Annotated in this window: 39 protein-coding genes and 1 pseudogene (1 of these 40 running past the window's edge); 11 read left to right on the top strand and 29 right to left on the bottom strand. The window is 71.7% G+C overall.

Annotated features, from left to right (window positions below; all coding sequences use genetic code 11):
* The 6 genes and pseudogenes from pglW to ACWEK3_RS27525 all read right to left on the bottom strand — a co-directional run.
* Positions 1 to 2,328, bottom strand: the 5' portion of a protein-coding gene (gene pglW / locus ACWEK3_RS27550) for a BREX system serine/threonine kinase PglW (RefSeq protein WP_453250826.1). It extends 2,058 nt beyond the left edge of the window; the window shows 2,328 of its 4,386 coding nt (coding positions 1-2,328); it begins with the start codon at positions 2,326 to 2,328; the stop codon falls past the left edge of the window.
* 268 nt (positions 2,329 to 2,596) lie between these two features.
* On the bottom strand, positions 2,597 to 7,906 hold the full coding sequence (locus ACWEK3_RS27545; RefSeq protein WP_453250825.1) for a sacsin N-terminal ATP-binding-like domain-containing protein: 5,310 nt from the start codon (positions 7,904 to 7,906) through the stop codon (positions 2,597 to 2,599).
* Between the two features lie 821 nt (positions 7,907 to 8,727).
* Positions 8,728 to 8,914 (bottom strand): annotated as a pseudogene (locus ACWEK3_RS27540) (flavoprotein); the annotation flags it as partial.
* Positions 8,915 to 9,075: 161 nt separating this feature from the next.
* Positions 9,076 to 9,639, bottom strand: coding sequence for a histidine phosphatase family protein (locus ACWEK3_RS27535; RefSeq protein WP_453250824.1), 564 nt, complete (start codon positions 9,637 to 9,639; stop codon positions 9,076 to 9,078).
* A gap of 2,242 nt (positions 9,640 to 11,881) precedes the next feature.
* A complete protein-coding gene (locus tag ACWEK3_RS27530; RefSeq protein ID WP_453250823.1) occupies positions 11,882 to 13,510 on the bottom strand; it encodes a flavin monoamine oxidase family protein in 1,629 nt (542 codons plus the stop codon).
* Positions 13,511 to 13,698: 188 nt separating this feature from the next.
* Positions 13,699 to 15,153 (bottom strand): APC family permease, encoded by a 1,455-nt coding sequence (locus ACWEK3_RS27525; protein ID WP_453250822.1) that lies wholly within the window; start codon positions 15,151 to 15,153, stop codon positions 13,699 to 13,701.
* A gap of 329 nt (positions 15,154 to 15,482) precedes the next feature.
* Between ACWEK3_RS27525 and ACWEK3_RS27520 the strand changes: the two genes are divergently transcribed.
* Positions 15,483 to 16,919 carry an aldehyde dehydrogenase family protein gene (locus tag ACWEK3_RS27520; protein WP_453250821.1) on the top strand — a complete coding sequence of 479 codons (1,437 nt, stop codon included), beginning with the start codon at positions 15,483 to 15,485 and terminating at the stop codon, positions 16,917 to 16,919.
* Between the two features lie 129 nt (positions 16,920 to 17,048).
* Complete coding sequence (locus ACWEK3_RS27515) at positions 17,049 to 17,582, top strand: Lrp/AsnC family transcriptional regulator (protein ID WP_365774187.1); 534 nt, start codon at positions 17,049 to 17,051, stop codon at positions 17,580 to 17,582.
* A 67-nt stretch (positions 17,583 to 17,649) separates the two neighbouring features.
* Here ACWEK3_RS27515 and ACWEK3_RS27510 read toward each other — a convergent pair whose 3' ends face one another.
* The 3 genes from ACWEK3_RS27510 to ACWEK3_RS27500 all read right to left on the bottom strand — a co-directional run bounded on the left by ACWEK3_RS27510 (position 17,650) and on the right by ACWEK3_RS27500 (position 19,898).
* Positions 17,650 to 18,075: a DUF6299 family protein gene (locus ACWEK3_RS27510; RefSeq protein ID WP_384433681.1), complete on the bottom strand. Its 426-nt coding sequence runs from the start codon at positions 18,073 to 18,075 to the stop codon at positions 17,650 to 17,652.
* 122 nt (positions 18,076 to 18,197) lie between these two features.
* Entirely contained in the window at positions 18,198 to 18,602 is a 405-nt protein-coding gene (locus ACWEK3_RS27505; RefSeq protein WP_450540030.1) for a RidA family protein, read from the bottom strand.
* A 156-nt stretch (positions 18,603 to 18,758) separates the two neighbouring features.
* The gene (locus ACWEK3_RS27500; protein ID WP_361423098.1) at positions 18,759 to 19,898 is read right to left on the bottom strand and encodes an acyl-CoA dehydrogenase family protein; all 1,140 of its coding nucleotides are present in this window, start codon (positions 19,896 to 19,898) and stop codon (positions 18,759 to 18,761) included.
* A 60-nt stretch (positions 19,899 to 19,958) separates the two neighbouring features.
* Here ACWEK3_RS27500 and ACWEK3_RS27495 point away from each other — a divergent pair, with 60 nt between their 5' ends.
* The gene (locus tag ACWEK3_RS27495) at positions 19,959 to 21,653 is read left to right on the top strand and encodes an AMP-binding protein (protein ID WP_453250846.1); all 1,695 of its coding nucleotides are present in this window, start codon (positions 19,959 to 19,961) and stop codon (positions 21,651 to 21,653) included.
* 109 nt (positions 21,654 to 21,762) lie between these two features.
* On the top strand, positions 21,763 to 22,584 hold the full coding sequence (locus ACWEK3_RS27490; protein WP_453250820.1) for a PaaX family transcriptional regulator: 822 nt from the start codon (positions 21,763 to 21,765) through the stop codon (positions 22,582 to 22,584).
* A gap of 6 nt (positions 22,585 to 22,590) precedes the next feature.
* Here ACWEK3_RS27490 and ACWEK3_RS27485 read toward each other — a convergent pair whose 3' ends face one another.
* Entirely contained in the window at positions 22,591 to 24,909 is a 2,319-nt protein-coding gene (locus ACWEK3_RS27485) for a bifunctional salicylyl-CoA 5-hydroxylase/oxidoreductase (protein ID WP_453250845.1), read from the bottom strand.
* A gap of 18 nt (positions 24,910 to 24,927) precedes the next feature.
* On the bottom strand, positions 24,928 to 25,755 hold the full coding sequence (locus tag ACWEK3_RS27480) for an enoyl-CoA hydratase family protein (protein ID WP_453250819.1): 828 nt from the start codon (positions 25,753 to 25,755) through the stop codon (positions 24,928 to 24,930).
* Between the two features lie 339 nt (positions 25,756 to 26,094).
* On the opposite strand from ACWEK3_RS27480, the gene ACWEK3_RS27475 reads away from it, so the two are divergent.
* Positions 26,095 to 26,571, top strand: a complete 477-nt coding sequence (locus ACWEK3_RS27475; protein WP_376400541.1) for an ATP-binding protein — start codon at positions 26,095 to 26,097, stop codon at positions 26,569 to 26,571.
* Here the strand turns inward: ACWEK3_RS27475 and ACWEK3_RS27470 are convergent.
* Positions 26,531 to 27,982, bottom strand: coding sequence for an amino acid permease (locus ACWEK3_RS27470; protein ID WP_453250818.1), 1,452 nt, complete (start codon positions 27,980 to 27,982; stop codon positions 26,531 to 26,533). The two genes, ACWEK3_RS27475 and ACWEK3_RS27470, sit on opposite strands and share 41 nt — an antisense overlap.
* A gap of 131 nt (positions 27,983 to 28,113) precedes the next feature.
* Positions 28,114 to 29,121 carry an ornithine carbamoyltransferase gene (gene argF, locus ACWEK3_RS27465; RefSeq protein WP_361423113.1) on the bottom strand — a complete coding sequence of 336 codons (1,008 nt, stop codon included), beginning with the start codon at positions 29,119 to 29,121 and terminating at the stop codon, positions 28,114 to 28,116.
* A 250-nt stretch (positions 29,122 to 29,371) separates the two neighbouring features.
* Here argF and ACWEK3_RS27460 point away from each other — a divergent pair, with 250 nt between their 5' ends.
* The 4 genes from ACWEK3_RS27460 (at position 29,372) to ACWEK3_RS27445 (ending at position 35,506) form a co-directional block, all read left to right on the top strand.
* The gene (locus tag ACWEK3_RS27460; protein WP_450540023.1) at positions 29,372 to 29,815 is read left to right on the top strand and encodes a pyridoxamine 5'-phosphate oxidase; all 444 of its coding nucleotides are present in this window, start codon (positions 29,372 to 29,374) and stop codon (positions 29,813 to 29,815) included.
* Positions 29,816 to 29,876: 61 nt separating this feature from the next.
* Positions 29,877 to 32,939, top strand: a complete 3,063-nt coding sequence (locus tag ACWEK3_RS27455; RefSeq protein WP_450540021.1) for an amino acid adenylation domain-containing protein — start codon at positions 29,877 to 29,879, stop codon at positions 32,937 to 32,939.
* A 54-nt stretch (positions 32,940 to 32,993) separates the two neighbouring features.
* Positions 32,994 to 34,217 (top strand): cytochrome P450, encoded by a 1,224-nt coding sequence (locus tag ACWEK3_RS27450; RefSeq protein WP_453250817.1) that lies wholly within the window; start codon positions 32,994 to 32,996, stop codon positions 34,215 to 34,217.
* A 32-nt stretch (positions 34,218 to 34,249) separates the two neighbouring features.
* Complete coding sequence (locus ACWEK3_RS27445; protein ID WP_453250816.1) at positions 34,250 to 35,506, top strand: cytochrome P450; 1,257 nt, start codon at positions 34,250 to 34,252, stop codon at positions 35,504 to 35,506.
* Between the two features lie 37 nt (positions 35,507 to 35,543).
* Here ACWEK3_RS27445 and ACWEK3_RS27440 read toward each other — a convergent pair whose 3' ends face one another.
* The 12 genes from ACWEK3_RS27440 to ACWEK3_RS27385 all read right to left on the bottom strand — a co-directional run bounded on the left by ACWEK3_RS27440 (position 35,544) and on the right by ACWEK3_RS27385 (position 52,213).
* Complete coding sequence (locus tag ACWEK3_RS27440) at positions 35,544 to 37,928, bottom strand: beta-N-acetylglucosaminidase domain-containing protein (RefSeq protein WP_453250815.1); 2,385 nt, start codon at positions 37,926 to 37,928, stop codon at positions 35,544 to 35,546.
* Positions 37,929 to 38,266: 338 nt separating this feature from the next.
* Positions 38,267 to 39,913, bottom strand: coding sequence for an amidohydrolase (locus ACWEK3_RS27435; RefSeq protein WP_453250814.1), 1,647 nt, complete (start codon positions 39,911 to 39,913; stop codon positions 38,267 to 38,269).
* A complete protein-coding gene (locus tag ACWEK3_RS27430) occupies positions 39,910 to 40,305 on the bottom strand; it encodes a cupin domain-containing protein (RefSeq protein WP_453250813.1) in 396 nt (131 codons plus the stop codon). The genes ACWEK3_RS27435 and ACWEK3_RS27430 overlap by 4 nt, the downstream gene beginning before the upstream one ends.
* A gap of 14 nt (positions 40,306 to 40,319) precedes the next feature.
* A complete protein-coding gene (locus ACWEK3_RS27425) occupies positions 40,320 to 41,723 on the bottom strand; it encodes an NAD(P)/FAD-dependent oxidoreductase (protein WP_453250812.1) in 1,404 nt (467 codons plus the stop codon).
* Positions 41,720 to 42,892, bottom strand: coding sequence for an ABC transporter ATP-binding protein (locus tag ACWEK3_RS27420; RefSeq protein ID WP_453250811.1), 1,173 nt, complete (start codon positions 42,890 to 42,892; stop codon positions 41,720 to 41,722). The genes ACWEK3_RS27425 and ACWEK3_RS27420 overlap by 4 nt, the downstream gene beginning before the upstream one ends.
* Entirely contained in the window at positions 42,882 to 43,673 is a 792-nt protein-coding gene (locus ACWEK3_RS27415; protein WP_390726388.1) for an ABC transporter permease, read from the bottom strand. The genes ACWEK3_RS27420 and ACWEK3_RS27415 overlap by 11 nt, the downstream gene beginning before the upstream one ends.
* Positions 43,670 to 44,548: an ABC transporter permease gene (locus tag ACWEK3_RS27410; RefSeq protein WP_453250810.1), complete on the bottom strand. Its 879-nt coding sequence runs from the start codon at positions 44,546 to 44,548 to the stop codon at positions 43,670 to 43,672. The genes ACWEK3_RS27415 and ACWEK3_RS27410 overlap by 4 nt, the downstream gene beginning before the upstream one ends.
* A 3-nt stretch (positions 44,549 to 44,551) precedes the next feature.
* Complete coding sequence (locus ACWEK3_RS27405) at positions 44,552 to 45,673, bottom strand: ABC transporter substrate-binding protein (protein WP_450540006.1); 1,122 nt, start codon at positions 45,671 to 45,673, stop codon at positions 44,552 to 44,554.
* A gap of 210 nt (positions 45,674 to 45,883) precedes the next feature.
* A complete protein-coding gene (locus ACWEK3_RS27400; protein WP_453250809.1) occupies positions 45,884 to 46,486 on the bottom strand; it encodes a helix-turn-helix domain-containing protein in 603 nt (200 codons plus the stop codon).
* A 294-nt stretch (positions 46,487 to 46,780) separates the two neighbouring features.
* Entirely contained in the window at positions 46,781 to 48,010 is a 1,230-nt protein-coding gene (locus tag ACWEK3_RS27395; protein ID WP_450547377.1) for an arginine deiminase, read from the bottom strand.
* Between the two features lie 163 nt (positions 48,011 to 48,173).
* Positions 48,174 to 50,732 (bottom strand): polynucleotide kinase-phosphatase, encoded by a 2,559-nt coding sequence (locus ACWEK3_RS27390; protein ID WP_453250808.1) that lies wholly within the window; start codon positions 50,730 to 50,732, stop codon positions 48,174 to 48,176.
* Positions 50,729 to 52,213 (bottom strand): 3' terminal RNA ribose 2'-O-methyltransferase Hen1, encoded by a 1,485-nt coding sequence (locus ACWEK3_RS27385; RefSeq protein ID WP_453250807.1) that lies wholly within the window; start codon positions 52,211 to 52,213, stop codon positions 50,729 to 50,731. Before ACWEK3_RS27385 ends, ACWEK3_RS27390 begins: the two co-directional genes overlap by 4 nt.
* Before the next feature lie 280 nt (positions 52,214 to 52,493).
* Here ACWEK3_RS27385 and ACWEK3_RS27380 point away from each other — a divergent pair, with 280 nt between their 5' ends.
* Positions 52,494 to 52,982: an NUDIX hydrolase gene (locus ACWEK3_RS27380; protein WP_453250806.1), complete on the top strand. Its 489-nt coding sequence runs from the start codon at positions 52,494 to 52,496 to the stop codon at positions 52,980 to 52,982.
* A gap of 36 nt (positions 52,983 to 53,018) precedes the next feature.
* On the opposite strand, the gene ACWEK3_RS27375 is transcribed toward ACWEK3_RS27380, so the two are convergent.
* From ACWEK3_RS27375 to ACWEK3_RS27360, 4 genes are all read right to left on the bottom strand, one after another.
* Positions 53,019 to 53,942: an LLM class F420-dependent oxidoreductase gene (locus ACWEK3_RS27375; protein ID WP_450547381.1), complete on the bottom strand. Its 924-nt coding sequence runs from the start codon at positions 53,940 to 53,942 to the stop codon at positions 53,019 to 53,021.
* Between the two features lie 78 nt (positions 53,943 to 54,020).
* Positions 54,021 to 54,491: a DUF6099 family protein gene (locus ACWEK3_RS27370; protein WP_453250844.1), complete on the bottom strand. Its 471-nt coding sequence runs from the start codon at positions 54,489 to 54,491 to the stop codon at positions 54,021 to 54,023.
* A gap of 181 nt (positions 54,492 to 54,672) precedes the next feature.
* The gene (locus tag ACWEK3_RS27365; protein ID WP_453250805.1) at positions 54,673 to 55,068 is read right to left on the bottom strand and encodes a nucleotide pyrophosphohydrolase; all 396 of its coding nucleotides are present in this window, start codon (positions 55,066 to 55,068) and stop codon (positions 54,673 to 54,675) included.
* A 74-nt stretch (positions 55,069 to 55,142) separates the two neighbouring features.
* Complete coding sequence (locus ACWEK3_RS27360; RefSeq protein WP_450547383.1) at positions 55,143 to 55,532, bottom strand: cell division protein SepF; 390 nt, start codon at positions 55,530 to 55,532, stop codon at positions 55,143 to 55,145.
* Positions 55,533 to 55,848: 316 nt separating this feature from the next.
* On the opposite strand from ACWEK3_RS27360, the gene ACWEK3_RS27355 reads away from it, so the two are divergent.
* On the top strand, positions 55,849 to 57,525 hold the full coding sequence (locus ACWEK3_RS27355) for a hypothetical protein (protein ID WP_453250804.1): 1,677 nt from the start codon (positions 55,849 to 55,851) through the stop codon (positions 57,523 to 57,525).
* Positions 57,526 to 57,671 lie beyond the last annotated feature (146 nt).

Here is a 57,671-nt window from a genome sequence, read left to right as displayed (position 1 = left end):
GGACTGCAGAGGCCGGTAGAACAGCTCACTGGCGATGTACAGCTCGGCGGACTCGTTGGTGAGCGGGTCGATGCGGCCGTCGCCCCACAGCGGCCGCTCGCCGCTCGCCATCTCGTGCAGGGTGACAGCCGCGGCGTAGCGTTCGGCGTGGTCGTCGAAGTGTGGGCGGCGCACGGACCCGAGGAACGGATCGAGATAGCCGCGGGTGCCGGCCTTCACGTCACGGTCGGAGGCGTCCGTCAGCGAGAAGTCGAACAGCTTGAGCTGCCAGGTAAAGTCCTTGCGACGCTGGATGCCGAGGTTGTCCGGCTTGATGTCGCGGTGCCGGACGCCGTGCGCGGCGAGCTGGTCGAGGGCGAGAAACAGGTCCTCGCCGAAGCACTCCAGTTCGTCGTAGCTGAGCTGTCCCTTGCCGCGCAGCCGGGCACCGAGGGACTGCTCACCTGCGTACTCCAGCTGCAGGACCGTACGGGAACCGATCTCGCGCAGGCCGTCCCCGCGCAGCTGGACGACGGCGCCTCCGCCGACCAGTTTCAGAGCGCGTTCCTCCGCGCGCAGCCGGTCGGCCTTCTGCTCGTCGAGGGCCACCTTGAAGACGCGTTCCTCGATGCGGATCGTGCCGTCGTCGTCCTCCACTGCGCGCTCTACGAGCAGGGCGCGGGCCGTGGCCCCCGTGCCGAGGACCCGGCGTACCGACCATTCCTCGTCCAGGGCCTGGCCGGGCAGTGCCTCCAGCGGGTCGACGGTCGGCGCCGCCACGGAGTCGGGCGCGGCACCGGCCCGTTCCGCCTCGTCGAGGAGGTCCAGGAACTCCTCCGCGGAACTGAGCCGGTCGTTGACGTCGGGGCGGGTGGCTTTGAAAACCAGGGCATCGAGCGCGTCGGAGACGCCGTCGGCGACCGCGAACAAGTGCAGCCCCGACTCGGTGCGCAGCCGTTCCTTGAGGACGCTGCGCTGCGGGGCCGGGGGCTTGCCGGTCAGGATCAGGTAGGAGACGGCGCCCAGGCCGAAGATGTCCAGGTCCCCGGGGTCCGGGAAGGGCTGGTCCGTCTCGGGCGCGAGGTAGACGTGGGCGGCGTCCTCGATCAGCGCCGCGTCCAGCGCGGAGCCGCCGATGGACCGGAAGAAGGTGGCGTTGCTGTCGAAGTCGCGGGCCGCGGTCTGCCAGTCGGTGATGCGCAGCTCGGGGTGCGCGCCCTCGCCCCGGAAGGACACGTAGACGGAGCGGGCCGCCAGCGCGCGGTGATACAGCGAGCGGCTGTGGGCGTACCGGACGGCCTCGGCGAGCTGGCGTACGAGGTCCAGGCGGATCTCGGGGGTGAGCTTGTCGCCGTAGGTGTCCAGGTACTGGTCCAGGCGCAGATCTGTGTGACGGTGGCGGAAGAGGATCGCCGGCCCGCCCTCGTGGTCGCGCAGCTCCATGGCGTCGGCGATGCCGCGGTGCGTGATGCCCTGGAGGACCTGGTACTCGCGGCGGGCCGCGCGCTCCGTCTTCTTGCGGTCCGCTTCCGTCGCACCCTGGCTGACCAGGTAGATGCGCACCCGGCCCTCTTCCTGGGCGAGACCGTCGTCCCGCTTGGCGAGGCGGTCCTCCCACGACGCACCCGCGTCGAGGGGGTGCGGCTCCATCTTCCAGGCGTCACCGAAACGCAGATGACCGGTCGACTGCCGGATGCCGATGGCCTTGAGCAGCTGCGGCAGCCGGTGCCGGGAGAACTCCTCCGTGACACGCCGCTCGGGACGCTCGGGGGGCAGTCCGAGGAAGTCCTGCCAGATACGGTTCAGACCGCTCGCGCCGTCGTCGCGCCCATACACGCGGATGCGCTGGACCTCGTCGAGGTGGCTGGCGAGGTCGGGGGCCGACAGGAAGACAGCCGGTTCGATGCGCGGGACCATCCGGTCGCTGCGGTAGAGCTTGCGGGCGGCCCACTGGAGCTGGCTGCGCAGTTCCTTGGACTTGAGGTCGTTGAAGTGCAGCGGGTTGTTAATGGTGCGGGTGCGGTCCTTGCCGCGGAAATTCCAGGTCGAACCGGTGTTGTGGAGCTCACCGGGGTGGCTTTTGATCTCGACGAGGAAGAGGCCGGCGGGAACGGCGATCAGCAGATCGCACTCGTTGACCCGGCCGGACTGGGCGGTGAAGGAGAAGGTCGCCCAGGCGCGGTACGGCTCGGCCGCGGGCATGAGACGCCTGATGTGGTCCAGCGCGTCCTGTTCCCAGGAGTAGGGAGAGGGACGCTCCTGGAACCACTGCTGGGCGGGCTTGACCGGTCCCGGCTTGGGCACGGCCGGACCGGGTGTCCGCCGCGGGTCCCCTCCCGTTGCTGCCACTGCGTCGGCCTCCTCACCGCTCCGTCCCTCGGGATCCGACAAATCCCTGGTGGAGCCTACCGCCATGGACTGACTGCGCGGTTTCTCGTGAGGCCGGCCACGCAACGGTGACGTCACGCCCGGAACAGTTCAAACGGGAGTCTGCTTCCACTTGCCAACAGCAGGTGCTGGCAGGCCACCTGGGAAACTCATCGAGAAGTACCCAGGGGGCTTCCCTCCTCCTGGTGCACACGACTGCGCACCACCATCACGGCTTGAAGTCACTCCATCAGTGCGAGCCGGAGGGCCGTTCCTTTCCCAAGGGCGAGCACTGATAGCGCACCCCCCGGCTGACCATCCTGAAGCGGTCGCGCCCCTGCGCCGAGAACGGATTCGGCAGGTCGAAGACGCGGCGTTCCTCCGGGACGAGGGCCGAGGTGATCAGCAGGATGCGGTAGCGGTTGCTCCGGGCATGGCGGCGGGCCGCGTCCACCTCGGACGGTCCGAGCTCGAACTCCACCCGCTCGGCGGCCGGGTCGCTCAGCGCCTTCACCTCGTACAGCCGGGTGGTGCCACGCCAGGTGACCTCGAAGTCGTAGCCCAGGGAGTCGGACGCCTCGTCGTCGCTGTTGACGACGGCCGCGTAGCCCGAAACCCACCGCACGTCGGGGTAGTGGCGCTGGAGCCAGGCGCGCGCGGCCACCTCCCCGACGAGGCCGATGGCAGACCGCTGGTCCTCGGAGGTCCGCTTCGTCTTCGCGACGACGATGCGCGACTTGGCGGAGGAACTGCCTCCGCTTCGTGGCCGGGGCACGCCGGCCACAGTGTCCAGGCGCACTCTGCCCGACTGTGCGAGGAAGGCCTCGTCGATGGTCTTCGAGGCGATGTCCGCGATGGTGGAAAGCTGGTCGCTTCCGACCCTGACCTCGGAGTCCCCGATGATGATCGTGCGCGGGGCGACGATCGTAGAACCATCGGAGCCCGGGGGCCGTGGCGCCGTCTGCGCGAAGTCCTTGTCGGTGAGACCCAGTGCCGCGGGGTCTGTGGCGTGCGGCATTCCGTCGGGCCATCCCACGGCGCGTTCCACCGCGTCGAGCAGGTGTTCCTCGCTCAGCGGCAGCAGGTCGCCCAGCCCGGTCCCGTCGATGTGGCTCCTGCATTCCATCAGCACCGCTCCGTGCCATCCGGCGGGCACCTGGACGCCGTGACGGCGGCACCAGGCGGTCACCAGGGGAGTCAGTACCGGGACGAGCGCGTCGAGTGCGGCCGTGTTGCGTGCCCGGAGCCGGTCGACGGGCTCGAGTTCGGTGGGCCGTTCGAGGTCGTCGTCAGCTCCGTGCGCCCGGAGCCATTCCCGCACCCTGTCGCGCATCGCCTCCTCGGACGGGGTGATGAAACGAGGAAGCCAGTCCGGGTCCGGCTGGAGGTCGTGGAGACTGCGGGCCGCGGCGTAGCCGGAGATGTCCTCACCTTGCTGTGCGGCGACGGCGTACCGCTCGCGGAGCCGGTCGAGGAGGATTCCGGAACGGGCGCGCACGAAGTCGCCGAAGACCTGTTCGTGACGGTCAGGGTAGTGGTCCGGGGAGTATCCGGAGCCGAGGGCGGCCAGTGCGGCGTTGAACTGCTGGAAGTCGAGCCCCAGTTCGTCCCTGAGCTCCGCCGGTTTCGTACAGGAGCGGGCCAGGGCCACCAGCTCCGCCGACGGCAGCGGCAGGTCGGGGGCGAGTCGGTCGATGATCCCGGCGAGTTCGCGCTCGCCGGCCGCACGGCCGAGGAGGCGGGCGGCCTCCTCGTTCCAGGTGTCGGCGGCCAAGCATGCCAGCACCGGACGGAGCAGTCTCACCGTGTCCTGCACGTCACCGGTGAGGTTGCGCCGGATCTCGGCGACCTTGGCCTCGGTCGTGTCCAGTGCCGCGGCGAGGACGCCGTCGTCGACGAGTGGCGGGGTACTGCCGCCGAAGCTCCGCTCGAGCTTGACGAGGACCAGTTCCAGCGCGTCCTGCAGCCATGGCCTGCCCAGCAGCTGTACGACGGCGGGCGTCGCCGCCTGCAGTTCGTCCCAGCCCTCGTCGCTCCTCCAGACGACTACCGTGGGGTGCTCGTCGTCCGGCAGCGGCAGGGCGCGCGTCGACGACGGTGGTTCGGCCGGCGTCCCGGAGATGGTGATCTCCACGTCGTCGGCGTGTACGACGCGGAGGGCGCGGAGCCGTTCGAGCGCGGCCCGGACACCGCGCTCGCTGCGGCGCACGAACGCCCCGGACTTGAGTTCCATGGCGAGCGCGACCACGGTGACTAGCCACTCCCGTCCTCTGGTGAACGGCGCCGCCTGTCCCGACGGCGTGATGGGGGCGCCGTCGCGATGACGCACCTGCACGTGGGTGGCCGACGTGCGCTGCGCCCTCAGCCCGTTCGCCTCGGCCAGGCGGACGACGGCGTCACCGGACTCCTCCGGGGCGACGAGGAGGGGATGCCCCGCCGGCTCGATGAGCGCTTCCTTCAAGGGATCCGCCTCGTCGCAGACGATGACAGGTGCTTCGTCGGCCGACGGGATGAAGGTGCCGAGCACATTGGTGCGACTGACCACAAGACGGACATCCTCACCCGGTATCCAGGGCCACCGGCCCGTCCGAGCGATGTGCGACCACGCCTGTTTGTAGTGCCGTTTGAAGGAGACACTGAGGTACTCGGGCACCTCACCCTTGTCGAGCACGTCAGCGAGCTGTTTCACCGCCGCCCCGGCGTGCTGCGGATCGTCCCACCTGCGGAGGCCGAGCCGGAGCATCCGCTCGACGACGCCCCTGTCGGCAAGCAGGCGTCGCGTCGACAGGGGCAACGCGGGAACGAAGGCCGGGAGTTCGCCATCGGTGCTGAACCAGGCCCGACGGGGTGCGACAAAGGACGGGCCGTCCGGCTCCTCCACGGGCAGCCAGGCCATGCTTCGGAGGTAAGAGGCCAGCGGAGTGGGCCAGACGTGCGCGTCCTTGAAAGGGTACGTGGGCCTGTGCACCGTGACGGTGAGAACCTCCTCGCCCCAGGTGCGGAGCCCGTGCATCAGCAGTTCGGCGAACTCGCGCCGGGCGGCGGAGCCGAGCCCGGCGACCTCAGTCGCTCCCGCCAGGTGGGCCGGCGCCTTCGTGAACTCGTACGGCGTGTACGGGTGTGCGAACTTGGTCCACCCGCTCCTGACGTCGGCGGACCAGGCTTCGGCGAGAGCATCCTCCAGTCCAAGGCGCACGGCGAGACCCGAGGGCCGCAGCTCGTAGCCTTGGCAGGCCCCGAGGCGTTCTCCGACGGCTCCCGGCCTCAGGCCGTCGCACACGCCGAGGGCCCCTAGGAACTCGGTGTAGGCCGCCCGGTCCCGGATCTGCGCGGGCCAGTCGTCGGGGCTGCTGATCCACTGGTCCCGCTGAGCGGCCAGGGCGGGGATCCGGGATCCCCCCTCGGCGAGGAACCGCTCCAGCCGCCGCGCCCCCTCAGTGCCCCAAGCCGGCGAGAAGGAACAGCGTGCGGCTCTGCCCCACCGGCCGGAGTCGGCCAGCGGCAGCCGGAAAGGGATGCGGGCTAGCCGTCGACGCTGCGCTTGGGTGAGCAGGGGGTACTGCCGGAAGGCGAAGGTGAGCGCGTCGCGGCTGAGCGCCTCCGAAGGACGGTCGGAGAGCAGGTCGTTCAGCGCGTCGAAGACGCGGTCCAGTTGATAGGGGCGCACCAGTTCGTTGCGCTCGAGAAATCCCCGTCCGGCTACGTCCCAGGAGATCGCCGGGTGGGTGAAGGAGATACGGCGCCGGAGCGCCTTGAGGTCACCCGGGACCCGGGTGGCCGCGTCACCATCCGCGATGTCGTCGGGCTCGGGATGGAAGAAGACAGTCGCGTCCTGCCTACCGGACCCGGCCCGGCTGCCGAGGGCGCTTCTCAGCCGCATGTCCTGGTCGAGGATGATACGCCGGCCCCGCAGCACCCCCTGGTCCCGGGCGAATGCATGGGACAGGTCACTGTAGAAGTCCGCCCACACCGAGCCTGCCGGTTCCGTACCACCAAGCAGTGACTGGGCCACGGTCTCGGCCCACTCGGCGACCAGCAGCGCCGGCGGACGGAAGGGCCTGGAGAGGACGGCTCTGCACAGCTTGTCCAGACGCGTGTGGCGGACAGGACCGACGGACGGGGTCAGCAGGTCGGCCCCGGCCCCCGTGAGTGCCGCGGTGGTGAGGACACGCCAGGAGCGCTTGCCGTCGGGCCGCCATCCGTAGGAGCCCTGCAGCGAGCCCCACGCCTCCCGGCCGTGCAGGGGCACGATCGGTTCGGCGGCGAGCTTCCCGCCCAGGGCGGCGTCCAGCCGGTCGGGTACGTCCCAACACATGAGGTCGAGAACGAGGTCCGCGGCGAGGAGATGCGGGGTCTGCGAGCGGATGCGCCTGCCCAACTCCACCGTCAATACGGCGAGTTGGTCGAGAAGGAAGGCGTTTAGGGCCACCGTCTCGCTGATGTCGAGGCGGGCCAGTTTGGTGAAGAACGGAGCATGGGCGTGGCCGGGGAACGGGGCGTGGACGCCTTCGGCCATCGGCAGGAAGGTGTACATGCGGCCGTGGGTGAGCGGCACGTCGAGGCGCAGCGCGACCGCCACCCATGCCTCGGCGTCCCAGTTCTCCCAGGCGGCGTCGATCTCGCGCGCTTGGACGCTGCGGCTGATCGCTCCGCTCAGGGCCTCGGGATCGAGAGTGCGACGCGCCAGCAGGTAGCGGCCCGCCTCGGCAAGATCGACCTCCCGTACCCAGTCGTTTTCACCTGCGGTGACCAGGTCCGATGTGCGCTCGGAACGCGAGAGAGCCTGCCGGAAAACAGTGTCGGAGCCGTCGCGCACCTCGACGAGGAGTTCGGCCACCCGGTCGAGGAAGAGCAGGAGCGGCGCCTCGCCGTTCACCATGTCCTCCGCCTGCGCCACAGCGAGTTCCCAGGCATGCCGGTCGCGCAGCGGCAGCCGTACGACCGTGGAGTACCCATCCTCGGCGAGTTCCTTGAGCAGGGGGTCGGTGACGTCGGCCGGTACCGGTAGTGCCAACGGAGAGATGTCCTCGATCACCCGGGCCGCGAGTGCCGGGTCGTCCACCAGGGTGCGCACGTCCTCGGGCCTGGCGAAGCGGAAGCAATAGCCGTTGAACACTCGGGAGTCGGGTGAGGACTTCGAGTAGATCTCCGGCCAGTCCGTCAGTTGCAGCACGCTGCGGAAACCGAGGCCCTTGTTGCCGATCCCCTCACCCGCCGCCTTGCTCGATAGGGCCAGCTCGGTGATGGCGCGGAAGTTCTCCTCGGTGAACACCGCCCCCTCGTTGGCGACGTAGAGGACGCCGCCGTCCTCCCGGGTGACCGCCAGGACGGCGATCCTTCCCGGGGAGGCTTGACCGAGCGCGTCGTGACCGTTCTGGACGAGTTCAAGGATCGTGCGGCCCTCGTACTCCTGGGCGGTATCCTCGCTGACGGACTTCAGGCTCTCGGCGAACCGCCATGTCCCGCCAGCGTCCCTGTAGATCTCGACTCGCCGCCGGGTCAGGGCGCGTACGGCCGCCCGGAACCCGTCGCCCTCCGCGGCATTCCACATCGATGTCATGACTGTTCCCCCTCGTTCGTGCACAGCCTGCGCCTGCGCCCGCCAGAAGCCTCCTGGCAGTGCCATCCAACCGAATCAGGGGGCATGATTTCTGGTGAATTGCACATGGCACACAGGTACCCGGCCGCCCTCACTGCTCCACTCGCATTCAAGCGGGCTGCTTCATCGCCTTCGCCGAGGTCACGGACCGCAAGCGAGCGCAATTCCCTTGGTGTGCGGCTCCTGCGACAGCCTGCAGCTCGCACGGACATCAGGCCGTTCGCTGTAAGGCATCGGAACGCGCCTCCGCCCTGTGGAACCGCGCCACCCGGCGCCTGCCGCCGAAGGCGCAGTGCCGGCGGATACCGCCTGGTCGCCACTACCTGTATACGCCGGGTCGTCGAGATGACGGCCATGCTGAAAGTAGAAGCGGCCGGCCTCGGTGACCTCCGCACACACCTCCCCGCCACGGCGCCTGACGCTCAGAAGCCCACGGTTGCATAGAGCATAGGCCGACCGCCAGTCACCCGGATCCCAGGCCGCGGGATCTTCACCGGCCGCGAGCCGTTCGAGAAGCGCGTGTTGCAGTTCGTTCAGGGCGGACCACCGATGCACAGACACCAGCCCACACCGCGCCCGAAGCCCTGCATGGAACCGAAAAAGTGGCTGCGGATAGTGGGAGTTCTCTGGGACTTTTCTGGGACCTCCGGCTGCATCAACGGATACGAGCGTGAAACTTCCGAAAGGCCATTTGCGCAGGTCAGCGGCCCACGACCGTCCATAGCAGCAGGTCACGGAACTGGCCGGTCTCTTCCGGGACATCTGACCGACGGTCGTCACGGTCACGTGCGGATGTGGCGCCGGCCCGCCGGCTCAGGTTCCAGCAGATCCAGGGCCTCCGTCCATCGGAAGCGGTCGGCGCCGCCCCCCGGCCTTCGGCCGGTGCGGTTCGTACGAGCCGAGCAGGACGCCCATCCCGGCCGGCCGTTCCAGGCTCTGCCGGTAGGCCGGGTGGGCGGCCTGAGCGGCCTAGGCAGCATTCTCCGGCCGTCCGGCCGCTCCCGGTGACCGACTGACCTTCTCGTCTCCCGACTCGGTCGGCGTGACCGCCTCATGCCAAGGCCCGCCAGGGACCACGCCCGTTCAAGGGAGAAAACGACCTCTCACGGCCGAAACGTACCCGACGCGCCTTACAGGCTGAGGCTCCAGCGGCCCGCGTGCCCGGTGAGCGCGACGGGGGACAGGGGGCGTACGTCGATGTTCCAGTACGTCGCCGGGGGCGCCTTGAGGGCGTAGACGAGCGCGGCCCGTACGACCGCCGGTTCGGCGACCGCGACGATCCGGCCGTCGTCCTCGACGGGCCGGGTGTCGAGCCAGCTGCCCACGCGCGAGATGAACGTGAGCAGGGACTCGCCGCCGTGCGGGGCCGAGCGCGGGTCGCCGAGCCAGGCGTCGACGGCGCCCGGTTCGCGGGCCGTGACCTCGGCGAGAGTGGCCCCGCTCCAGCGGCCCATGTTGCAGTCGCGCAGCGCGGGCTGCGCCAGCGGCATCAGCCCGAGCGCTTCGCCGGTATCCCGGCTGCGCGGGGTCGGCGAGCAGTAGCGCAACTCGGCGGCCGCGAGCGGCCGCAGGGCATGGGCGGCGCGTTGGACCTCGTTCCAGCCGGCCGTGTCGAGCGGCCGGTCGTCCTGGAAGCGCTCGGCCAGCAGCGGTGCGTTGCGCGCGGCCGTGAGGAGTGTGAGCCGAACGTGCATACGGCGATCGTGGGCCGCGTGGCTCTCGCGGTCAAGCGGCGGCTTCCGGAGGGGAGCACCCCGACCGTGCCGCCACCGCTCGCCATCAGCGCGGATCCGCGGTCAGGATGCGGCTGTGAGCCCCGCCACCTCGCTGGCCGCAACCCGCGCGTCGGTGAGGATGAGTGTCCAGCTGCGTGACACCGCCGACGTACAGCGGCGGACAACCGCGCACGAGAGCGGACCATCGCGGCAGCTGAGCGGCACACCAGGTCAAGGTCGAGCGCCCGGCCGAGTTGCTTCGGGACGAAGAGGTCCAGCGTCAAAGGCTCGCGCGGTCAGCAGGCGCCATGCCGGCTGCGCGAGTCCGACGCTCCTGCGATCAGGCCGGCGCAGGCATGAAACCACCTCGCGCGGTGCCCGAGGACAGCAAGGCGGACCAGTCGAGTGCCTCGGGCGGCGGTTCGGCGGGCACAGGTGGTTTCTCTGTCACGGGGACCCCCTCCCAACCGGCCCCGGAACGCACGTACTTGGGTACGTTGAGCGGGTACAGATGTCGCTTGCGAAGCCCGCCGCCATGATCGACAGGGCGGCGTGCCCGCAAGGGTAGCGAGACCGACGGGGACGTCCGCGCTCGCGCAGCTCCCGAAGGCATGGCGGATCCGGCGGTCCGCCGTGCACCTTCGGGGCCGGGACGGCACCCGCAGGCTTGACAAGGTCATTGACTACGCCGACCTCAGTTACTGTCTGGGGGCCCGAGCGTCGGGCGCAGTGACGAGGAAGCCGCCGCCGTGTCGATACGCGAGAACTTCGCCAAGCTCTTCAAGACCACGACCAAGACTCCTGACGGCGACCCGTTCGCGGTAGAGCGCACGTGCCAATGCTCGCCGGGGTGGCCCGACTTGGAGACGGCGGCGAACGGGCACATGCTCCCGGCTCAGCCCTCCAGCCACTACAGCGTTCTCACCAACCCCGAGGTCGGTCCGTTCGTCGCGCGCTGCACCGGTTGTCACGCTCGCTATCCCCACCCTTGGGTGATCCCGCAGGGCGCGCCGATGCCTTTCGACTGGGCTCGTGAGGCTCCGCCCACCGCGTGAGCGCCGAGCAGGCAGAGCCGAGCAGACGCGGCCCATGGAGTCCAGATCGTTCGTCCGCTCTTCCTGGGCATCGGCCCACGCCCGCTCCACGGCGTGGCCGACGGGATGGGAGCTGGGGAAAGTGGCGGGTGATGAACAGCGTCGAGCGCGGCTAGGAACCTGCCGGCCTCAGCCTCACCTGCTCAGCAGTATCGGTATTCTGCTCGGACGAAACCGGCGCTGTACCCATCGCTGTAGCCGCGGGAGTAGTCCCTGTTGGCGTGGCTGTAACCCCGATAGCCCCTGTGCATCCGGCAGTCATTCCGAGCGTCCTGGTAACCATCCCGGAATCCGTCGCGGAAGCCCAGTCGGTAGTCGCTCCGACTCTCGACCGCGCTGGCGTGGGTCTGGCTCGGCGTTGCCGCTGCTGCCGCCACCGGCTGCAGGCCAAGTGGGGCAAGGGCGAGGATGAGGGCCGAACCAGCAACGGCAGATCGCTTACAGAGCCTTGCGTTCATGACCGTACCCCTTTGCAACATAGGTCACATCGGTCACTTCTACCCTATTAGCCCATATGGGTCTCGCAACTTGCTGCCATCAGCGCCAGAAGCACATCCGCTCCACGGCGCAGTGGGCTGACGGCCTCGTATGCGATCAACAAGCGCGGATTACCGGCGGTCAGCGCCGGACCTCACTGGGCCATCGACCGAGGTGCAGTGCCGGTTGGACGACCTCGCAAGTCACCCGTGATCGACCTGATAAGGATGAGACCCTGGGGGTGGCGGTACAGCGGCGAAGTAACAGCAACCGGCCCCCCTCCGGCAGCACTCCCTCGTAGGACCGTCGCCCGACCGGTATGACCGTCACCGACCGATCCACATAGAGCATGTGGCCGGCGACGGCCCGCCCGGTGAAGTGGCCCTGCAGGCGGCCCGCCACCAGGCCCGCCGCGTCGTCGGGACCACGGCCGCGCTCAAGGCCGGCCGGGCCGCCTGATCCGTGCGGAACTCCGGACCCGCCGGTCCAGTCGATGGCGTTCGGGTCGGCGAGCCACGTGATTCCGTCAGACGTGCCGATCACCCCACCAGCTCCGGATCCGGATCGCGGTGGTGGAGGCCGCAGCTCCGGTCGGACCACGGTGTGGCCCCCAAGACTCCTCCCGGGCCACACCGTGGTCCATGCCGGTGTCAGGGGGCGATCTCCTTCGACACGCGCTCGCCGGAGGCGATCGCGCCGTCGAGGAAGCCGTAGTTGTCCAGGGACGTGTGCTCACCGGCGAAGTGCACGTTGCCCTCGGATCCGGGCTGGGCTCCCCACACGGTGGTGTGCTGGCCGACGCGGGGGCAGCTGTAGGCGCCCTTGGACCAGGGGTTGAGGTACCAGACGTCGCGGTATGCCTTGCCGTTGTACGCGGCCGTGACACCGGGGAAGATCGGTTCCATCTGGGACAGGAAGGTGCTGACCTGCGCCGCCGGGGCGGTGTCGAAGGTGGCTCCCGTCCAGCCGGTGGTCACGGCGGAACCAGCCGGGAACTGGCACAGGATGCCCTGGGGCAGCGCCTGGCCCACGGTGTCGTCCCAGACCGTCTGCAGGGTGTCGGGGTTGGTGTAGGCGACCCCGCCGTACTTCTGCGCCACCCACGGCCGGCTGGTGAACTGCACGTGGAGCTTGGCGTTGGCGCCCAGGTCCAGTTGCTGGATCGCCTTCGTCTTCAGCGCGGAGAAGCCGGACTTGGTGAGGTCGCAGTCGCGCAGTGTCGTGAAGGGCAGCGCCAGGACCACCTTGTCCGCGACCACGTCGGAGACGGCAAGGCCGTCGCTGAAGGTACAGGTGACCGTCCCGTCGGCGTTGGAGCGGAGCGCGGTGAGCTTCTTGCCGTACTGCACCGTGCCGGCAGGCAGTTGGCTGATCATCCCCGAGACGAGTTGGTCGTTGCCGCCGACGATCGAGTACTTCTCGTCGTCGCCGGCGAGCGGGGCGAGGGAGCCCGGTGTGTTCCAGCCCAGCAGGTAGATCAGGTTGAGCGCGGGCTGCATGCTGGGGTCGAGGCCGTACTCGGAGAGCACATTGGACTGCATCAGCTTGGCGAACCGGCTGCTGAGGCCGCCCGGGACGTTGGCGGCCAGCCACTCGTCGACCGTCATCAGGTCCAACTGCCGGCCGCGCGCGGTGTAGTTGTCGTAGGTCTGCGGGTAGGGCGCGGCGGCCAGTTCGGCGGCGAACTTCGGCTGCACCGTCTTCCAGTCGGCGTTGGCCTCCTTGGTGCTGTAGAGCGCCCCGTCGATCCAGTACTTGTCCCCGTTCGGTGGCGTGTTGCCGCCGTTGACGTTGCGCAGGGTGAGGCCGAGCGAGGCCGCCAGGTTACGGGCGGCGGTGTGGTCGGTGTTGATGAAGGCGCCGCCGTGCTCGACGACGTGGCCCGCGTCGAAGAAGCCGCGCAGGCTCCAGCACCGGCCGCCGGCACGGGTGTTGCCCTCGTAGACCGTGGCGGCGATGCCCTTCCTGCGGTACAGGTCGTGGGCGGCCCGCAGGCCGGCCAGGCCGGCTCCGACAACGACCACTCTGGGTGCGGTGGCGGCGTTGGCCGCGGGGGCCTGGAGCAGCGAGCGGACGCCGAGCCCGCCGGCCGCGGCGACCGCCAGGCCGCCCGCGGCGCCGCGCAGGAACTGCCTGCGGCTCGCGCCCTCGGCAGCGGCGGCGGCCCGCCTGCCCTGGATCTCTTCCACCGGCACGCCGGTGCGGGCCGCTTCGTGGTGTGCCGAGAACATCGCGCGCATGTGGGTGCTGAGACGGGTACGACCCTGGAAACCTGCCATGCCGAAGTCCTTGCCTGTGATGGGGAGTGGTGCCCGGCGGCTGGGGCGCACGAACCGCCGGTCTGGGGACGCGTGGGGGGGGTGGGACGTGCGTGACGCCGTGCGTGCGGCACGGCTGGGAACGGGATGCGGCGGGAAGTCAGGGGAGCGAGCCACTCGGCGGCCGGACGGTCGCGGCAGCGAGAGATTCAGCGGCGGGGCGTTTCCTTCGCCTCGTCGTGGGACGGGGCCCCGTCGGTGTGAGCGGCGGATGCGTCGGTGGGCGCCAGGGTGGCCCGGTCCTGGACGCGGCGGCGGTACTCCCACAGCACGACCGCCGCGGCCAGTACGCCCAGAGCGATGGCCAGTTCCCTGAAGCCGCCGTAGCCGGTGATGGAGAAGCCGGTGGCGCCGACGACCAGGATGACGGCCAGCAGGGCGGTGAGGAACCAGGCCAGCGGCACGAAGACGTCGGGGAGCCGGATCGGGCGTGCCAGGTCGGGGCGGTCCCGGCGCAGCAGCGCGAAACCGGAGATCGCCAGGATGTGGGTCAGGATGTAGCCCAGGTTGCCGGTGACGATGATCGCCAGCGGCGTCTTGAGCACCACCAGCACGATCACGTTGATCACCAGGGCGACGGTGAGCGCGCGAGCGGGCACGCCGCGCCGGTTGAGCACGCCTACCTGACGGATGGTCACACCCTGTCGGCCCATGTCGTAGAGCACCCGCGAGCCGTCGGCCAGCCCGGTGATCATGATGAGCAGCAGTGAGGCGATGAGGAACACGATCATCAGGTCGGCGGCGCCGCCGACCAGGTCGTGGAAGGCGCCGACGTAGAAGGCGGTGGGGTCCTCGCCGATCTTCTTCTCACCGACGTAGCCGGAGAGCGCCAGCGGCAGCACGATGAAGACGCCGAGGCAGAACAGAACTCCCGCGCGAAGCGCCCGGGAGGTGTCCCGCACGGTCTCCTTGTACTCGGGGGCGAAGGTCGCGCACACCTCCACGCCGAAGGAGGTCCAGGCCATGATGTACAGCCAGACCAGGGCCTCGCGGAGCCCGCTCGTGCCGTGCAGGTTCCAGTGCAGGCCGGCCGTGCTCCAGTCACCGGAGAGGAACGGCCCCACGATGAAGACCGCGAGCGGGATCAGCAGGATCCCGCCGGTCACGTAGACCACCCACATCGCCGCGTGCAGGCCGTACATCGCGGCCGCGTACAGCAGTCCCATGACGACGAGTCCCACCACGATCGGCAGGCTCAGCTCCGCCACGCCCAGGTCGAGCGTCCAGGTCTGATCGGGGAACCACTGCGCCTGCACCAGGGAGCCGATGATCCCCGCGTACACCGACAGGGCGGTCGTCCAGGGAAGCCAGTAGCCGATGCCGGCCAGGGCTCCGACGACGGGGGCGCGGCTGCGCCAGCCCTCGGTGGCGTAGTGCGCGATACCGCCCGAGGAGTCGGGAAACATCGCGGCCATCTCGGTGTAGATCCAGTTGGTGGCGGTGGCCAGCACCATGGACACCGTCCACAGGGCGATCGCGCCCCATGCGCCGAGCCCTCCGATGGAGGCCCCCAGGGACGCGATGAGCGCGGCCGGCATGGTCAGCGACATGGCAAAGCCGTCGTACCAGCGCATCTTCTTGGCAAGGGCGGGTTGCTCGGACATGGGTGTCTCCTTCGGATGGAGAGCGGTGACAGAGCCGGAGGGAGGAGCGGAGCAGGGAGAGCCAAGAGCAAGAGCCAAGAGCAGAGAGCCAGGAGCAGAGAGCCGGGGGGAGAGCGGGGAGGCGTACCCGGGGCGGGGTCCTGGCCTATGAGCCCCGCACCGTAGGGCCACTGATTTCGCAGTGTCAATGGCTTGAGCCTGCTGATTCAGCAATCAACTGGCCTTTGGATTGCGGGTTCCGACCTATTGACAGCCTTTCACTGCCCACCCGATGGTGTGGGCACCACTCCCCCTCTGCGCTCCCCCCGTTACGACCAGAAGGGTTCTTCATGTCTGCCGTGCACCCGTTCTTCGTCAACGGCGACTACGCCGACAGCACCGGTACCGAGACCTACGACGTCGTCAGCCCGGTCACCGGCGCGCGCATCGGTACCGTCCCGCTCCCCTCCGCCACGGACCTGGACGCCGCGGTGAAGGCCGCGAACGAGGCGCAGCAGGCCTGGGCGAGGGTCAACGTCTGGAAGCGGGCGGAGATCTGTCACCGTGTCGGCGACGCGCTGTCCGCCCGGGTGGATGAACTGGCCCGTCTGCAGACGCTGGAGCAGGGCAAGCCGCTCGCCGAGTCGGTCGCCGACGTCGAGGAGGCGGCGCAGCTGTTCCATCTGCACGCCGAGGACGCGGTGCGGCTGCACGGTGAGACGATGCCGTCCACGGACAGCACCAAGCGGATGTGGACCTTCTACCGGCCGGTCGGCACCTGGGGCATCATCACGCCCTGGAACTTCCCGCTGCTGATGCTCGCCGAGTTCGTCGCTCCCGGCCTGGCCACCGGCAACGCGCATGTCGTCAAACCGCCGGCGAACACCCCGCTGACCGTGCTGAAGGCCATGGAGGCGATGGTCGAGGCGGGAGTGCCGGCGGGCCTGGTGAACGTCCTGCCCGGCGAGGGCGCGGCCGGGGACATGCTCGTGCGCCATCCCGGTGTCGACGCCATCGGTTTCATCGGCTCCTCGGCGACCGGCGCGAAGGTCGCTGCCGCCGCCGGGCTCAAGCGCTCCCTCATGGAGTGCTCGGGCAACGGTCCGCTGGTGGTGCTCGCCGACGCCGATCTGGACGCGGCGGCCCGCGCAGCGGTGTACGGCGCGTACCTGTGCTCCGGACAGGTGTGCTGTGCCACGGAGCGGGTGGTCGTGCACGCCGACGCGCACGACGGCTTCGTCGAGGCCGTGCTCCGCGCCGCCGAGGACGTCGTTCTCGGCGACCCGTTCGACGCGGCGACCAACCTCGGCCCGCTCAACAACGAGGGGGTCGCGGCCAAGATGGACCGGCACATGGCCGACGCCCGGGAGCGTGGTGCGCGGATCCTGCTCGGCGGGCAGCGCCGCTCCGGCCAACCCACGGATCTCTACTACGAGTTCACCGTGGTGGACGGGGTGCCCGAGGACAGCGTGCTGTCCCGTGAGGAGTCCTTCGGTCCGGTCGTGCCGATCATCACCGGCGGCAGCGACGACGAACTGCTGAGGATCGCCAACGACGACGAACTCGGCCTCCAGGGTGCGGTGTTCACGCAGAGCATGGCCTCGGCGTACCGGTTCGTCGAGGAGTTGGCCGTCGGTCAGGTCGTCGTCAACGACAGCACCTGCTTCTGGGACGTCAACATGCCGTTCGGCGGTGCGGGCAACCGCGGTACCGGCTGGGGCCGGATCGGCGGCAAGCACACGCTGCTCGACATGTCCGACCTCCGTACGGGCGTCATGAGCCTCTGATCCGGGCTGGTGACCGGCCTACTCCGCGGCTCCATACCCGGGACCGGCCGGACACGGTGGCCGTCCCCGCGCCGAGGGGGCTGCCACCGGCCCGGTCCACCTCTTGGTCGCGACCTCAGGAGCAGCCGTATGTCCTCCCCGAGCCCGCTCGACGACATCGACCGGCGCATCATCGCCATCCTGCAGACGGACGGACGTCGCGCCTACAGCCTGATCGCCTCGGACGTGGGCATCCCGGCCTCCTCCGTGCGCTACCGGGTGCAGCGACTGAAGGACGCCGGGATCCTGCAAGTCGTCGGCATCGCCAACCCGCTGACCATCGGGTTCGACCGGCTCGCGATGATCGGCATCCGGGTACGGCCCGGTACCGCCCCGTCGGTCTGCCGGGCGCTGCGGGAGCTTCCCGAGACCGCGTACGTCATCATGACGGCGGGCGGATTCGACATCATGGCCGAGGTGATCTGCCGGGACACCGCGCACTTCACCGACCTGATGACGCGACGCCTCCATCTGATCGACGGGATCGTCGCCACGGAATCCTTCTTCGTGCTGGAGGTGCACAAGCTGGCGTACGGGTGGGGCGTCGGCGAGGTGGAGACCTCAGTCCTCGACGCCCCGGGTCCTCCCGACGACGCCGGTATCGACCAGCGGGCCGACCGCTGACCGACGGCCGTCGCCGCACGCCCGGGCTGCCCGGCATCCCGGGGGTGCCGGGCAGCCGTGCGGGGGCTCAGTCCGCGATGAGCGTCACGTCCTGCCGGCGCGTGGCGTGGATGTGCGGCAGCGGCAGGCCGCTGTGCGGGCGCAGTTCCACGAGGGCGGCCTCGACGCGGGCAGGGCCGGGCGTGAGCCGGTTCGGCGTCACGGTGCCGGAGTCCTGCCAGTGGTGGTAGGCGCCGTCGCACACGGCGTGGGTGCCGCCGATGCCGTAGCGGGTGGCCGACGGTTCCTGGCTGATGGCGGCGCCGACGAAGGTCAGGCCGTTGGCATCGAAGCAGCGGTAGGTGCCGGAGACGGTGACGGTGCCGTCCACCGACAGGCGGGCCGTCCGGTCGATGGTCAGGTCGTCGCCCGGAGCGGCGGTGGCGGGCGCGCTCAGCACGAGCACGGTGGCCGCCGCCGCGCCCAGGGCACCGAGTACGGGACGCAGGGGCATGGAAGAACCTCCCGGGTGGCTGGAACAGGAGCTTCCACTCGTACCCGGCGCCCTCGGCGGTGACCGTGACCCTCACCCTCCGGCGGCGCGTGCCCGTCGACCACTTGGCCGACACCACCTGATCAGCCGTCGCCCAGCACCGCGAAGCCGTCGAGCTCGACCAGGGCACGCTCGTCCCACAGCCGCACGATCCCGACCACCGCCATCGCGGGATAGTCACGTCCGGCCAACCGGCGCCACACGCGGCCGAGTTCGGCGGCCTGGACGCGGTAGGCGGCGACATCCGTGGTGTACACGGTGACCCGGGCCAGGTCCGACGCGGTGCCGCCGGCCGCCGCGAGCGCGGTCAGCAGGTTGGTCAGCGCGTGCTCGAACTGCTCGGGCAGGGTCTCGCCGACCACCTTTCCGTCGGCGTCGAGTGCCGTCTGACCCGCCAGGAACACCAGCCGTGAGCCGGTGGCGACCACCGCGTGCGAGAAGCCGGTGGGCGGGGACAGCGCGGGCGGGTTGACACGGTCGGCGGTCACAATGCCTCCACGGGAGTACACGGCTCGACGATGGTCACAGGGCCTCCCCGCGCGTAAACGGCTCGACGACGGTCACAAGGCCTCCTCCGGCGGACACGGTTCCACGACGGTCACAAGGCCTCCTCCCGCGGCCGCGGCCGACGTTCGCAAGGCCGGTCACAGGGCCTCCCCGGACTCGCGCAACCCCGCGTACAGCTCCTTCGCGATGATCCCCCGCTGCACCTCGCTCGCCCCCTCGTAGACCCGTGGGGCCCGCACCTCGCGGTAGAGGTGTTCGAGCAGGTGGCCGCGGCGCAGGGCGCGGGCGCCGTGGAGCTGGACGGCGGTGTCGACGACGTACTGCGCGGTCTCGGTGGCGAGCAGCTTCGCCATGGCGGCGCGTCCGGGTACGCCGGGGGCTCCCTCGTCGTACGCCGTCGCCGCCGCGTACACCATCAGGCGGGCCGCCTCCGTGCGCAGGGCCATCTCGGCCACCTGGTGGGCGACCGTCTGGAGGTCCCTCAGCTTGCCGCCGAAGGCGTCCCGGCGGGCGGTGTGGGTGAGGGTGGCGTCCAGCGCCGCCTGCGCCATGCCCACGGCGAAGGCGCCGACGCTGGGGCGGAACAGGTTGAGGGTGCCCATGGCCACCCGGAAGCCGCGGTCGGTCTCGCCGATCACGTCCTCGGCCGTGACGGGGACGCCGTCGAAGTCGAGCGCGCCGATGGGGTGCGGCGAGAGCATCTCCAGCGCGGTGCCGGTGAGGCCGGGGCGGTCGGCGGGCACCAGGAACGCGGTCACGCCACGGGAGCCCGCGTCCGGTGTCGTCCGCGCGAAGACGGTGTAGAAGTCGGCCTCGGGGGCGTTGGAGATCCAGCACTTCTCGCCGGTGAGCCGCCAGCGGGAGGGGCCGTCCGGGCGGGCCGCCAGCGCCAGTGCCGCCGCGTCCGAGCCCGCGCCCGGCTCGCTCAGGGCGAAGGCCGCGACCGCGCTTCCGTCCGTCACCCGCGGCAGCCAGTGGGCGCGCTGGGCGGGGGTGCCGTGGGCGTGGACGGGGTGGGCGCCGAGGCCCTGGAGGGCGAGTGCGGTCTCGGCCTCGGCGCAGGCGTGGGCCAGGGACTCCCGCATGAGGCACAGGTCGAGGGCGCCGGAGGTGAACAGGCGCTCCAGCAGGCCGAGTCGACCCAGTTCGGCGAGGAGCGCGCGGTTGACGTGGCCCGGCTCGCCCTTCTCGGCGAGCGGGCGCAGCCGGTCGGCGGCCAGGGCGCGCAACTCGGCGCACCAGGCCGCCTGTTCCGGTTCGAGCGAGAATGCGGGCATTCGCCGGTCCCCTCTCTGCCGGCCGACCGGAGCACGATCCACCGTATCGCGTGCTGTTGACTGTCGTCACCAACACGATACGCTCCTTGTGCGAGCCCACCACGACAAGGGGGCGAACCGGCCATGGACACCTTGGACTCCGGCAGGGGCGGCACCGCGCGGCCGACGGCCTCGGCGCACGTGGACACCTTCGCGCGCGACCACCTGCCGCCCCCGGACCAGTGGCCCGAGCTCCGCTTCGACCTCCCGGAGCTGCGCTACCCGGACCGGCTCAACTGCGCGGCCGAGCTGCTGGACCCCACCGACGCCGGGCGCACGGCGTTCCGTACCGCAGCCGGGGAGACGTGGACCTACGGCGACCTGCGCGCCCGCGTCGACCGCATCGCGCACGTGCTGACCGTCGACCTCGGGGTGGTCCCCGGCAACCGGGTACTGCTGCGCGGCCCCACCACCCCCTGGCTTGCGGCCTGTTGGCTGGCCGTGCTCAAGGCGGGCGGGGTCGCCGTCACCGTGCTGGCCCAGCAGCGCCCGCACGAGCTGAGCACGATCTGCGAGATCGCCCGCGTCCGGCACGCGCTGTGCGACATCCGGGCCGTGGACGACCTGGCCAAGGCGGAGGTGCCGGGGCTCGCCGTCACGACGTACGGCGGTGACGCCCCCGACGACCTGCTGCGCCGTCCGGCGCCCAGTACGCCGTACCCGGCCGTGGACACCGCCGCCGACGACGTCGCGCTCATCGCCTTCACCTCGGGCACCACCGGGCGGCCCAAGGGCTGCGTCCACTTCCACCGGGACGTGCTGGCCATAGCGGACACCTTCTCCCGCCATGTGCTCAGACCGCACGCGGACGACGTGTTCGCGGGCAGCCCCCCGCTCGGTTTCACCTTCGGGCTCGGCGGGCTCGTGGTCTTCCCGATGCGCGCCGGCGCCTGCGCGCTCCTGCTCGAACAGGCCCATCCGCGGCAGTTGTTGCCCGCGATCGCCGAGCACCGGGTGTCCGTGCTGTTCACCGCCCCCACCGCGTACCGCGCGATGCTCGACGCGCTCGACTCCCACGACATCTCCTCGCTGCGGCGCTGCGTGTCCGCCGGGGAGAACCTGCCCGCGGCCACCTGGCACGCCTGGCACGAGCGGACCGGAGTGCGCATCGTCAACGGCATCGGCGCCACCGAGTTGCTGCACATCTTCATCTCGGCGGCGGACGAGGACATCCGGCCCGGCACGACCGGAGTGCCCGTACCGGGGTGGCACGCGCGCGTGCAGGACGAGCACGGCGAGCCGGTGCCGGACGGAGTGCCGGGGCTGCTCGCCGTCCAGGGGCCGGTCGGCTGCCGCTACCTCGCCGACCCGCGGCAACGCGTGTACGTGCGGGACGGCTGGAACGTCACCGGGGACACCTACGTGCGCGAGCCCGACGGCTACTTCCGTTACGTCGCCCGCGCCGACGACATGATCATCTCGGCCGGGTACAACATCGCCGGCCCAGAGGTCGAGGACGCCCTGCTGCGGCACCGGGACGTGGTGGAGGCGGCGGTCGTCGGGCGGCCCGACGAGGACCGCGGGCAGGTCGTGGTCGCCTACGCCGTCCTCAGGCAGGGCGCGCCGCGGGACGCGGAGGCGCTGCGCGCGTACCTCAAGTCGGAGCTGGCCCCGTACAAGTGCCCGCGCGAGATCGTCTTCCTGGACGCGCTGCCGCGCACGGCCACCGGCAAGCTCCAGCGGTTCCGGTTGCGCGCCGACGGCGTAGAGCGGTGACGCCGCACGACGGTGACAGCGCGCGCATGACGGTGCTCGGCGGTGACCGCGGGCGGCGGCGTCGGTGACCTGCCGTGACGGTGACCAGCAGTGATGCCGAAGACCTAAAATGATCAACGTGTCCGAGCAGCAGGCGCTACACGCCCCGAGGTCCCTCATCGTCACGCTCTACGGCGCCTACGGCCGCTTCGCGCCAGGCCCGGTGCCCGTCGCCGAGCTGATCCGGCTGCTGGCCGCCGTGGGGGTGGACGCGCCGTCCGTGCGCTCCTCGGTGTCGCGGCTCAAGCGGCGCGGGCTGCTGCTGCCCGCCCGCACCGCACAGGGCGAGGCGGGATACGAACTGTCCGCGGAGGCACGGCAGTTGCTCGACGACGGCGACCGCCGGATCTATGCCACGGCGCAGCCCGGGGACGAGGAGTGGGTGCTCGCCGTGTTCTCCGTGCCGGAGTCGGAGCGCAACAAGCGCCATGTGCTGCGCTCCCGGCTGGCCGGGCTCGGCTTCGGCACGGCGGCACCCGGCGTGTGGATCGCCCCGGCCCGCCTGTACGAGGAGACCCGGCACACGCTGCGGCGGCTGGACCTCGACCCGTACGTGGACTTCTTCCGCGGCGAGCACCTGGGCTTCACGCCGACCTCGGAGGCGGTCGGGCGGTGGTGGGACCTGGCGGCGATCGCCGCGCAGCACGAGGCGTTCCTCGACCGGCACGCTCGCGTGCTGCGCGCCTGGGAGCAGCGCGCGGACACGCCACCGGAGGAGGCCTACCGCGACTACCTCCTCGCCCTGGACTCCTGGCGCCATCTGCCCTACGCCGACCCGGGCCTGCCCGCGCGGCTGCTGCCCGCCGACTGGCCCGGCGCCCGCTCGGCCGCCGTCTTCCAGGGGCTGCACGAGCGGCTGCGGGACACGGGCGCCGAGTTCGCCGGGCTCTGACGCCGGTCAACCACCCAGCGCCAGGCGGGGCTTGGGCGCGTCCGTGCGGCCCGTCTGCGGGCGGCGGCTGCCCGCCCGGTAGGGCGCCGGCCAGACGGCGGCCGGGCCCGTGTAGCCCTGCTCGGCGGCCGCGTGCAGCGTCCAGTGCGGGTCGTACAGGTGCGGGCGGGCCAGCGCGCACAGGTCCGTACGCCCGGCCAGGATCAGGGAGTTGACGTCGTCCCAGGAGGAGATCGCGCCGACCGCGATCACCGGTACGTCCACCTCGTGGCGGATCCGGTCGGCGAACGGGGTCTGGTACGAGCGCCCGAACTCGGGGCGTTCGTCGGCCACCACCTGCCCGGTCGACACGTCGATCGCGTCGGCGCCGTGCGCGGCGAAGGCGCGGGCGATCTCCACGGCCTCGGCGGCGGTCGTACCGCCCTCGGCCCAGTCGGTGGCGGAGATCCGTACGGTCATCGGACGCTCCTCGGGCCACACTCCGCGTACGGCGTCGAAGACCTCCAGCGGGAAGCGCAGCCGCTTGTCCAGTGAGCCGCCGTAGGGGTCGGTGCGCCGGTTGGTCAGCGGGGAGAGGAAGCCGGAGAGTAGATAGCCGTGGGCGCAGTGCAGTTCCAGCAGGTCGAAGCCGGCCCTGGCGGCACGCCAGGCGGCGGCGGTGAACTGCTCGCGGATGTCGGTGAGCTGGGCCCGGGTGACCTGGCCCGGGATCCGGCCGTCCGGCCGGTAGGGCAGCGGGGAGGCGGCCACCAGCGGCCAGTTGTCCCGTGGCAGCGGCTCGTCCATGCCCTCCCACATCAGCCGGGTCGAGCCCTTGCGTCCGCTGTGGCCGAGCTGCACGCCGATCGCGGTGTCCGGGGCCTGCCGGTGGACGAAGTCGGTGATCCGCCGCCAGGCGTCGGCCTGCCGTCCGGTCCACAGGCCGGCGCAGCCCGGGGTGATCCGGCCCTCGGGGCTGACGCAGACCATCTCGGTCATCACCAGGCCCGCGCCGCCGAGGGCCCGGGCGCCCAGGTGGACGAGGTGGAAGTCGCCGGGGACGCCGTCGGTGGCCGAGTACATGTCCATGGGCGAGACGACGACCCGGTTGCGCAGGGTCAGTCCGCGAAGCCGGAACGGGGTGAACATCGGCGGTGTCCCGGGCGGGCAGCCGAACTCGCGCTCCACGGCGTCGGTGAAGCGGGGGTCGCGCAGCCGGAGGTTGCCGTGGGTGACGCGGCGGCTGCGGGTGAGCAGGTTGAAGGCGAACTGGCGGGGCGGCTGGCCGAGGTAGCGGTCCAGGTTCTCGAACCACTCCAGGCTGGCCCGGGCCGCGCGCTGGGTGGAGGCGACGACCGGTTTGCGCTCCTCCTCGTAGGCGGTGAGCGCCTCGGGCAGGGACGGCTGTTCGTCCAGGCAGGCGGCGAGCGCGAGGGCGTCCTCGACGGCGAGCTTGGTGCCGGAGCCGATGGAGAAGTGCGCGGTGTGGGCGGCGTCGCCGAGCAGCACCAGGTTGCCGTGCGACCAGCGCTCGGTGACCACCGTGCGGAAGGTGGTCCACGCGGACTTGTTGGAGCGCAGCGGCCGCCCGCCGAGCGCGTCCGCGAAGATCTTGGCGCAGCGCTCGACGGACTCCTGCTCGTCCATGGTGTCGAAGCCGGCCGCGCGCCACACCTCCTCGCGCATCTCGACGATGACCGTCGAGGCGCTTTCGTCCCGCGGCCCGGAGGGCCTCGTTGAGGGGTGCTGGTCGGGCGACGGGCGGGAGTAGGGATAGCCGTGCAACTGCATCACGCCGTGCTCGGTCTCGGCGATCTCGAAGCGGAAGGCGTCGAGGGCGAAGTCGGCGGCCAGCCAGATGTAGCGGCAGCGGTGGCCGGTCACCCGGGGCCGGAAGACGTGGGCGTAGGCCTCGCGGGTGGCGCTGTGCACGCCGTCGGCTGCGATGACCAGGTCGTACGTCCGCGACAGCCGCTCCGGGTGCGGCGCCTCGGTGCGAAAGCGCAGGTCGACGCCGAGCGCGCGGCAGCGTTCGTGCAGGATCCGCAGCAGGCGCCGTCTGCCGAGCGCGGCGAAACCGTGGCCGCCGGAGGTGTGCCGGGTGCCCCGGTGCACGATGTCGATGTCGTCCCAGCGCACGAACTCCCGGCGCAGGGCCTCGTACACCACCGGGTCGGCGTGTTCGATGCCGCCGAGCGTCTCGTCGGAGAGCACGACGCCGAACCCGAAGGTGTCGTCGGGCGCGTTGCGCTCCCAGACGGTGATCTCACGGGCCGGGTCGAGCCGTTTCAGCAGGGCCGCGGCGTACAGGCCCCCGGGTCCGCCGCCGATGACCGCGACCCTCATGGCACCGGTCACCCCCGGTCACCTCCCCCGCCACTTCGGGGGGCGCTTCTCGGTGAAGGCCGCGTGGAACTCGGCGTAGTCCTCGCCGTTCATCAGCAGGGCCTGGGTGGAGGCGTCCAGTTCGACCGCGGCGGACAGGGGCATGTCCAGTTCGGCGGTGAGCAGGGCCTTGGTCTGGGCGTGGGCGAGGGCGGGGCCGTCGGCCAGCCGGCGGGCCAGGGACCGCGCGGCCTCGTCGGCGCTGCCCTCGTCGGTGAGGTGGCTGATCAGTCCGATCCGCTCGGCCTCGGCCGCCCGCACCGGCTCGCCGAGCATCAGCAGCCGGGTGGCGTGGCCGAGCCCGACCACCCGGGGCAGCAGATAGGCGGCGCCCATGTCGCCGCCGGACAGGCCGACGCGGGTGAAGAGGAAGGCGAACCGGGCGGTGGGGTCCGCGACCCGGAAGTCCGCCGCCAGGGCCAGGACCGCTCCCGCCCCGGCCGCCACCCCGTGCACCACCGCGATCACCGGGAACGGGCACTCCCGTACGGCCCGCACGACCTGCCCGGTCATCCGGTTGAAGTCGAGCAGCTCGGACGTGTTCATGCTCAGGGTGGCGCCGATGATCTCGTCCACGTCGCCGCCGGAGCAGAAGCCGCGGCCCTCACCGGCCAGCACCAGGGCGCGCACGGCCCGCTCGCGGGACAGTTCGGCGAGCAGGTCGCGCAGGTCGGCGTAGGCGCCGAAGGTGAGCGCGTTGAGCTTGTCGGGGCGGGCGAGGGTGACCGTGGCGACGCCGTCGGCGCGTTCGACGCGCAGATGGCGCCAGTGGGAGGTGCGGTCGGTGGAGCCGGTGAAGGGACTCATGACGTAGGGCCTCCTCGGGGGGACTGCCACGAACCGCTGCCGCACTGGGCCTCTGCCTCGCCTGGCCGGCCTCTGCCTCGACGGCTCTCCCCACCGAAGTTATCACTCATTCATGACTGTCGTCACGAGTGCGCGATACAGTCGCGCCACTGTGACCGGTACCCGTCACTTGGTCACGGCTCGTCGATGGGGAGGTAACGACGGGAGTGGCCGCGGGAGGACGGCCGTCCCCCGGGGTAAGCCGACCGTGCCGGGCCCGGCGGCCCCGAGGACGAGGCCGCCGAAAGTCCCCGCGGACGGCCCCCGTACCATTCCCCTCGTTGAAAGCGGGACAACCTGATGGTCATCACCGGGACGCCCCCCGCCACGAACGGACACACCTTGCACGAACCTCCCTCGACAGCCTCCTGGCGCGTCGCGCTGCCGCACTCGGCGGCCGCCGTGCCGGTGGCCCGCGCCCTGGTCCGTACGGCGCTGACCGAGCTGGAGCACACGGCCGACAGCGACACCGCCGAGCTGCTCACCGCGGAACTGGTCGCGAACGCCGTGGAGCACACGGCCGGCAGGGGCCCGATAGAGCTGGTGGTGGAGCTGCTGCCGACCGGCTGCCACGTCGAGGTGCACGACCCGGACCCGGCCCCGCCCGGCGGACTGACCCGGCCGGGCCTCGCGGCCCCGGACCCCTGGCAGGAGCACGGGCGCGGCCTGCTGCTGATCCGCGCCCTCAGCTCCGCCTGCGGGCACCGCCCGACCGCGTCGGGCAAGGCGGTGTGGTTCAGGCTGTCCGCGGTTCCGCCTCGGCTGCGTCCGGCGTGACCTCCGCGGCCCCGGCCCGCGCCCCCAGCCGGGAGTGCCGGCGTCCGTAGCCCACGTACACGAGCAGCCCGGCCACGAGGAAGCCGGCGAACTGGAGCCAGGTGGTCCAGCCGGTCTCGTACATCAGGTACAGGGAGCAGCCGACGCCGAGCACCGGCAGCACCGGGTAGAGCGGCACCCGGAAGGTGCGGGCGAGGCCCGGCTCGCGGCGGCGCAGCGTGATCACGGCGATGTTGACGACGCCCATGATGGCGAGCGTGCCGATGGTGCACAGGTTGACCACGACGTCCAGCGACGCGAACGCCGCGGGGATCGCGAAGACCACGCCGACGATCAGGGTGCCGGCGACGGGCACCGAGGTGCGCGGCGAGACCTTCTGGAGGATGGGCGGCACGAGCCCGTCGCGGGACATCGACATCAGGATGCGGGACTGGGCGTACGTCACGGTCAGCACCACGGAGGCGATGGCGACGACCGCGCCGAAGGCGATGACGGCGCCGCCGACCGAGGAGCCGGTGACCGTGTTGACGACGTACGACAGCGCCGCGGGCCGGCCTCCGACCTGGTCGCCGCCGATGGCGCCGATCGCGGCGAGCGCGACCGCGCAGTACAGCAGGGTGACCAGGCCGATGCAGACGAGGATCGCGACGGGGATGTCCCGGCGCGGGTTCCTCGCCTCCTCGCCGGCGGTGGTGATCGCGTCGAAGCCGATGTAGGAGAAGAACGCGGCCGTGGTGCCCGCGCCGATGCCGCCGAGGCCGGCCGGCGAGAACGGGGTGAGGTTGCCGTGCTTGAAGGCGGAGAACCCGATGGCGCAGAAGGCGACGAGGATGACGATCTTGAGCACGGCCATCGCGGCGGTCGCCCGGGCGCTCTCGCGCACTCCGCGCACCAGCAGCACGCAGGCCATGGCGATGACGAGGACGGCCGGGAGGTTGACGATCCCGCCGTCGCCGGGGCCGGCGGAGAGGGCGGCGGGGAGCTGCCATCCGGTGAGGCTGTGCAGCAGCTCGTTGACGTACTGGCTCCAGCCGACGGCGACCGCGGAGATGGAGATGCCGTACTCCAGCAGCAGGCACCAGCCGACCAGGAAGGCGGTGGTCTCGCCGAGGCCCGCGTAGGCGAAGGAGTACGAGGACCCGGAGACGGGGATCGCGCCGCCCAGCTCGGCGAAGGAGAAGGCGGTGAACACGCAGGTGATCGCGGCCAGGACGAAGGAGACGACGACGGCGGGGCCGGCCTGGGCGACCGAGTCGGACAGGCCGACGAAGATGCCGGTGCCGACGATCGCGCCGATGCCGAAGCAGACGAGCTGGAACAGGCCCATCGTGCGCTTGAGGCCGTGGCCCGCGCGGTCGGCGCCGGACTCGGCGACGAGGAGGGCCGGGGACTTGATGCGGGGAGCGGACATGCGGGGGTGGTGCTCGTTTCTGGTGGTGCGGGGCGGCCTCGGGGGTGCCCCCTGCTCGTGGGAGCCGGGGGGAGGTCGCGTTACGGCGGCGGAAGGGGTGGCTCCGGGCCGCGGGTCGTGAGGGCGGCCGGTCAGGCCAGGGTGGCGACCATGATCGCCTTGATGGTGTGCAGACGGTTCTCCGCCTCGTCGAAGACGACCGAGTGGGCCGACTCGAAGACCTCGTCGGTCACCTCCAGGAAGGTGCGGCCGTGCCGCTCGTGGATCCCGCGGCCGACCTCGGTGCCGAGGTCGTGGAAGGCCGGCAGGCAGTGCAGGAACCTCACGTCCGGGTTGCCGGTGGCGCGCAGCACGTCCATCGTCACGGCGTAGGGGGCCAGGGCCTCGATCCGCTCGTCCCAGACCTCCTTGGGCTCCCCCATGGAGACCCAGACGTCGGTGGCGACGAAGTCGGCGCCGCGCACGCCCTCCTCCAGGGACTCGGTGAGGGTGATGCGCGCACCGCTGGAGGCGGCCAGTTCGCGGGCCCGGTCGACGATGCCCTGGGCGGGCCAGTAGCTCTTGGGGGCGACGAGGCGTACGTCCATGCCGAGCAGGGCGCCGGTGACCAGGTAGGAGTTGCCCATGTTGAAGCGGGCGTCGCCGAGGTAGGCGAAGGCGGTCTCCCGCAGCGGCTTGGCGCAGTGCTCGGTCATGGTGAGCACGTCGGCGAGCATCTGCGTGGGGTGCCAGTCGTCGGTGAGCCCGTTGTAGACGGGGACGCCGGCGTGCGCGGCGAGTTCCTCGACGGCGTCCTGGCTGTCGCCCCGGTACTCGATCGCGTCGAACATCCGGCCGAGGACGCGGGCGGTGTCCTTCACGGACTCCTTGTGCCCCATCTGCGATCCGGACGGATCGAGATACGTCGTCGAGGCGCCCTGGTCGGCGGCGGCGACCTCGAACGCGCAGCGGGTCCGCGTCGAGGTCTTCTCGAAGATCAGCGCGATGTTGCGGCCCCGCAGGTACGGCGTCTCGGTCCCGGCCCGCTTGGCGGCCTTCAGCTCCGCGGCCAGCCCGACCAGGCCACGGAACTCCGCTTCGGTGAAGTCCAGCTCCTTGAGGAAGTGGCGGCCGGTGAAACCGGTCGGGACGTGCACCATCGGAGGGCTCCTGGGGACGTTGGGACGAGTGCGGACTGTGGAAGTCTATACGATGTTCCACATTTATATACAGGAGACCTCGCGGGGTCCGGGATGCGAACCGCCCGGGTCTGTTGAACTCTGGGAGTCGGGGCCCCTTTTCGGCCTCCTGCGTCGGCTCAGCCGCCGGGACCCGCGCGGGCGTCCGCGTAGCCCGAGGATGCCATGCGGGATTCTCTGCCCGATCGAGGTGGTACGCGTGGATCTCAGGATGTCGGTCGAAGACCGGGAAGAGTTCCTTGCCGGCCTCCACGTGGGAATCCTGGGGGTGAACGATCCTCGCAACGGCGGTGGGCCGTTGCTGGTTCCGCTCTGGTACTCCTACCGGCCCGGTGGGCTGGTGACGATCGAGACCGGGCGGCAGACGCTGAAGGCCCGCCTCGTCCGCGACGCCGGGCGGTTCAGCCTCTGCGTGCAGGACGAGTCGGCCCCGTACCGCTATGTGAGCGTGGAGGGGCCGGTCGTGGGCGTCGAGGATCCGGTGCCCCCGGCCGAGCACGAGGCGCTGGCCCACCGGTACCTGGACGCGGACGCCGCGGCGGCGTACCTGGCGGCCAACCAGGAACAGCTGGCCGACGACATCCTCGTCCGCATGCGGCCCGAGAGGTGGAGGACGGCCGACTTCTCCGCCTTCGCCGCGGAGTTCGAGACCTAGAGTTCGACACCCGGTCCTCCGTGCGGCAGGTGCTTCACGTGCGGCACAGACGGGACATCCCATGGTCACTGACCCGATGACGCTTCCGGCGGCGCCCGCGTGGAACGCGGGGACGCTGTGGTACCCGCGCGATCGCTGTCTGCACGAGCTGTTCGACTCCCAGGCCGCGCTGCGCCCCCGGGCGACCGCCTCCGTACAGCACGGCCGCAGCATGAGCTACGGCGAGCTGAAGGACCGCTCCGACGCGCTGGCCGCCCGGCTGCTCGGCTCCGGGGTACGGCGCGGTGACGGGGTCGGTGTGTGCGGGAGCCGGTCCCTGGAAGCGCTGGTCGCCTTTCTGGGCATCCTCAAGACCGGTGCGGCGTACGTCCCGCTCGACGACGCCTCCCCGCCCGGGCGGCTCCAGGCGATGGCGGAGGACGCCGGGGTGCACACGGTGGTGACGCTGCCCGGCAGTGTGTGCCGTATCCGGCGGGTGCGGACCCGCATCGCCCTGAACGGATCGGCGCCGGCCGCGCCGGCCGCGCTCCCGCGGACCGGGGTACTCCCCGGGGACTGCGCCTACGTGATGTTCACCTCCGGCTCGACCGGCCGTCCCAAACCCGTCGCGGTCCCGCACTGCGGCGTGGTCCGGCTGGCCGCCTCCGACCTGGTGTGGCAGCGGCCGCGGCCCGGTGAGCGGGTGCTGCACGCCTACGGCCTCTCCTCGGACGCCTCCACGATCGAGATCTGGTCCACGCTGCTCGCCGGGGCCTGCGTGGTGATCGCCGATCAGGAAGAACTGCTGTCACCGGCCGCCCTGGAGTCCCGGCTGCTGTCCGAGCGGGTCAGCATCGCCTACCTGACCACCGGGGTGTTCCACCACATCGGGCGCACCAGGCCGTCGGCGCTGCGATCCCTGCGGTTCGCCTCGGCCGGCGGCGAGGCGATGGACCCGGAGCTGGCCCGCGCGATCCTGGCGGCCTGCCCGGACACCACCGTGGTCAACTTCTACGGTCCGACCGAGAACAGCGTGGTCTCCACCGCGCACCTGGTGGACGGTCTGCCTCCCGGGGCGACGGCGGTGCCGATCGGCCGGCCGCTGGAGAACTCCACCTGCTACGTGGTGCGGGCGGACGGCACGCTCGCGGACGCCGGTGAGGAGGGCGAACTCCTCGTCGGCGGGGACGGGCTCGCGCTGGGGTACCTCGGCGACCCCGAGCTGACCGCCGAGCGCTTCGTCGACAACCGCTTCGAGCCCGGTACGCGGCTCTACCGCACCGGTGACCGGGTGGTCCGGCGCGCGGACGGCGTACTGGAGTACCGGGCGCGGGTGGACCGGCAGATCAAACTGCGCGGGCACCGCATCGAGCCGGACGAGATCGAGGCGCGGCTGCGGGCGGACGACGCGGTCGGCGAGGCCGTCGTCGAACTGGAGGGCGACAGCCTGATCGGGTACGTGACACCGGCCCGGCCCGGCCGGGCGCTGCCGCTGGACCGCATCCGCGGCGGTCTCACGACATGGCTGCCCGCGGCCGCGGTGCCCGCGCGGCTGGTGGAGGTGGGGCGGTTCCCGGTGACCGCGGGGGGCAAGGTCGACCGCCGCCGGCTGCGCCTGCTGGCGGGCGCGGACGGAGCCGCCGTCCCGGCGCCCGGCCACCGCCCCCTGCCAGGTCCGCAGGAGTCGGCGGCGCGGGTGTGGCAGGTGGTGCTGGGTGTGCGCCCGGCGCCCGGGGACAGCTTCTTCGACATCGGCGGCGACTCCCTGCTGGCGGCCGAGACCGTCACGCGCACCCTGGCCGCTTTCGGTCTCGACGCCCGGCACGGCCGCACCCTGGTCCACAGTCTGCTGCGCTCCCCCACCCTGGAGGACTTCACCGCCGCCGTCACCGCCCTCACCTCCGTCGAGGGCCGGCGGGCCCAGGCGGCCCCCGACGCCGGCGCCGTGGACTTCCGCGCCGAGGCGCGGCTGGGCTTCACCCTGCCACCGCCGCGCGGTCCGGAGCCGGACTGGCGGCACCCCCGGGAGGTGCTGCTGACCGGCGCCTCCGGCTTCGTCGGCGCCTTCCTGCTGGACCGGCTGCTGCGTCGCACCGGCGCCCGGGTGCACTGCCCGGTGCGCGGCCGCGACGCCGCGCACGCCCGGCAGAAGGTGATGCGGAACCTGGCCCGCTTCGGCCTCGCCACCGCGGAGGCCGCCGACCGCGTCGAGTGCTTCCCCGCGGACCTCGCCCAGCCCGGCCTCGGTCTGGAACCGGGCCGCGCCGAGGAACTGGCCGACACCCTCGACCTGGTGATCCACGCCGCCGCACAGGTCAACTTCCTCTATCCGTACGAGGCGTTGCGCAGCGCCAACGTGGAGGGCACCCGGCAGCTCGTACGCCTGGCGGCCGAACGCGCCGTGCCCGTGCACTTCTTCTCCACCATCGCGGTGCTGGCCGGCTTCGGCACCGCCGGCGTACGGCACGTGGACGAGGACCTGCCGCTCGACCACGCCGACCGACTCACCATGGGCTACGCCGAGAGCAAGTGGGTGGCCGAGGAGGTGTTGCGCGACGCCGCGGGCCAGGGCCTGCCGGTGGCGGTCCACCGGCCGTACGAGATCACCGGCGACCGGCGCACCGGCGCGTGCAACACCGACACCGCGATCTGCTCGCTGTTCAAGACGATCACCGAGACCGGGCTGGCCCCCGACGTCCCGCTGCCGCTGGACTTCGTCCCGGTGGACTTCCTCACCGAGGCGGTGGTGCACATCGCCACCGCGCACCGCGCCACCCACCGGACCTACCACATGACCAACCCGCGTCCGGCGAGCCTGCGCGACATGCTCGACCGGATGGACACGGGCGGCCACCGGATCCGGCGGCTCCCCTACGAGGAGTGGGTGGACGACCTCGTCCGCCATGTCGCGCGGCACCCCACGAGCCCCACCGCCCCGTTCGTCTCCCTGTGCGTGGACCGCTGCAAGCAGGCGGACATGTCCGTCAAGGAGATGTACTTCGAGGGCACCTTCCCGGCCGTGGGGCGGGCCAACGTCGAACGTGACCTGGCCGGCACGGGGCTGCGCTGCCCGCCCGTCGACGCGGCACTGCTGGACCGCTACCTGGAGTACTTCTACGCCACCGGCTACATCGAGCGCCCGTAGCCGCACGCGGAGCCGAGCGCCCGTAGCCGGCGCCACCTCAGCGGAGGAGCGAGCATGACCCCACCCCCACCCGGCGCACAGGCACCCGGCCCCGAGGCGGACGTCCTGGACTTCCCTCTCCCGCCGCCGGGCACCATGGGACCGCCCGAGACGTGCGCGCGGCTGCGCGAGAGCCGCCCCGTGGCCAGGGTCGGGCTGCTGATGGACGCGACCGCCTGGTACGTCACCCGGTACGAGGACGTCCGTGCGCTGCTCGCCGACCCCCGGCTGATCAGGCCGACCATCAACGACTGGCCGCCCCGTCCCGGCCGGGCCGCCGACGAGGGTCCCCGCCTGGTCACCATGGCGGAACTGGACGGCCCCCGGCACCTGGCGCTGCGCAGGTCCGTGGCCTCGGCGTTCAGCTCCGGAGCCGTCCGGGACCGGCTGCCGCGCATCCGCGAAGTCGCCGACCGGCTACTGGAGGAGTTCGCGGAGGGCGGCCCTCCCGGCGACCTGGTGGCCGGGTTCACCGAGCCGTTCCCGCTGCTCGTGCTGTGCGACCTGGTGGGCATCCCCTCCCGGGACCGGGACTGGTTCCTGCCGGTCCTGGACGCGGCCCTCGACGGCATGGTGACCGCCGAGGAGGGACGCAGGGTCACCGACCTGCTGCGCGCGTACGTGGCCGAACTGATCGCGCGGAAGCGGAGCCGGCCCGGCGACGACGTCCTGACCCTGCTGGTCCGCCAGTGCGAGGACGGGACGCTGACCGAAGGGGAGGTGACGGCCTTCGGGCTGTCCATGCTCACGGTCGGCTTCGGCATCAGCGGCTTCTTCCTGGCCGACTCGGTGCACACCCTGCTGCACCGGCCGGACCAGTGGGCCCGCCTGCGCGACCACCGCGACCTCATGCCGGGCGCGGTGGAGGAACTCCTGCGGTACATGCCGGTGATGAACGGCACCGTGCTGCTGCTGGCCACCGACGACATCGAGGTGGGCGGGCAGACCATCCGCCGGGGCGACGCCGTCATCCCCGTGGTGGCCTCCGCCAACCGCGACGGGAGCGTGTTCGCCGATGCCGCCCGGCTCGACCTGAGCCGCACGGACAACCCCCACCTCGCCTTCGGCCGGGGAACCCACAACTGCGTCGGCGCTCACCTGGCTCGCGCCGAACTGACCGCCGGACTGGAGGCGTTGCTCGACCGCTTCCCACAACTGCGTCCGGCCGAGGGGCAGGAACCCCTCTGGGACGACCAGTCCGTCACCAAGTCACCGCTGACCCTCCCGGTCGGCTGGTGAGCCGACCCCCAGGTACCAGGGGAGGTCCACCCGTGAACACCACGCCGGAACCCGCCGTCGACACGCCCGACGCGCCCGACACGCCCGACGCGCCCGACGCGCCCGACGCGCCCGTCATCGAACTCCCGCTCCCGCCGCCGGGCACCATGGGCCCGCCCGAGGAGTACCGCCGGCTGCGCCAGGAGTGCCCCCTGGCCAGGGTCAGGCTGCCGATCGGCGCCACCGCCTGGTACGCCACCCGCTACGAGGACGTCAAGGAACTGATCGCCGACGCCCGGCTGATCAGGCCGAGCATCACCGACTGGCCGCCCCGCCCCGGCCATGTCCCCGGTGACGAGCCGGGCCTGGTCACGATGATGGAACTGGAGGGCCCCCGGCACGCCGCCCTGCGCCGGGCCCTGAGCGAGCCCTTCAGCGTCCGGTCCGTGCGGAGCCGGCTGCCGCGCATCCGGCGGTCGGCCGACCGGCTGCTGGATCCGTTCGTCGGCAGCGACCAGCCCGGCGACCTGGTCGTCCGGTTCCTCGAGCCCTTCCCCGTGATGGTGATGTGCGATCTCGTCGGCATCCCCTACGAGGACAGCGACTACTTCCTGCCCAGGGCGGACGCCGCGCTCGGGGCCATCCTCACGCTGGAGGAGGGCCGCGAGGCCACCTCCCAACTGCGCGAGTACATCACCTCGCTCCTCGACCGGAAGCGGCGCGAGCCCGGCGACGACATGCTCACCCTGCTGGTCGACGCGTGCGAGCGCGGCGCTCTGGACCACGAGAGCGCGGTGAGCTTCGGGCTGTCCATGCTGGTCGCCGGGTACCGCACGAGCACCATGTTCCTGGCCGACGCCGTGCTGGCCCTGCTGACCCTGCCCGGCGCGTACGTACGCCTGCGCGACCACCGCGACCTCATGCCGGGCGCGGTGGAGGAACTCCTGCGCTACGTCCCGGTGATGAACGGCGTCGTCGTCCTCCAGGCCGTCGAGGACATCGAGTTGCACGGCCGGACCATCCGCGCCGGCGACGCCGTGCTGCCCGTGCTCGCCGCGGCCAACCGCGACGAGCACGTGTTCACCGACGCCGACCGGCTCGACCTGTGCCGTGCGGACAACCCGCACCTCGCCTTCGGCCGCGGGGCGCACAACTGCATCGGCTCCCACCTGGCACGTGCCCAGATGACCGTGTGCCTGGAGGCACTGTTCGACCGCCTCCCGAACCTGCGCCTGGCCGAGGGCCACCGCCCCATCTGGGAGGACGAGTCACCGAGCAAGTCACCGCTCACCCTGCCGGTCCACTGGTGAGCGGTGACGTGCCGACGTCACCCACGGCCCGTCCGGCTCAGGCCACCGGCTTGCCGTAGACGGCCATCTCGTAGATCGAGTAGCCCCAGGTCGTACGGCGCTTGACGCCCTGCATACGGATGTAGGACACAGGCTCGTCGCCCGTCAGCCGGATGACGTCGGTTCCGCACTCGGCCGGGGCCATGGTCGCGGCGGTGGTCCAGTTGACGCCGTCCGCGGAGGTCTCCAGCCGGTACCGCTCGGCGCACGCTGCTTCCCAGGCGACCGTCACGGCCGCGACCTTCGCGGGTGCGGCGAGCTTGATCTGCGCCCAGGCGTCGTCCTGGTAGCCGGAGGCCCAACGGGTGCCCATGTCACCGTCGTTGATGTACCGGGCGGCCAGTCGGTCGAGGTCCTGCTCCACGCTGGACGCGGTCGCGGTGCCGGCCAGTGCCAGGTTCTCCGCACCGCCCGCCACGTCCCACAGACCGAGGCGCACATCGGCCTGGACGAGGAAGGCGTCCAGGACGCCGTCACCGATCTTCGGCTGGACCCTGCCCCAGGTGTTGCGGGCCGGGTCCACCCGTACGGCCGCCGCCTGGCGCTGGAGGTCGCGGGAGGTGGTGAGCAGTTGCTGCGCACGGTCCGCGTCGCCCGCCTGCCGGGCCGCGAGCGCGTCGGCCATGGCGACGGCCGCCCGCCCCCACTGCTCCGTCGCCTTCAGCCAGGGCTCCGCGTCGGCCACGAAGCCCGCCTGCACCGCTCCCCCGCGGATGACGGCGGGCGCGTCGGCGATGGCGGCGGCGTACTCGCGCAACTCGGCCAGTGCCTCGGTGCGCCGGCCCGCGTCCCACTCCTGCCAGAACCGCTTGACGCGGGCGTCGAGCGCCGGGGCCTGCGGCTGCCACGGCTTCGCGCCGAACGTGGGAGCGAGGTGGTTCAGGTCGGCGAAGACGTTCAGTGCCCCGGCGGCCGCGCGGTCGCCCCCGGCGAGGTAGGACAGGGCGCGGGGCCAGCTCGACGCCGCGTCGTAAGCCCGGTCGTTCCAGGTGAAGTCGGCCGTTCCGAACACCGCGACCTTGCTGGCGTAGGGCTGGTTCATGGGGTTGGCGACGATGCCGCTGAGGTGGTCGCCGAGTCCCGCCTCCCGCTTGTCGTACGGCGCGAGCAGGAGCCGCCCCTGGGTGTTGCCGAAGTCGTTGACGGGATAGTTGTCCCAGACGAAGACCTTCCGGCCGAACAGCTTCGACACGGCGTCCGCCTGGTTGTTGGTGATGGAGGGCGGGACGACGTCGGTCCCGGTCCACATCACGACGACCTTCGGGTCCAGGGTGGCCCGCATGGTCTGCTTGTACGCGGTGTCGGTCAGGTCGCCGTACTCGGTCGGCACCATCTGGAGGGCCTGGGTGCCCTCGTGGGTGTCCACGAAGGTGCGCTGGACGTCGTTGAGGAGGTCCACCTGCGCCCTGGCGGCGGCGGCCCGCCCGGGTGCGCCGAACTTCTGCTGGTCGCCGTCGCAGTTCCACCGGGTGTAACTGATGTCGTCCAGCGGGATGGAGAAGGCCCGCCCGCCCAGGTCGTACACCGCCTGGAGCTTGGCCTTGAGCGCCGCGCGGTCCGCCGGGTCGGAGTAGCAGATGGACCCGCCCGGGGAGACCGCGAAGGTGAAGCGGACGTGGTTGGCGCTCGCGCGCCGCACCAGGGTCCCCAGCTCGCCGAGTTTGTCGGCCGGATACGCCTCGCGCCACTTGTCCCTGTGGTACGGGTCGTCCTTGGGGGCGTAGACGTAGGTGTTGGCCTTGACGTCGCCGTAGAAGTCCATCTGGTCCAGCCGTTCGGCGGCGGACCACGGCTGACCGTAGAAGCCCTCGATGGTGCCCCGCAGCGGCATCGACGGGTAGTCACTGGCCTCGGCGCCCGCGATGCGCCACTCGTCGCCGCCGCGGACGAACAGTTGCCGCAGGGTCTGTACCGCGTAGAACTGTCCGGCGGCGTCCGTGCCGCCGAGCGCGACCTGGCGCTGCGGCTCACTCGTGTCGACCCGCAGCGCGTACCCCTCGGCATGACCGGGGACGCGGGTGTCGCCGAGCGCCTTGGCGATGTCGGGTCTGGTGGCGGGGCCGAGGCGTACGGTGAGCAGCCCCGCGGGGACGGCCCGGTCCGGGGTGACGACGTCGACACGGTCGGCGCCGTGGGCCCGCAGCTCGCGCACGAGACGGTCCCGTGCGGCGGCGTCGGTGCCGTCGTCGGTGACGACGACCACCCGGCCGGTGACGTTGGCGTCGGCCCCGGCGCGGGAGAGCGACTGCGGGACGGGTGAGACGTCGGGCAGCCCCGGCGCGGGAGCGGGTTCGGCGTGGGCCTGCGGGACCAGCGCGAGGGTTCCGGCCGTCAGTCCGGCGGCCAAGAGGCAAGAGGTGAGCAGCGAACGGCGTTTCTTCATGGATGCGTCCAATTCCTCGGAGCGGAGCCACCGTTGGCGACGGCCTTCGTGGGCGCCGCCGGTCCTACCGGCGTGCCGGGGGTACGGCCTTGCCGCACGGGTGGCCTGGACGGCGTTCCCGGTGGTGCTCAACGACGCCGAGGGGGCGTCGGGTTGACCGCCGCGTCGCACTGGCGCACGGCGGATCGAGCCTCCTCACTCCTCTCCGGGGCATCAGCACTCACCGGAACCACAGTGGACGAAGACGTGCGGGCGTCACGCTCGCACAGGAACGAGGTGTTGTCTAGACCACTCACCGCCCCGAGAGCGCCCCCGACACCCCTGCGCCGCCCGGCCGTTCACTCGGCGTGGACCGTCTCCCCCGCGACCAGGGTGAGTACGGCGCGGGTGCCGGCCACCTCCGCGTCCGGGGCGAAGAGGTCCCGGTCGAGGACGGCGAGGTCGGCGGCCATGTCCTCGCGCAGCAGGCCGACTTCGCCGTCGTTGCCGTTCACCCAGGCCGAGCCGGATGTGTAGGCGCGCAGGATGTCGGTCAGCTCCAGCCGTTCGTGGGGCACGAACGGGCGGTCGGCGCCCGGCCATCCGGTGTGCGCCGAGCCGGGCGGTTCGGTGCGGTGCACGGCGACGTGCATGGCCTGCCACGGGTCGGCCGTGGTGACCGGCCAGTCGCTGCCCCCGGCGAGCCGGGCGCCGCTGTCCAGGAGCCGGCGGAAGGGGTACTGCCGGCCGGCTCGCCCCTCGCCCAGCAGCGGGTTGGTCAGCTGGTCGGTCTGCTGGTGGTGGGTCGCCCACAGGGACTGGACGTTGGCCGTCACCCCCAGTGCGGCGAAGCGGCCGATGTCCGCGTCGTCGACCAGTTGCACATGGGCGATGTGGTGGCGCCGCTCGCGCGCTCCGTTGGCGGCGGCCGCGGCCTCGACCGCGTCCAGGCACTCGCGCACCGCCCGGTCGCCGATCGCGTGGAAGTGCACCTGGAAGCCGGCGGTGTCCAGGCGGGTCACCGCCTCGGCGAGCAGCTCGGCGGGCACGTTGGAGTGGCCGAGGTTGCCGGTGGCGCACCCGCAGGAGTCCAGGTACGGCTCCAGCAGGGCGCCGGTGCCGTTCTCCAGCACGCCGTCCTGCATCACCTTCACGGCGCCGGCCCGGAAGCGGCGGCCGGGCTCCCCGCGCCGCGCCACCAGGTCGTCGAGCTGCTCCAGGCCGCGGTCGCGGTCCCACCACAGGGCGCCGGTGACCCGGGCCTTCAGCAGTCCCTCCGCATCGGCCCGCCGGTAGGCGGCGAGCGTGTCGCCGGCCCCGCCGTAGGCGCCGACGATGGCGTCCTGCCAGCCGGTGACGCCGTACCGGAAGAGGTGGGCCTGCGCGTGGCTCAGCGCCGCGAGCTGGTCCTCGACGGTGTCCGGCGGGAGCAGCCGGGCCACCAGGTCCATGGCGCTCTCGTGCAGCACCCCGGTGGGCCGGCCGGCCGCGTCACGCTCGATCCGCCCGGCCGGCGGGTCCGGGGTGGCCGCGTCGACCCCGGCGCGCTCCAGCGCCGCCGAGTTGACCCACGCCGAGTGGTGGTCGGCGTTGGGCAGGAACACCGGCCGGTCCGGTACGGCCGCGTCCAGCGGCTCCCGGGTGGGCCAGCCGCCGGGGAAGCAGTCCATGCTCCAACCGCCGCCAAGGATCCACGGCCGGCCGGGGTGGGTGGCCGCGTACTCCCGGACGACTGCGAGACAGCCCTCGGCGTCGGAGGCACCGGTGAGGTCGCAGCGCAGCGCCTCCAGGGCGCCCCAGACCGGGTGGATGTGCGCGTCCTGGAGGCCGGGCACCACGGTCCGGCCGGCCAGGTCGAACGTCTCGGACGCGCGGCCGGCGGCCCGGCGTACCTCGGCGTCGGTGCCGACGGCCGTGATCCGGCCGCCGGCCACGGCGACGGCCGTCGCGTGCGGGCGCCACGGATCGCCGGTCCACACCCGGCCGCCGTGCAGGACGAGGGTCACGCGCCGGCCCCGTGGGTGCGCACCACGTACACCTTGCGGAGGGTCTCGTGGACCTGCCAGGTGCCGCGCCAGCCGGCCGGCATCGCCAGGGTGGCACCGGGACGCAGCTCGACGTCCTCACCGTCCTCGGTACGGACGGTGGCGGATCCGGTCAGCACCTGGCAGACCTCGTCGTAGCCCTCGCGGGTGGCGGTGAAATGGCCGGGGTCGCACTCCCAGACGCCGACCTCGACCAGCCCGTCGGGCGACTGCCACAGGGTGAGGGTGGTCTCCTGCTGGCCGGTGGTGCTGGTCGGCTTGGGTGTCGCGGGGGGCAGCTCGGCGCTCGCCGCGTCGGCGAGGAAGGCGACGGCGGGGACGAGGGCGGTGGTGGCGGTGGCGGTGGTTTCCATGGGGGCTGCTCCTTTCAACGTCCGCTGATGACGTTGGCGACGCGTGCGATGACGGAGGTGCGCTCAAGACCGGAGTTCTCGTGCCGGTCGGCGGCGCGGTAGGCGACGTAGAGGCTGCGCACGCCCAGCCAGCGCAGCGGCTCCGGCTCCCAGCCGCGCACCTTGCGGCCGACCCAGGGCAGCCGGGTGAGGTCGGTCTCACGACCGAGGATCAGGTCGCGCAGGGTGCGTCCGGCGAGGTTGGTGGTGGTCACGCCGTGCCCGACATAGCCGCCGGCCCAGCCGAGGCCGGTGTCCCGGTCCAGGTGGACGGTGGCGCACCAGTCGCGCGGCACGCCCAGCACTCCGGACCAGGTGTGGTCGATCGCGACGCCCTCGGTGGCCGGGAAGTGCTGCCTGAGGATGGCCTGGAGCTGCGTCTGGGTGGCGGCCCGGGTCTCGCCGCGCTGGTCGACGTGGGAGCCGAACATGTACGGGATGCCGCGCCCGCCGATGGCGATGCGGCCGTCGGTGGTGCGCTGGATGTAGCAGTACGAGTTGGCCTCGTCCCCGATCAGTTCGGCGCCGCGCCAGCCGATCTCCTCCCACACGGAGGCGGGCAGCGGCTCGGTGACGATCATGCTGCTGTTCATCGGAAGCCAGACCCGGCGGTGGCCGCGCAGCCCGGCGGTGAACCCCTCCAGCGCCCGGATGACGTAGGACGCCCGGACGGTGCCGTGGGTGGTGACGGCCTCGCGCGGGCGGATCTCGGTGACCTCGGTGCCCTCGTAGACGGCGACGCCCATCCGCTCCACCACGTCGGCCAGCCCCCGGACCAGCTTGGCGGGCTGGATGCGGGCGCAGTGCGGGCTCCACTGCGCGTAGCGGGCGCCGGCGATGCGGACCCGCTCGGCGAGCCGGTCCGCGTCGAGTTCGACCAGGTCGTCCTCGCCCCAGCCCTCGGCGCGCAGCGTCGGCAGCCCTTCGCGCAGCCGCCGCTCCTGCGCGGCGTTGGTGGCGACGTGCAGCAGTCCGTCCTTCTGGATGTCGGCCTCGATGCCCTCCTCGGCGGCGGCCCGGATGACCTCGTCGACGGAGGAGAACATCTCCCGCTGCAGGGCGACGGCCGGCTCCCGGCCGTGCGACTTGGCGTAGCGGCGCATCTGGCCGGGCGGCTCGGCGCTGAGCCAGCCGCCGTTGCGGCCGGAGGCGCCGAAGCCGGCGAACTCCTTCTCCAGGACGGCGATCCGGAGGTCGGGCTGGGCCTTCTTGAGGTAGTAGGCGGTCCACAGGGAGGTGTAGCCGCCGCCGACGAGTGCGACGTCGACGTCCAGGTCGCCGGGCAGGGCGGGGCGGCGGGCGGGGACGCCGCTCTCCCGGAACCAGAAGGAGACGTCGCCGTTGACGAAGGTGGGGCTGGTGGCGGGGGTGGTGCTCATCGTCCGCTCTCTTCCGCGACGGCGACCGGGATGCGGTCGCCGGAAGTGGGTGTGTGGGTGGTGCCGGAGGGGTCGTCGAGCAGGACGCCCCGTTCGACGTCCCAGACCACGGTGACCTCGTCGCCGTGGCGGACGCCGGACAGCCGGTCGGCCTGCTCGCGGGCGAGCAGAAGGGTGCCGTCGGGCAGGGCGAGTTCGAGCTTGCGGCCGGAGCCCAGGTATATCTCCTGGGTGACACGGGCGGGCAGCGTGTTGACCCCGGGCGCGACGGGCTCGGCGGCCGGCTGGACCCGCAGGTGCTCGGGGCGGACCACGACGGCGGCCGCGCCGCCCTCGGGCAGCCGTCCGGCGACGCGTACGGTGCGGTCGCCGACCCGCAGGCAGGAGTCGTCGCCGTCCGGCTCGACGCGTCCCCGGACGGTGGAGGACTCGCCGAGGAACTCGGCCACGAAGAGGCTGCGGGGCCTTTCGTAGAGTTCGCTCGCGGTGCCGACCTGCTGGATGCCCCCGTCGTCGAAGACGGCGATGCGGTCCGACAGGACCAGCGCCTCCTCCTGGTCGTGGGTGACGAAGACGAAGGTGGAGCCGACCTCCTGGTGGACCCGCTTGATCTCCAGCTGGAGGGATTCGCGCAGCTTCTTGTCGAGCGCGCCGAGCGGCTCGTCCATCAGCAGCACGCTCGGCTCGTACACCACGGCCCGGGCCAGGGCGACGCGCTGCTGCTGCCCGCCGGAGAGTTCGCGCGGCCTGCGGTGACCGTAGCCGCCGAGCCGTACGGTCTGAAGGGCCGCCTCGACCATCTCGGCGCGGCGGGCCTTCGGCACCTTGCGCTGCTTGAGCGGGAAGGCGACGTTCTCCGCGACGGTCATGTGCGGGAAGAGCGCGTAGTGCTGGAAGACCATGCCGATGTCGCGCCGGTGCGGCGGCAGGTCCTGCATCTGCTTGCCGCCGATGGTCAGCGTGCCCGAGGTGGCGGCGGTGAACCCGGCGATGATGTTGAGCGTGGTGGTCTTGCCGGAGCCGCTGGGGCCCAGCAGGGTCATGAACTCGCCCGGTTCGATGACCAGGGAGACGTCGTCGACGGCGACGGAGTCCGCGTACTCCTTGCGCACCTGCGCCAGTTCGATACGGGCTCCGCGCGCCTTGATGAGGCTGGTCTCAGCGGACACGGTTCCTCCTGGCGGTGGCGAAGGTGGCGGCCAGTACGAGCACCGTGGTGAAGACGATGATCAGGGTGGCGGCCGCGGCGATGGTGGGGTCGGTGTCCCGGGTCACGCTGGCGAACATCTGGACCGGCAGGGTCTGCAGGTAGGGACTCTGGATGAACAGCGAGACCACGACCTCGTCGAAGCTGGTGACGAAGGCGAACAGGGCACCGGAGACGACGCCCGGGGCGATCAGCGGCAGGGTCACCTGCCGGATGGCGCCCCACCGGGTGGCGCCGCAGATCAGTGCGGCGTCCTCCAGCCGCCGGTCGAAGCCGCGCAGGCTCGCCGTCACCGGGATGATCACGAACGGCAGGGCCAGCACGGTGTGGGCGGTGACGAAGCCGAGCAGGGTGCCCAGCAGGTTGTACTGGAGGAAGAGCGCGTACACGCCGATGGCGACCACCACGGTCGGCACGATCATGGGCGCCAGCAGCAGCCCGTACGACGCCTTCACCCAGCGCGAGCCGGACCGGGTGAGCGCGATCGCGGCGGCGGTGCCCAGAACGGTGGCCACCACCGCGACCAGGGCGCCGACCTGGAGCGAGGCGAGCAGCGCCTCGGTCCACCGGGGGTCGGTGAAGAAGTTGGCGTACCAGCGGGTGGACCAGCCGCTCGGCGGGAACACCAGGGACGCCTTGTCGGTGAAGCTCAGCGGGATCACCACGAGCGTCGGCGCGATGAGCCAGAGGCCCACCAGCGCGCTGAACGCCCACAGCGCGATCCGCGTGGGTGCGGTCCTCATCGGGCACCTCCCCGGTTGCGGGTGAAGCGCAGGACGACGCCGACCAGTCCCAGCAGGACCAGCGTCACCGCCAGCAGCACCACGCCCATCGCTCCGCCTCGGCCCCACGCGAGCAGCCCGTTGACCTGGGTGAAGATCTGCTGCGAGATCAGCGCCTGGTCGGGCGAGCCCAGCAGTGCCGGGGTGACGTAGAAGCCGAGCGAGGTGATGAACACGGTCAGCGCGCCGGCGCCCACTCCGGGCAGCGACAGCGGCACGAAGACGCGCAGGAACGCGGTGACCGGGCGGGCCCCCATGCCCTGCGCGGCGTCCAGCAGCCGGCGGTCGATGCCGCTCATCACCGCGTACAGCGGCAGCACCATGAACGGCATCAGCACCTGCGACATGCCGATCACCACCCCGGTGGGGGTGCGGATGAGCTGGAGCGGGCCAAGACCCACGGTGCCGAGGATCTGGTTGACCACGCCGCTGTCCTGGAGCAGCACCACCCAGGCGAACGTGCGCACCATCAGGCTGGTCCAGAACGGCAGCAGCACGAGCAGGGTGAGCCAGATCCGCGCCCGGGCGCCGACCACGGTCATCAGGTAGGCGTACGGGTAGGAGAGCACCAGCGTCACCAGGGTGACCACGGCGCCGACGGCCAGCGTGCGCACCAGCGTGGCGAGGGCGACGTCGCTGGTGAAGAACCAGGTGTAGTTGCCCGCGCCGGGTGTCGACTCGCTGACACTGCGCCAGGCCATCAGGCCCAGCGGCACCAGGAAGAGCACGGCCAGCAGGACCAGCGCGGGCAGCAGCAGCCATCCCCACCGGCCGCCGGCGCCCTTGCGGGGCCGGCCGCCGGTGGCCGGGGAGGCGATCTCGATCAGGGCTGTCATGGGTTACCGCGCCAGCCAGTCGGACCACTTCTGGATGATCTGCTCCTGGTTCTTCGCCCACCAGGCGTTGTCGACCTTGAGTGCCTGGGCCTGCCGCTCGGAGGTGGTGGTCAGGTACTGCGAGGAGAGCGTGTCGAGCTTGGGCTTGGCTTCGGTGTTGATCGGCGAGTAGGAGGTCAGCTCGGTGAGCTTGGCCTGCTGGGTGACGCCCAGGTAGTAGTTGATCAGCGCCATGGACGCCTTGGGGTTCTTGGCGCCGATGGGGACGGCGAGGGAGTCGGAGACCGGCAGGAACTGGTTCCACTGGGGGGCGAAGTGGGCGCCGTTCTTGACCGCCGAGTAGGCGCGGCCGGACCACACCATGGCCATGGAGACCTCGCCGGACTCCAGCAGTTGCTGGGAGCGTGCGCCGGTGTCCCAGAAGACCAGCGAGGAGCGGACGCTCGTCAGCTTCTTGAGGGCCCGGTCGACGTCCAGCGGGTACAGCTGGTCGGGAGCGACCCCGTCGGAGATCAGCGCCGCCTCCAGCGCGCCCGGGGCCGCGTCCGACGCGAAGCCGGGAATCGCGCGCTTGCCGGGGTACTTCTTGGTGTCGAGGAAGTCCGCCCAGCCCTTCGGCGGGTTGTCGCCGAACTTCTTCTTGTCGTACATCAGGACCACGCCGTAGCTCATGGCCGGCACGGAGCACTTGTCCTCCGTGCCCTTGGGCAGTTTGGAGGTGTCGACGATCTTGCTGTCGAGCGGCATGAACATCTTGCCGCACTGGCGCTTGGCCCAGAGGGTGTCGGCGTCCACCACGTCCCAGGTGATGTTCTTGGCGTCGACCTGGGCCTTGACCTTGGTGTAGTCGGTGGGGCCGTCGGAGAGCACCTTCGCTCCCGACTCGGCGGCGAACGGCTTGACCGCGGCCGACTCCTGGCCGTCCTGGTAGATGCCGCCGTACGAGGCGAAGGTGAGGGTGACGCCGTCGAGCGCGCCCTTCTTCACCTGGCCGGCCACGGCCGGGCCGGGGCCGAGGTCGACGTCGGCGGCGGCCGGGCCGGTGCCGGCGCAGCCGGTGAGGGTCAGCAGCAGGGCGCCCGCGGCAGCGGCACACCCCATGATTTTGCGGGACATTCCGGGCATGACTGTCTCCAAGAAGGACGGTGAAGACACAAGGGGACCGAGAGGGCACGGCGCGAAGGCGCACGGCGGCGAGCCCGCGCGGACAGGGCGCGGCGGTGCGCCGCGCGGCGGAGGCACGGTGAGGTGGGTGCGACCGCGCCGCGGGCAGGAGTGGGAAGGGATTGCGGGCGATGAAGGGTGCGGGTGGGGCGGGGTGCGGGTGGGGCGGGGTCAGTCCGGGGTTGGCGGACTGATGATCCAGAGGATCTCGGCGGGCTCTTCGTGGCGGTTGACCACGCGGTGCGGCACCGAGGAGCGGTATTCGATGCTGTCGCCGGCCTCCAGGTCGTGGGCCCGGCCGTCGAGTTCGATCCGTACCGCGCCGCTGATCACCAGGAGGATCTCCTGGGAGTCGCCATGGGTGTAGGCGTCGTCACCGGTGGAGGCCCCTGGGTCGAACTCGCCCGCGTACACCTCCAGATGACTGAGCGGGCGCTGTGAGATGAGGAATTTTCGGCTGCCCGGAGCGGTGTGCAGCATCGGCCGGTCGGCCCGCCGCACCGCTCTCGGACCGGGCCGGCCGTCCTGGTCGAAGAGGTCGGCCACGGTCAGACCGAGCGCCACGGCGATCCGCCGCAGCATGCCGATGGAGCAGTTCACCTGTCCGCGTTCCAGCTGGCTGAGGAACCCGGGGCTGGCCTGCGCCGCCTCCCCCAGGGCGCGCAGCGACATCCGCCGCATCATCCGGTACTCCCGGATGCGGTCCCCCAGTGCCGCGTCGGTGGCACCGTCGGTGGCACCACCGGAGGGGTCCGGCAACGAACGATCAGCCATGAGCGAACACCTGATACGTCTTCAGCGAACACTTTGTTCGCTGGGGTGATACGGACCGTACGCCGAGGTGATCCGCGAGACAAGACCCTCCCCATGCCGTCACCGGAACGTGATCACCCGGGTGTCGAGCTAGTGCCGCGGCAGGCAACGTTTGCCCGTGAAGGAGCGGCGTCCGGTGCGTGCTATCGGCGTGCCGGCCGGAAGCACTCGTACTGGACGTACTTGGGCTTTCGGCCGGTGCGGCGAGAGGGCGTGCCGGGCGTCGCGACGGGGCGAACGTTGTCTGTCGGGGCACTAGCCCACGACGGCGTCCCGCTCGACCGGGCAGCTCATGCAGCGCGGGCCGCCGCGGCCCCGGCCCAGTTCGCTGCCGGGGATCTCGATGACCTCGATGCCCTGCTTGCGCAGATGGGTGTTGGTGGTGACGTTGCGCTCGTAGGCGACGACGACGCCGGGTTCGACGGCGAGGACGTTGCAGCCGTCGTCCCACTGCTCACGCTCGGCCGCGTGCACGTCCTGGGTGGCGGTCAGGACCCGGATCTCACTCAGCCCCAGCGCGGCCGCGATCGCGCGGTGCATATGCTCCGCCGGATGGTCGGTGACCTTCAACTCCTTGTCCTCGGAGCCCGGTTCGATGGTGTACGAGCGGAGCATGCCGAGCCCGGCGTACTGGGTGAAGGTGTCGCCGTCGATCATGGTCATCACGGTGTCGAGGTGCATCACGGCCCTCCGCTTGGGCATGTCGAGCGCGACGATCGTCCGGGCCGATCCGGCGGCGAAAAGCTTGTGCGCGAGCATCTCGACGGCCTGGGGCGTGGTCCGCTCGCTCATGCCGATGAGCACGGCGCCGTTGCCGATCACGAGCACGTCCCCGCCCTCGATGGTGGACGGGTAGTCGGCCTGCCCCTCGGACCACAGATGGAACGTCTCGCCCCGGAACAGGGGGTGGTAGCGGTAGATCGCCTCGAAGTGGACGGTCTCGCGCTGCCGGGCGGGCCAGCGCATGGCGTTGATCGACACGCCGTCGTAGATCCAGGCGGAGGTGTCGCGGGTGAAGAGGTGGTTGGGAAGTGGGCCGAGCAGGAAGTCGTCCAGTTCCATGGCGTGGAAGCGCACGGACGTCGGCTCCTCGTGGGCGGCCAGGAACTCCCGCTTGGTCATGCCGCCGACGAGCACCTCGACCAGTTCGGTGGCGGGCAGGGTCTCGAAGGCGGCCCGCAGGTGATCAGTGGCGAGCGGCCCGTACTCCTTCTCGTCGAAGACGCGGTCCAGGACGAGCGAGCGGGCCGACGGGATCTCCATCGCCTCGGTCAGCAGATCGCCGAAGAGGTGCACGGCGACCCCGCGGTCGCGCAGCACGTCGGCGAACCCGTCGTGCTCGGCACGCGCCCGGCGCACCCACAGCACATCGTCGAAGAGGAGGGCGTCCTTGTTGCTGGGGGTGAGCCTTTTGAGCTCGAGATCGGGCCGGTGCAGGATGACGCGGCGCAGCCGCCCGGCCTCGGAGTCGACATGGAATCCCATGCCTCCATCCTGGCCAACGGCGGCCGGTTTCACCCTCCGCGCGCCTGTTTCCACGGCCTCCATTTTTCGTCATCTTGACGAAAGGAAGGAACTCCCACGGCACTCGGAAGGCGGGACCGCCGGTGCCCGGGAGCGATCCCCCGGGCCCCGGCGGAAGGCCCCCTCACAGTCGGGGGTCCACCGGCTCCGACTCCAGCGCCAGCACGCCGAACACCGCCTCGTGCACGCGCCACAGCGGTTCGCCGTCGGCCAGGCGGTCCAGGGCCTCCAGACCGAGGGCGTACTCGCGGATCGCGAGGGAGCGCTTGTGGTTGAGGAAGCGCCCACGCAGGCGGGCGAGGTTGTCCGGGCGGGTGTACTCGGGACCGTAGATGATCCGCAGGTACTCCCGGCCCCGGCACTTGATGCCGGGCTGCACCAGACGCCCCTCCTTGCCGCGCACCAGAGCGCCCAGCGGCTTGACGACCATGCCCTCGCCGCCGCGGCCCGTCATCTCCAGCCACCAGTCGACGCCCGCCCGCACCGACTCCGGGTCGGCCACGTCGACGTACAGCCGGCGGGTCGTCTGCAGCAGACCGGTGGCGTCGTGCTTCACGAGCCGGTCGATCAGCGCCAGTTGCCCGTCGTGCGGCAGTCCGGCCAGGCTGCGGCCCCGCGCGGCGAGGATCTGGAACGGTGCCAGGCGGACGCCGTCCAGGCCGTCGGTCTGCCAGCAGTAGCGGCGGTAGGCGGCCGTGAACGCGGCCGCGTCGGCGGCCCGTTCCCGCTGACGGCCCAGCAGGTCCGTCACGTCGACACCGCGCGCCGCGGCGCCCTCCAGGGCGGACAGCGCGTCCGGGAACACCGCGCCGGAGGCCGCGCCGACCGCCGCGTACTGCGAGCGCAGAAGCCCGGAGGCCTTCAGCGACCACGGCATCAGCTCGCAGTCGAGCAGCAGCCAGTCGGTGTCGAGGTCCGCCCACAGGCCGGCCTCGGTGACCGCCGTGCGCAGCCGGCCGAGTATCTCCTCGGTGACCGACGGGTCGTCGAAGAAGGGGCGGCCGGTGCGGGTGTAGAGGGAACCGGTCGGGCCGTCCACTCCGAACCGCCGGCGCGCCGCCTCCGCGTCCCGGCAGACCAGGGCCACCGCCCGCGAGCCCATGTGCTTCTCCTCGCACACGACCCGGTCCACCCCGTCCTCCCGGTACTGGGCGAACGCCTCCTCCGGGTGCTCCAAGTAGCCGTCGACCCGCGAAGTCGCCGTCGGCGCCATGGTGGGCGGCAGGTACGGAAGCAGCCGCGGGTCGACGGCGAAGCGGCTCATGACCTCCAGGGCCGCCGCCGCGTTCTCCTCGCGCACCGCGACCCGGCCGGTGTGCCGGGTCTCGACGGCCCGGCGGCCGCGCACGTCACCGAGGTCCAGCGGACGGCCGTCGTGCCCGCCGGGTGCCTCGGTGCGCAGCGGCCTGGCCGGCTCGTACCAGACCCGCTCGGCCGGTACGTCGACCAGCTCCCGCTCCGGCCAGCGCAGCGCGGTCAGCTTGCCGCCGAACACCGCGCCGGTGTCCAGGCAGATGGTGTTGTTCAGCCAGGTGGCCTCCGGGACCGGGGTGTGGCCGTAGACCACGGCCGCCCGGCCGCGGTAGTCCTCCGCCCACGGGTAGCGCACCGGCAGGCCGAACTCGTCCGTCTCCCCGGTGGTGTCGCCGTAGAGCGCGTGCGAGCGCACCCGGCCCGAGGTGCGGCCGTGGTACTTCTCCGGCAGACCCGCGTGGCTGACCACCAGCCGCCCGCCGTCGAGGACGTAGTGGCTGACCAGGCCGTCGATGAACTCCCGTACTCGTGCCCTGAACTCCTCGCTCTCCCCCTCCATCTGCGCGATGGTCTCGGCGAGTCCGTGGGTGGCCTGGACCTTGCGGCCCTTGAGGTGGCGCCCGTACTTGTTCTCGTGGTTGCCCGGCACGCACAGCGCGTTGCCCGCCTCGGCCATGGACATCACCCGGCGCAGCACACCCGGGCTGTCCGGACCGCGGTCGACCAGGTCGCCGACGAAGACCGCGGTACGGCCCTCCGGGTGCGCCCCGTCGGTGTAGCCCAACTTGACCAGCAGCGACTCCAGTTCGGCGGAGCAGCCGTGGATGTCGCCGATGATGTCGAAGGGGCCGGTGAGGTGGGTGAGGTCGTTGAAGCGCTTCTCGGTGACGACCGACGCGTTCTCGACCTCGTCGGCTCCGCGCAGCACGTGCACCTTGCGGAAGCCCTCCCGCTCCAGGTGCCGCAGCGAGCGCCTCAGTTCGCGGGTGTGCCGCCTGATCACCCGGCGCGGCATGTCGGACCGGTCGGTGCGGGCCGCGTTACGCTCGGCGCACACCTCCTCCGGCACGTCGAGCACGATGGCGATGGGCAGCACGTCGTGGCTCTTCGCCAGGTCGATCAACTGGCGCCGCGCGTCCTGCTGCACGCTGGTGGCGTCGACGACGGTACGGCGGCCGGCCGCCAGCCGCTTGCCGGCGATGTAGTGCAGCACGTCGAAGGCGTCGCGGGTGGCGCCCTGGTCGTTCTCGTCGTCGGAGACCAGGCCGCGGCAGAAGTCCGAGGAGAGGACCTCGGTGGGCTTGAAGTGGCGCCGGGCGAAGGTGGACTTGCCCGAGCCGGAGGCGCCGACGAGCACGACGAGGGAGAGGTCGGTCACGGGCAGGACGCGTCCTCGTGGTGTGGGGGTGGGGGTCTGTGTCTCGGTCATGCCGCCTTCGCCTCCTTCTCGTTGTCTGTGCTGTCCTTGGTGGTCCCGAGGGTGAACACGGCCATCTGGGTGGGCGGTCCGACCTCGGGGTCGTCGGGGCCGATGGGACGGAACTCGATGTCGTAGCCGTGGCGTTCGGCCACGGTGTGCGCCCACTGGCCGAACTCCTCACGGGTCCACTCGAAGCGGTGGTCGCCGTGCCGGGCGTGCCCGGCGGGGAGGGTCTCCCAGCGGACGTTGTACTCGACGTTAGGGGTGGTCACGAGGACGGTGCGGGGGCGTGCAGCGCCGAACACCGCGTACTCCAGGGCGGGCAGCCGGGGCAGGTCGAGGTGCTCGATCACCTCGCTGAGCACGGCGGCGTCGTAGCCCTTGAGCCGCTTGTCGGTGTAGACGAGCGAGCCCTGCCGGAGCGTGACGCGGGCGGCCTGCCGCTCCCCCATCCGGTCCAGCTTCAGCCGCCGGGCGGCGATGGTGAGGGCCCGTACCGACACGTCGACACCGACGATCTCGGTGAACCGCGCGTCCCGCAACAGCGCCTGCACCAACTGGCCCTGCCCGCAACCGAGGTCGAGGACCCGGGCGGCACCGCTCTCGTGCAGCGCCGCGACGATCGCGTCCCGCCGCCGCACGGCCAGCGGCGTCGGCTTCTCCTCGGTCTCGGTCTCCGCCGCCACGGCGTTGTCGAGCTCATCGACCCCGCTGTCGTCGGCCTCGGCCAGCCGCACCAGCTCCAGCCGCTCCATCGCCTCCCGGGTCAGGGACCAGCGGCGCGAGAGGTAGCGACTGGTGATCAGCTTCTGCTCCGGGTGGTCGGGCAGCCAGCCCTCGCCCGCCCGGAGCAGCTTGTCGACCTCGTCGGGGGCGACCCAGTAGTGCTTGGCGTCGTCGAGGACGGGGAGCAGGACGTAGAGGTGGCGCAGGGCCTGGGCAAGGGTCACCGCCTCCGACTCCAGCACGAGCCGCACGTAGCGCGAGTCGCCCCACTCGGGGAACTCCGCGTCCAGCGCGACCGGTTCGGCGGTGACCGTCCAGCCGAGCGGTTCGAACAGGCGCTGTACGAGGGCGGGGCCGCCGCGGGCCGGAAGCGCCGGTACCTCGATGCGCAACGGGCGGGGCTGGGCCGGGAGTTCGGGCCGCGCGTGGCACACCCCGCGCAGGGCGCTGGAGAACACGGCGCTCAGCGCCACGGCGAGCAGTGAAGAGGCCGCGTAGGGGCGGTCGTTGACGTACTGCGAGAGCGCCGCGTCGGGGGCGCCGCCGCGTCCCTTGCCCTTGCCCCGCCGGACCAGGGCCACCGTGTCGACCTCCAGCAGCAGCGCCGCCGTGCAGCGCTGATCGTCCGCCTCGGGGTAGAGGACGTGCGCGGTGCCGTAGGAGGTGGAGAACGCCTGGGACTTGCCCGGGTGCTTGTGCAGCAGGAATCCCAGGTCGGTCGCGGGGTGTTCGGGTGTGCCGGTGGTGGTGACGGTCAGGAACATGCGGAGGGCCTCTCCGGCTGGATGGACGGCTGCGGTGCCGTGTACGCCAAAGCCCCCGAGGACGGTGATCCCGGGGGCTCGGCAGGACGACCCACTCACCTTCGCACAGGGGCCCGGACCTGTGCCTTCCAATATTCACCGCCCACTTCCCCACGACCGGCGCATCGTTGTCGGGAACAGGAGAAGAGGCGAGACAGCCGGCGTCGGCTCGGCCGGGCCGAGCCCGTGCCGTGGGGGTGCCGGTGCCAGACCGTCCGGGAGGCGATCAGTGGTGGAGTGGATGCCCCGCGAGGAATGGGTGAGGACGCAGCCGCAGGCGCTCCTCGCCGCGTGTGTGGTGGTGCTGGACGGCGACGGCCGCGTCCTGCTCCTGCGCTACGGCTCCGGTCAGCCGGGGGCGGGCAGTTGGTGGCTGCCCGGCGGGATGCTGGACCACGGCGAGGACCCCTGGGCGGCGGCCCTGCGGGAGATGCGCGAGGAGACGGGCATCGAACTCGGGCCCGTGCCCCGGCTGATCGGCGTGGACCACCGTGTGGACGTGCTGGGCACCGGCCCGGTCCTGGACTGCTTCTTCTACGGCGGCACGCTCCCCGACGGCTCGCACACATCCGTTCGGCTCAGCGCCGAGCACGACCGGCACGGCTGGTTCGCCCCTGCCGATCTGCCCGGCGCAGGGCTCGCCGCCGGTGCGCGGACCCTCACCGCGCTGCACGAGGCGGCGCTGAGCGCCTCGGTGGTGTGCCTGCGGGAGGGCGAGCCGTGGGCGTGACGCCCGGCCCGCCCGCGCCTGCGGCCCGCCCGACCTCTAGGAGAGCTGCGACTGCACCTGGCTGGAGATCAGTTCCAGGTGGTCCAGGTCGGACAGGTCGAGGATCTGGAGGTAGATCCGGCCGGCGCCGGCCCCGGCGTAACGGCCGATCTTGTCGACGACCTCGGCCGGGGATCCGGCCAGGCCGTTGGCCTTCAGTTCGCCGACCTCACGGCCGATCGCGGCGGCACGGCGGGCGACCTCCTGGTCGTCCCGGCCGACGCAGACGACGAGGGCGTTGGAGTACGTCAGGTCGTCGGGGCGCCGGCCGGCCGCCTCCGCGGCGGCCCGGACCCGGCCGATCTGCCGCGCGCTGTCCTCGACGGAGGCGAACGGGACGTTGAACTCGTCGGCGTACTGGGCGGCGAGGCGCGGCGTGCGGATCGCGCCGAGCCCGCCGACGAGCACCGGGATCTTCGCCTGTGCGGGCTTCGGCAGCGCGGGCGACCCGGTGAGCTCGTAGTACGTCCCGCGGAAGTCGAAGGTCTTGCCGGCCTCCGTGGCCCACATCCCCGTGACGATGGCCAGCTGCTCCTCCAGGCGGCCGAACTTCTCCTTCGGGAAAGGGATGCCGTACGCCTTGTGCTCCTCCGCGAACCAGCCCGCTCCCAGGCCCAGTTCGACCCGGCCGCCGGACATCCGGTCCACCTGGGCGACCTGGACGGCGAGCACGCCGGGCAGCCGGAAGGTGGCGGCCGTCATCAGCGTGCCGAGCCGGATGCGCTTGGTCTCGCGGGCGAGTCCGGCCAGCGTGATCCAGGCGTCGGTGGGTCCGGGCAGGCCGTCCACGTCGCCCATGTGGAGGAAATGGTCGGAGCGGAAGAAGGCGTCGAACCCCAGGTCCTCGGTGGCCTTCGCCACGGTGAGCAAGGTGTCGTAGGTCGCCCCCTGCTGGGGCTCGGTGAAGATGCGAAGATCCATGCCCACCATCCTGCACGCCGGCGGGCCCACCGGCGCACGGACCTCACCGGGGCCCGCCGCCCTCCGCCCCCGGTCGGGTCAAATCGCCTCCCGCTCCGGCGGCGCCTCCTCCCGCGCGGCCAGTTTCCGCACCATCTCGCAGACCCGGTCCCGGGCCTCGTCCGCCGCGTCGATCGCCTCCATGCACTGCCAGTACGTGGCCTCGTCGGCGGCCGAACTCGCGACACCGACGAGCGCGATGCCGGCGTCGCCGAGCAGGGCGTCCAGGCACAGCAACGCCTGCCGGGCGTCGTCCAGTTCGGTGAGCCGGGCCGCCCGTAAGTCCTCCGGATCGAGGTCCGGCGTGTCGAGGACCCCGCAGCCCCGGCCCGCCAGTTCGGTCAACCCCAGCGCTTCACCCCGTAGTTCGGGTGGTCCGGAGACGGCGAGGCGGCTGCCGATCGCCTGCGCCAGGGCCTGTGCCTGCCACACCTCGGTCAGGATGGCTGGGGCCTCGCCGCTCCCCGCCAGGGCACGCCTGCTCGCCAGGATGAGCCGCACCGCGTCCATGCGCTGCCCCTGTCTGTCCCGACGTGCTGATCGCACGTCCGCCCGAACTCCCTTGTTCACTACCCAGAGTGAAGGCGCTTGGGGTGAAACGCCAGAGGAAGACGGAAATCTGCGGACAACAAATCGGTTTCGGTCGGATGAACGATTTCGGAGAGTGATAACGGAGGAGGGGCTTCCCCCTTCACTCCCCCGCTTCGCCCGGCTCCGCCGATTCCCGCGATCCCCCAGGTTCCCCTGAATCCCCCGGCACCGGAAACCGCCGCTCGTTCCGGTCGATCTTCGCCGCCAGCGCCGCCAGCGGATCGACGCCGAGCACCTCGCACAGTTGCAGCAGATACGCGAGGACGTCCGCGACCTCGTCGCGCACACGGTGCGCGGTCTCGGGGTCCGCCATGACGCCGGCCGACTCCTCCGGGGTCAGCCACTGGAAGATCTCGACCAGTTCGGAGGCCTCCACGCTGAGCGCGGCGACCAGGTTCTTCGGCGTGTGGTACGGCTGCCAGTCGCGCGCCGCGGCGAACTCCGTCAACCGCCGTTGCAACCTGGCCAGATCCGGATGCTCGGATTCCTCAGTCACGCCACCAGGTCTACCACCCGCGGCGCCGCCACCGGCGCGGCCCCCGGCTCACGGCACGGGCACGGCCCCCGGGGTCACCCGCCCGGAACCGCCGCGCCCGGCATGAGTCCGCTCACCTCGGTGCCGGGTGGCGTGAGCAGGAACACGTTGCGGTCGACGCGGTGCATCCCGCTGCCCAGTCCGAAGACGACGCCGGTACTGAAGTCCAGGACCCGCTTGGCCACCTCGCCCTCGGCGCCCGTCAGGTCGAGGAGGACCGGGATGCCCGCCATCAGGATCTCGGCGACGTCACGGGCGTCCGCGAACACATTGACCCGCAGGACGACGAAGCGGCGGCGCGCCTCCGTCGTCGCCTCCGGAGGCACACGGTGGTTCACCGCCGACGGCCAGGCGTCGCGGCCGCGCAGCGGAACGACCTGGGCAAGCCCCTCCCACTGCTCATCGGTGACGTCGTAACTGTTCACCGGCTCCCCCTGCCCTGACTCGCTTCCCTCACCTGCACCAGCCAATTCTTACGCGACGTCACCCTTTCGGCCCAACAGCGACACGGTGGGCGACTGGAGGTCGCGAGACTGTCCGAAAGGGACATCATCTCAACACATATGGATCGGCCATGACGCGCGGGTTGACCGGTTCCTGCCCGAAAGAGGCTTCTTACCGCGCTCACACCGGACTCTTCACCTCCCGCCGCACTCCGCTCACCGGATCCGATTAGGTTCGCGTGTCGTGCACTTGGCAGAACAGCAGCTGGTGGCACCCGGTCGGCGGACACTGTCGGCGGTGTCCGCCCCGGAACCGCCGGCCCAGTGGCATCGCGTCCTGACGCTACTGGCCGTCGTCAGTCTCTTCATCGGTACCCGGGCGGTGTGGACGCAGGCCGCGTCCCGGCTGCTCCCCGTCGCCGGCGTCATCTGCCTGTGCTACGCCTCGATCCTGGTCTGCGCGGTGCTGACCCTGGTGGTCCGCCGCACGAGGTCCCTGGCCCGCGTGGACCTGTGCGTGCTGCTGACCGCCGTGACGCTCACCCTGTGCACGTGGGTCATGAACCACGCGGGCCGCGACGAAGCCGTCCTCACCGCGCAGGCGGCGAGGGAACTGGTCGCGGGACACGCGGTGTACGGGCAGCCGTGGCCCTGGCTCTTCCACGGCGCCGTGTCGCTCACGCCCACCGTTGACGGCGGCTACGACTACACCTACGGCTACCCCCCGCTGGCGGTGCTGCTGACCGCGCCCCTGCTGTGGCTCGGGCACGGCGGCGCCCCCGCGACGGCGGTGAGCACGGGCGCGCTGATCGTCGGCACGGTCGTCCTGTGGCGGATGCTGCCGCCGCGGTGGCGCTCGGCGGCCACCATGGTGTGCCTGGGCTTCGGCCTCCTGCCGTCCTACGGGCGCCTCGGCTATCCGGCGGTCCTCGCCCTGGCGCTGCTGATCCCGGTGGTGGTGCGCTGGCCGCGGATCGGGCAGGGCGGACGGCTCGGCGCGGCCGGACTGGCCAGGGCCGCGTGCCTGGGTGCGGCGTGCGCGGCACAGCAACTCCCATGGTTCGTGACGCCGTTCCTGCTGGCCGGGATCTACGCGGTGCGCCGCGGCGAACTGGGCCACCGGCAGGCCCTGTCGGTGGTGCTCCGGCTGCTCGGGACCGCCGTCACCGCGTGGCTGCTGATCAACACGTACTTCATCGCGAGCGAACCGGGCGAGTGGCTGCGCGGCATCGCGCTGCCGCTGACCCAGGGCGCGGTGCTGCACGGACAGGGCCTGGTGGACGTGTCGCTGTACTTCACCGACGGCAGCGACCGCCTGGACTGGTACTCGCACGCCAGTGTGCTTCTCGCCGCGGCCCTGCTGGCCGTGTTCGTGCTCTTCGTGCAGCGGCTGGGCCCGGCGGCGACCGTCCTGCCCTGGTGCGCCTTCTTCCTGGCGACGCGCTCCCAGGACGGCTACTACCTGATGATGACCCCGCTGTGGCTCGCGGCCGCCGTCACCGCGCCGGCCTCCGAGTTCGCGCGGGCCTGGCAGCCCCGGCCGCGCCCGCTGTCGGGGCCGCACCGGCGCCCGGCCCGGATCGCGGCGGTCGGGCTCCTGGTCCTCCCCGCGCTGGTCAGCGCGACCGTGGCGGTGACGGGCAGGCCGCCGCTTGCCATGCGGGTCACGGCGGTGCGGCGATCCTCCGCCACGCATGTCTCCCGGCTGGCCCTCCAGCTCGCCAACACCGGCGACGCCCCCCTCACGCCCCACTTCATCCTCACCACGGGCAAGGGCATGGGCAGGTTCTGGTCGCTGGCGAAAGGCCCGGCCACGATCCCCGGGCACTCCACCGCCCGCGTCGAACTGCGGGCGCCCCGCGGGGGGTACCCCGTGCCCGGGCCCCATGTCCGCATCCGTCTGCGCGCGTTCACGGCCACCCCGCAGACGCTGTCGAGCCAGGATGTCTCGCTGACGGCGCCGAAGAAGGGGTGAGCGCGCGGAGGCCCGCTTCCGGTGGCCCCCGCGCGCGCTCGCGCCGGCCGCGAACCGCCGGTGGCGCGGCGATCAGCAGCAGGATGTCCAGCATGTTCACCGCGTCGAGCCTCGCCTCATCATGTTTCGATCACCCCAGGTCGGCC

Source organism: Streptomyces sp. NPDC004721 (assembly GCF_053601495.1).
Note: the sequence above shows the minus strand (reverse complement) of the source record. Positions and strands in the feature narration are given on the sequence as shown.

What these genes read in the sequence shown, in the direction of transcription:
- ACWEK3_RS27545 (WP_453250825.1), bottom strand. Translation starts at nt 7,906, where the DNA reads ATGACATCGATGTGGAATGCCGCGGAGGGCGACGGGTTCCGGGCGGCC.
- ACWEK3_RS27535 (WP_453250824.1), bottom strand. Translation starts at nt 9,639, where the DNA reads ATGCACGTTCGGCTCACACTCCTCACGGCCGCGCGCAACGCACCGCTG.
- ACWEK3_RS27530 (WP_453250823.1), bottom strand. Translation starts at nt 13,510, where the DNA reads ATGGCAGGTTTCCAGGGTCGTACCCGTCTCAGCACCCACATGCGCGCG.
- ACWEK3_RS27525 (WP_453250822.1), bottom strand. Translation starts at nt 15,153, where the DNA reads ATGTCCGAGCAACCCGCCCTTGCCAAGAAGATGCGCTGGTACGACGGC.
- ACWEK3_RS27520 (WP_453250821.1), top strand. Translation starts at nt 15,483, where the DNA reads ATGTCTGCCGTGCACCCGTTCTTCGTCAACGGCGACTACGCCGACAGC.
- ACWEK3_RS27515 (WP_365774187.1), top strand. Translation starts at nt 17,049, where the DNA reads ATGTCCTCCCCGAGCCCGCTCGACGACATCGACCGGCGCATCATCGCC.
- ACWEK3_RS27510 (WP_384433681.1), bottom strand. Translation starts at nt 18,075, where the DNA reads ATGCCCCTGCGTCCCGTACTCGGTGCCCTGGGCGCGGCGGCGGCCACC.
- ACWEK3_RS27500 (WP_361423098.1), bottom strand. Translation starts at nt 19,898, where the DNA reads ATGCCCGCATTCTCGCTCGAACCGGAACAGGCGGCCTGGTGCGCCGAG.
- ACWEK3_RS27490 (WP_453250820.1), top strand. Translation starts at nt 21,763, where the DNA reads ATGATCAACGTGTCCGAGCAGCAGGCGCTACACGCCCCGAGGTCCCTC.
- ACWEK3_RS27485 (WP_453250845.1), bottom strand. Translation starts at nt 24,909, where the DNA reads ATGAGGGTCGCGGTCATCGGCGGCGGACCCGGGGGCCTGTACGCCGCG.
- ACWEK3_RS27480 (WP_453250819.1), bottom strand. Translation starts at nt 25,755, where the DNA reads ATGAGTCCCTTCACCGGCTCCACCGACCGCACCTCCCACTGGCGCCAT.
- ACWEK3_RS27475 (WP_376400541.1), top strand. Translation starts at nt 26,095, where the DNA reads ATGGTCATCACCGGGACGCCCCCCGCCACGAACGGACACACCTTGCAC.
- ACWEK3_RS27470 (WP_453250818.1), bottom strand. Translation starts at nt 27,982, where the DNA reads ATGTCCGCTCCCCGCATCAAGTCCCCGGCCCTCCTCGTCGCCGAGTCC.
- argF (WP_361423113.1), bottom strand. Translation starts at nt 29,121, where the DNA reads ATGGTGCACGTCCCGACCGGTTTCACCGGCCGCCACTTCCTCAAGGAG.
- ACWEK3_RS27460 (WP_450540023.1), top strand. Translation starts at nt 29,372, where the DNA reads ATGTCGGTCGAAGACCGGGAAGAGTTCCTTGCCGGCCTCCACGTGGGA.
- ACWEK3_RS27455 (WP_450540021.1), top strand. Translation starts at nt 29,877, where the DNA reads ATGGTCACTGACCCGATGACGCTTCCGGCGGCGCCCGCGTGGAACGCG.
- ACWEK3_RS27450 (WP_453250817.1), top strand. Translation starts at nt 32,994, where the DNA reads ATGACCCCACCCCCACCCGGCGCACAGGCACCCGGCCCCGAGGCGGAC.
- ACWEK3_RS27440 (WP_453250815.1), bottom strand. Translation starts at nt 37,928, where the DNA reads ATGAAGAAACGCCGTTCGCTGCTCACCTCTTGCCTCTTGGCCGCCGGA.
- ACWEK3_RS27430 (WP_453250813.1), bottom strand. Translation starts at nt 40,305, where the DNA reads ATGGAAACCACCGCCACCGCCACCACCGCCCTCGTCCCCGCCGTCGCC.
- ACWEK3_RS27425 (WP_453250812.1), bottom strand. Translation starts at nt 41,723, where the DNA reads ATGAGCACCACCCCCGCCACCAGCCCCACCTTCGTCAACGGCGACGTC.
- ACWEK3_RS27415 (WP_390726388.1), bottom strand. Translation starts at nt 43,673, where the DNA reads ATGAGGACCGCACCCACGCGGATCGCGCTGTGGGCGTTCAGCGCGCTG.
- ACWEK3_RS27410 (WP_453250810.1), bottom strand. Translation starts at nt 44,548, where the DNA reads ATGACAGCCCTGATCGAGATCGCCTCCCCGGCCACCGGCGGCCGGCCC.
- ACWEK3_RS27405 (WP_450540006.1), bottom strand. Translation starts at nt 45,673, where the DNA reads ATGCCCGGAATGTCCCGCAAAATCATGGGGTGTGCCGCTGCCGCGGGC.
- ACWEK3_RS27400 (WP_453250809.1), bottom strand. Translation starts at nt 46,486, where the DNA reads ATGGCTGATCGTTCGTTGCCGGACCCCTCCGGTGGTGCCACCGACGGT.
- ACWEK3_RS27395 (WP_450547377.1), bottom strand. Translation starts at nt 48,010, where the DNA reads ATGGGATTCCATGTCGACTCCGAGGCCGGGCGGCTGCGCCGCGTCATC.
- ACWEK3_RS27390 (WP_453250808.1), bottom strand. Translation starts at nt 50,732, where the DNA reads ATGACCGAGACACAGACCCCCACCCCCACACCACGAGGACGCGTCCTG.
- ACWEK3_RS27385 (WP_453250807.1), bottom strand. Translation starts at nt 52,213, where the DNA reads ATGTTCCTGACCGTCACCACCACCGGCACACCCGAACACCCCGCGACC.
- ACWEK3_RS27380 (WP_453250806.1), top strand. Translation starts at nt 52,494, where the DNA reads ATGCCCCGCGAGGAATGGGTGAGGACGCAGCCGCAGGCGCTCCTCGCC.
- ACWEK3_RS27375 (WP_450547381.1), bottom strand. Translation starts at nt 53,942, where the DNA reads ATGGATCTTCGCATCTTCACCGAGCCCCAGCAGGGGGCGACCTACGAC.
- ACWEK3_RS27370 (WP_453250844.1), bottom strand. Translation starts at nt 54,491, where the DNA reads ATGGACGCGGTGCGGCTCATCCTGGCGAGCAGGCGTGCCCTGGCGGGG.